The sequence below is a fragment of the Citrobacter sp. Cpo091 genome (genome assembly GCF_030332645.1).
GTDB lineage: Bacteria > Pseudomonadota > Gammaproteobacteria > Enterobacterales > Enterobacteriaceae > Citrobacter > Citrobacter portucalensis.
Genome location: NZ_JAOWHL010000028.1, coordinates 749730 through 807400 on the forward strand (window position 1 = coordinate 749730; position 57671 = coordinate 807400).

Below are 57671 nucleotides of genomic sequence, written 5' to 3' on the forward strand. Positions count from 1 at the left end.
CGCGCAAATTCAGGCCCGAGCTGCTTTTTCCAGCTCGACATCACACCAACAATGTCCTGCTGGGCATTGAGCTGGACCAGAATATTCAACGTCTGGTGTTGCAGCACGACCACTTTGTCCACGTGGTCAGGAATCGTGACCTGTCGACCAAGCTGATCGGTGATCGTTCGGTCGGCCTGAGCAGAAAACGCAAACAACATGCTGGCGCAAACCAGCACAAAAGAGCGGAAAGTTAACATGGGATACCATCTGAATAGAGGAGTAAAAACGATATGCATTAAATTATATAACGAGAGACCTGGCAAACCATTTTCATCATGAGCGCACCAAACCCCACATTTCAGAGGGGTAAAAATGGCGTGCAATCCTTATCACGCCTGTCTTTATACGTGAGCGCTACTCCTGTGGGGGTAACGCGTTTAAAACTCGCATCGCCTGCTCCTGAGTGAGCGAATAATCGAAGAACTGGCGATAAAAATCTCGCGTTACGCTGACCATATCCAGGCCGCTAAACAATGCCGGATGCAGTTTCGATGCAGCCCACTGTAGCTGCAACGCGCTTTCAGTGCCGTAGCGATCCCAGGGGAACACGCCCGCCGGATTGCGCCAGACGTTACCCTGTTTCACTGCGTTAAGTTCTTTGAATAATGCTGCGTATGGCGAACTGGCGATATCACCACACCCCGCACCGAGAATAATGACCTGCGGTTGCCAGTAGAGCACCCTCTCGGGCGACACCTCTTTCATGTTGCCGTCAACTTCACCTGCCGCATTCCGTCCACCCGCCAGCGTAATCCAGGTATCGATCAACGTGTTCCTGCCGTCGACTTTAAGCGGATTTAGCGATTGAATATGAAGTACCCGAGGGCGCTGATTTTCCGCCAGCTCCGCAGTTTTAGCCTGCACATCCGCGAGTACACGGTTGAGATACTGATTGTAAGCCGTTGCCCGGACGCGAGCCTGCTCGGTACCCAGAACCTCTGCGGTCGTAGTGACCGATTTTTCCATCGAAGCATAGTCAGTAAATGCCATTTCAAGGGCCGGAATACCCGCCTGACTGTAGCTTTGAGCATCCCCTTTTCCTTTTGCCACAAACACGACGTCGACGTGCCGGGCCAGCAAATCCTCGCTATTAAATGATGTTCCTCGTATCTGTAAGGCTTGTCTCAGAGAAGGATTGATTTTGAACATCCATGGCTGGTTTTCCTCATGGTTGACCGTCGCAACAATGTTACGACCAGCACCCAGCGTCATCAGCACCGAATGATGGGCAAACCAGCCATCCGCGATACGTTCAACATGCGCGGGAACGGTAACTGTGTGACCAGCATCATCCACAACCTGGCGTGTTGCCAGGGCAGGAAACGCCAGCCACACACAAAGCAGCCATGTGTGGCACGTTTTCATAAGCAACCCCTAAAAATCAACCTGAACAGAAAACTGAGCCTGGCGCGGTGCGCCAAGTTGAGCGCTGGCAGCCCCTGCGCCCGTGTAACCAGTCAATGCGCCCGGAACGATATTGGTCCAATAGTGACGGTCGGTGAGATTGGTGATATCAAACCGGAAAGTGGTTGGTGTGTTCCACAGTCTGGTGGCATAACGCGTACCGATGTCCACCGTGGTGTAACTCCCGACCCAGCTGTCGTTGGCATTATCGGTAGCCCGACGTCCGACGTAATGCACGTTCGTGTCGATATCCAGTCCCGGAACCCGTTCGATGGTGTAGATTGCGAGGATATTCGAGGCGAAGCGCGGCAAACCAACAACTTGCTTACCATCCGCATTGCTGGCCGCGGTATTATGAAGCGTTGGATCAAGCCAGGCTCCGCCGCCTAACACGCGCAAATTACGGGTGATATGCCCATCAGCCATCAGTTCCAGCCCACGGTTTTTCTGCGTACCATCCTGAGCAAAATCGCCATTGTCGTTGGTATAGGCAAAGGGGCGTTTGGCTTCAAAAAGCGCAGCGGTAAGCAGCAGATCTTTTACTGGCGCATATTTTGCGCCCACCTCCAGTTGATGGCTACGGTAGGGATCTAACACCTGCCCGGCATTGCGCGCCCCGGCGGGCGCGGTATCGCCCTGCTGCAAACTGTCCGCCCAGGTGGTATACAGCGTGACGTTCTCCACCGGTTTATACATCAGGCTGGTAGAACCGCTCATGCCATTGTCCTGCTGATGGCTGCTTTCATGTCCAGCTTTGTTGTAGTTACTGACGGTAAACAGGTTCTCACTGCCGGAAAGCAGCAAACTCCACTGCGGGGAAAAATGCAGCGTATCGCTGAGCAAAAATGCATGTTGAGTGGTGGTCGCTGAATGATAGCGATCGTTAAAATCTGGATACGGTGGTCGTGGATAGTCGGGATGTTGATCGAGGGAAGAATGCCCCAGAGTGAAAGTGCCGCCGTTTCTTGGATTATAGTTTTTCCACACAAATCCACGCATTCCGGTAGCAATATCCTGCGTCAGCCAGCCGGTATCAATGCTACCGGTCAGGTTCGCTAAATAACTGTTGATGGTAAACCGACTGGCCGCCGAATTAGAGGTTGTAGTGGTGTAATCGCCCCGGTTATCCGTCAGGGTGTTGGTCACGGCCGTCGACTCGCGGTCTGCAACCTGGTGCAGCGCCCCCAGGTCCAGCATCCAGTTGCCGTCAAAATCATGCTTAATATGCATATCGACGGTAGTCGTTTCGTCATCATGACCCGCATAAGATTGACCATATTTACTGTCCGTAGGATCAAATGCCGCGGGAAAGTGAACGCCTTTCGCCAGGGCAAAGCTACCCGGCATGCCTTTTTCGTAATAATGGTAATAGCTGAAATTACTCTCCAGCACCGTTTGATCTGTCAGTTGAAAGTCCAGCCCCAAGCCAGCGTACTGTCGACGGACATGACTATCGGTGGTGTAGCTATGGCCCTCATCGCTCAGCAAGTTGAGGCGATATTTCACCCGGTCTCCCGCATCGATTGGGCCGCTGAAATCCATCGATGCCAACGTTCCCGACCCTGTACCTTGCCCTACTGTGACGCGATGCAACGGTGTATCGACAGGTCGTTTAGACACCAAATTAAACATCCCTGCTGGATTAGCAGGGCCATACAGCGATCCAGCGATGCCGCTCAACACCTCAATGTTCTGGAACTGTTCGGTCGAATATTCCGTCGTGGAGACGGCGTTCAGGCCATCAATCATATGGTTTTGTACCACGCTCCCTTGCATGCCGCGGGTTTGTGGGCGGACGCCGTCACCCTGAACGGACGGTAGGTAGCGATAGGCGTCTTTCACATCTTTGATTTGTTGCTGATCCAGCACTTTTTTCGACAACGTCTGCACCGACCAGGGAACGTCTATCAACTCTCGCTCGCCGAGGCTACCTAACGTGACTTTTTTTTCGCTCGCCGGAGGTTCATGTTCCGATAACGAGGATTGTGACGTGGCTGGCGCCGAAACGATGACGGTATCTTCAGCATGAGCCGTGACGGCGGTGGAAAAACAGGCAAAGGTTAACAACCCAGAGGCCACTGGGGTAAATTTGTTATTTAACATTCGTTAATTCAATTCGTTAGATAGAAAGACTGGAGGCCGCTAACGCAAGCGCCTTCTCTTGAAGAGTACAGTTATTATATTTGTATGATGAATAGAATAGATCCAATCGATATATATGTAAATATATAACGACATGTGGATGATAAATCCACGGCAATAAAAAAGCCGACGGTGATGACGACCGTCGGCTTTGGGTAAATGACAACTAACGAATTACTTGGTTGCTGCTTTGATAATATCGAGCGCTTTGGCGAACTGATCCTGCGGAATTGTCAGCGGGTAAAGAAAACGAATAACGTTGCCATACTGACCGCAGGTCAGCAGCAGTAATCCTTGCTCAAGGGCTTTCTTCTGCACGCGTTGTGCGGCAGCAGCGTTGGGTTCTCCTGTCGCTGCATCACAGAATTCGGCGGCGATCATAGAGCCTAAACCTCGCACTTCGGCCAGTTCAGGACACCCTGCTTGCGCGTCTGTCAGAGCGGCGCGCAGCTGTTCGCCGAGAGCCGCCGCACGCTGGCATAGCTGCTCATCACGAATGATATCCAGCACCGCATGGGCCGCTGCAATCGACAGCGGGTTTCCGGCGTAGGTTCCCCCCAGACCACCCGGCGCAGGCGCATCCATAATTTCGGCTTTGCCCACGACGCCTGACAGCGGCATGCCGCCCGCAAGGCTTTTCGCCATGGTCATCAGGTCCGCTTTATCGGCGTAATGATCCATCGCAAACAGCTGACCCGTACGGGCAAACCCGCTTTGTACTTCATCAGCGATCATCACGATGCCATGCTCGTCGCAAATACGGCGGATGGCAGCCACAAACTCTGGCGGTGCCACCACGAAGCCCCCTTCGCCCTGGACGGGTTCGAAGATAATCGCCGCAACCTGGGTTGGATCGATATCGGCTTTAAACAGACGCTCAATCGCTTTTAGGGAATCCGCCGTGGAAATGCCCTGCAATTCAGAAGGATACGGCGCATGGTAAACAGAGCCTGGGAACGGGCCGAAACCTTTTTTATAGGGTGCCACCTTGCCGGTTAACGCCATCGTCATGTAAGTACGCCCATGAAAACCACCGCCAAATGCGATAACGCCAGGACGGCCGGTATGCGCGCGCGCAATTTTCACCGCGTTTTCTACCGCTTCAGCCCCGGTAGTGAAGAATGTGGTTTTACGCTTGCCGTCGATTGGCGCAACGGCGTTGATTTTCTCAGCCAAAGACACATAGCTTTCGTACGGGACAATCTGATAAGCCGTATGGGTAAAAGCCTGAAGTTGCGCTTCGACTGCCTGCACCAGGCGAGGATGGCGGTGTCCGGTGTTCAGCACGGCGATCCCGGCGGCAAAATCGATGTACTGATTGCCTTCGATATCGGTAATCGTGCTGTTTTCTGCCGACTGGGCATAAAAATCACACATCACACCCACGCCACGCGGGGTGGCATCCAGACGACGTTGTTGCAGGTTTTTATTGTTCATTCTCTACACCTTGTCCATTAATACATTTCGGTTGAATTACCCTTTAAATTTAGACGCCGTCTGGTACTTTAATCGAGAGCCAAATCGTTTTATTTTAAGGATCCAAATGCGTTCACTTGCCGGAGATGTGATCAAGCATGCATTTAATCAGCAGACTGACGAAAAACTACATCGCCGCCTGTATGCCGCCATTTGTAGTTGCATCCTCGAAGGTAGCCTGAAACCGGCTACCCGAATGCCTCCGTCGCGTGACCTGGCAGGAGAGCTGACGCTATCGCGCAATACCGTCCTGCGGGTGTACGAACAGCTGCAAGCTGAAGGGTATATTTCCGCGCGCACCAGCAGCGGCACATTTGTGACCGACAGCGTGCTGGACAATCTCGACCTGCGTCCTGACAAAGAGCCTGTTGCTGCCGCTCTGGAAGATCACACCCGCTTATCCGACCGCTGCCTTGAGCTGCTGGGTCATGCCAGCGCCAGTCCCCGTCAGTGGGGGGCATTTATTCCAGGTGTACCTGATGTAGAGCATTTCCCGCACCGGGTGCTCAAGAAAATTCAGGACAGGCTGGCAAGACGACTGCGCCCGGAGTATCTCACTTACGATGCCACAGGCGGCGTGAATGAGCTAAAAGAAGCACTGGCAGACTATCTGCGCACCGCTCGCGGCGTACGGTGCTCACCGGAGCAAATTCTGATTACTGAAGGTATTCACCAGGCCCTGGATCTGGTGACCCGGACTTTATGCAACCCCGGCGATCACGCCTGGATTGAGGAACCGGGCTACTGGGGAATCAAAAATATTCTGCGCATCAATGCCGTTAATTTTTCGGCTATCCCGGTTGATGAACAAGGCATGGTCCCGCCGGATGCAGGTGAAACACCGCCAAAACTTATTTTTGTGACACCGTCACATCAATACCCGCTCGGTTCGGTAATGAGTCTGAGCCGCCGCCGGCAACTTCTCTTTCGCGCACGTGAAACGCGAAGTTGGATAGTGGAAGATGATTACGACAGTGAGTTCCGCTTTTCCGGCCAGCCGATTCCCTCTTTACAGGGGCTGGAAGAAGAGACACCGGTCATTTACATCGGGACATTCAGTAAGACACTCTATCCCGCACTGCGACTCGGGTATGTCGTGCTACCTAAATCGTTAGCCGCTCCGCTGAAAAAGGTTCATAACGACCTCTATCGTGGTGGGCATCTGTTGATTCAGGCCGCACTGGCGGAGTTTATTCGCGAGGGTTATTACGCGGCACACATTCGGAAAATGCGTCAGCTATACAGTCGTCGTCGCCAGATGCTGGTAGAGCTTATCGGCCGCCAACTTGGTGAACATTTTCTTGGTTCTTTCAGCAGCAACGCCGGACTGCATATGATCTTACAGTTACCCTCCGGGAGCGATGATGCGGTCATTGCCCAACAGGCGAATGCGCAAGGGTTGTTGGTGCGCCCACTGTCACGCTACTACGTGAATGAAGAGAAACGCAGCGGCCTGTTGCTGGGATTTGCCAGTATAGAAGAAAATGAAATGACGTCGGCGTTTACCCGACTCGCGGATATTATCAGGGTAAACACCGTGTAAGCACTGCCGGATAACGGTGCAAGCACCTTCTCCGGCAAACTGTTTAATGTGACGCTTTTTTAACGCCAGCCAGGTCTTCCTGGCTTACTTCGCCATTCCCTTCACCCCAGCTTTTACGCACGTAGTTGATCACGTCGCGCATTTCGTTGTCGCTTAACAAGCCACCGTAGGCAGGCATCTTAAAGGAAACGCTGCCACGCGTTGTCGGTGTTTCTGCGCCGTGGGCAATCACTCTGAACAGCGGTGTCGGGTCATCAACCATCACCAGTGGATTGTTAACTAAAGAAGGCGCGTTATCATCCGTACCTTTCCCTTCCAGACCGTGACAAGTTGAACAGTAGCGGTTATAGGTCACTTTGCCCGCCTCAGGTGAATTCGACCAGGATGCTGTAGTCGCCGCAGCACGTACCGTTTCAGGCTTCGCACTTTTCAGGCTCAACAGATATTGGGCGATCGCCGTGGCATCTTCGTCGGTCAGATACTGTGTACTCTGCGTGACGACTTCAGCCATCGAACCTGAAACCGCGGCATGCTTGCTTTTACCGGTCAGCAACAGCGATTTTAACTCCTGCTCAGACATACCGGTGCCGCGCAGCGACGGTGCATACCAGCCGTCAATCATCGCGCCGCTCAGGTATTCGGCATCAGCATTAGTATACGCTTTTTCGTTCATCGCCATGCCTCTCGGGGTATGGCATGAACCGCAGTGTCCGGGGCCTTCCACCAGATAAGCACCCCGTTTTACCAGGGCAGCATTATCATCCGTTTTCGCGCCCTCTACAGCCGTCACTGGCGCGTCGGTAAACAGCCAGTTCCAGATATGCAGCGGCCAGCGGGCGGAGAGTAGCCACGGAATGGCATTCTCTTTATTGGGCTGTGCTGACGGCGTGACGTCATGCATAAAATAGCTATACAGCGCCTTAACATCCTCGTCAGAAAGTTTCGCATAGGAGGGATAAGGCATAGCCGGATAGAGCGGATGACCATCTTTGGCGATCCCCTGCCGTACGGCCTTTTCAAAATCCTCGTAAGAATAATTTCCAATACCCTGCGTTTTGTCCGGGGTAATGTTGGTCGAATAAATATCCCCCACCGGAGTAGGAAACTTTTTGCCCCCCGCCATCGCCGCACCACCTTCAGCTGTGTGACAGGCGACGCAGTCTGAAATTCGCGCGATGTATTCACCGTTAGATTCAGCAGCGGAAACCGAAGCGGTAAATAAACAGGCGGCGAGAATGGTTACATTACGCATAGATCACCCCATATCCTTGAGTTCATTAACCGCACGCCATGCCTGATCGATTGCCGTGTGGGCATAAGCACTCCAGTCAGAATCGGAGTTAGCGATGGCAATGCGACCGACTGGCTTACGCGCCCGTTCGATAATTTCTGGCATCTTATCCATATCATCGAACAGCGAGTTGGCGTAGTACGCATAGCCATGCGCCCAGCGGTTAACCGTAATGGCGGCAATATCGCGTTGATTATCAAATCCGGTTGAGCCGAACATCTCCTGCAACTGGGAGCGAATCATCTCCTCATGCGCGGCAAAAGTGGTCCCCAGCAAATAGGCTCGTCCCAGACGGAACTGCTCTCTGGCCGACAAGTTACTGCCCGGATAAGTCGGCACATAGACCATATGAATGACCATCGGATCGTCCGGGGAGGCCGGATGTTGATACCCACCAATACTGACCGGGTAGTCGAGCTTGACCCTGCTATAAGGTGCCGCCGGAGAATAAAACTCATGTACGCCAAGCTGTTTGAACGCCTGCCAGTTTTTGACCACCACGTTGGTGTACACCAGCGGTGCCTTCACGTTCAGTTTAAGATCCGCCTGCTGCTGTTCCGGCATCTCAGACACCAGATACGGGATCATCATGTTATAGCCTGCCATGATGGTGTTCTTACCGCGCACACGGTGCATTTTACCGTCACGCAGATAGGTCACCGCCACGCCATCCTGCACGTTGGCCGCATTAATCACCGTGCTGTTCAGGCGCAGGCGCGTGGTGTTTTCCGGCAGATCCAGCTTTTCGTAATGTAATCTGGCGAGGACAGAGTCTTCCATCGTGTTGCCCGGTAGCGCATCCGGCAGCATATATCTGACTAACAGACGGGCTAACCCGGCGTTACCGTCCGGGAAGTGGTAAACATATGGCTCTTCGAGGTCGGCCAGTGACTCACCGTCCAGCGGCGGTAACCCCATCCCTTCCATGCCGGGTAAGGCGCACGCACGGGCATCGCTACAGGAAATACCTTCAATACCAATAGCAAAGAAGTCGTTGGAACGCTGCTGGAAATAGAGCAGCGCCATTTTGCTCAAACCAACTTTTGTTGCCAAAAATTCACTGTAGCTGTGGGTATCCAGCCATTCCATTTTCTCATCGACCGTCATCCCCGGCAGGTAATCACCGGGCCGGACGTGCAGGTCGATCAGCGCTTTTCTGTCGTTCTCACTTAGCGGAAAATCATTGATAAAGTCTTCAATTTTACGCCCATTGAGCCTGTCCGGCGGAATATCATCAGATACCGCGCGGCCCGGATCGCCGCTGACGATTTTTGTTTCGCCAAAATTCTTCTTATCGAAGAAAACGCCGCGACTGAGCTGCCAGTCGGGGTAGAAGTTTACGTCAAAACTCTCTTTTAACCGCGTGACGCTGACGCCCACAGTTTCCATCAACTTTTGTACTTCAGGGCTGAAATTATGCGCAGGTGACTGGAATGCTTCGCTGCCACCATAACCGAGTAATTTCTTACCCGAGCTGGTAAATTCATTACGTTTGGCGTGTCCACCAAAGTCGTCATGGTTATCGAGGATCAGGATCCGGCTATTTTGCCCGGCAACTTGACGCCAAAAACAACCGGCAGCTAACCCGCTAATCCCGCCACCCACAATCACCAGATCGTACTCTTCCTCAACGGGCAGAGCGTTTAAATCAAAATGTTTATGCTCGCGACCTAGCGCATGCGCCATTTCAAACGATCCAGGATGATTACCCCGCAGCCCCGTCAGCGCAGGAGGATAATAATTTCCATCTATAAATGCGTTTCCCTTTCCTGCCGCCCTGACCCACTCCAGCGGGGTAAGTCCCGCCGCAATAGTCACCGCGACGCCGTTGAGAAAATCACGTCTGGTAATTGCCATTAACTTTTTTCCTTATTGCTACACACTGCCTTTAATACGACACAAATAAGAGAGATACCCCTTCTTATTTATAAAGGGGTACAACCGACTACTTCACTGGCTTTAACTCTTCATCCAGTTTTTTAGAATCATAATAATCACCCTGCCAGGTGATTTTTCCTGCTTTAACATGAATATAGCTGACGCCTTCAAATTTGATCGGATTATTTGTCGGCGGACTCCCTGCCCATTCACCACTATTTTTGCCTGAAAATTCCCAACGAAAGGCCACGGTATCTTCGTCGTAGACGGGTTTTCCAACCATTTTCCAGCTAAGATCTGGAACCGCCTTAATAAAAGCGCCGATAACCTCTTTTTCTGCTTTTTCCCTGCCGTTTATCGGTTCTCCTGCGGCGGCATCATAATAGACCGCATCATCAGCAAGAAATTGAGCGGCTCGCGAAGCATCATGCGCATTCCACGCCGCCATATACTCTTTTACGGTATTCAGCGATGTACTTTCTGCCAGGCTATAGCCCGAGAACATCACTAATGAAAGCACCGCGATTTTTAATGTTTTCATCGTAACCCTCTCTATTCAGAAATGTCGCACATGATATGTTTCACCCGAGTGTATTCCTCGAGTGAATAAGATGAGAGATCTTTGCCGTACCCCGATTTTTTGAACCCGCCGTGCGGCATCTCGGCACACAGAGGAATGTGATTGTTAATCCACACCGTGCCAAAATCGAGGTCAATGCTGAAGCGTTGGGCGCGACCATGGTTACTGGTCCAGACGCTGGCGGCAAGACCATACTCCACATCATTCGCTTTGTGTAGTACCTCTTCGTCAGTAGAAAACGACTGAATAGTCATTACCGGGCCAAATACTTCATGCTGAATAGCTTCATCATTTTGATGCAAACCGGAGACGATCGTCGGCTCAAAATAGAAGCCTGGACCAGATCCTGCGCGCCCACCGGTTTCAATTTTTGCATGTGCCGGTAAACGCTCAATAAAGCCTTTCACCTGCTCCAGCTGATTCCGGCTATTCAATGCGCCGTACAGTGCATTTTGATCTTCTGGCGGCCCATATTTGATACTTTTTGTTTTCTGGATCAGTTTTTCAAGAAACTCTGCGTAGATGGATTGCTCTACCAGAATCCGCGTTGCCGCTGTGCAATCCTGCCCGGCATTGAAAAAGCCTGCTGTGGTAATCGTCGCAATCGCCTTGTCCATATCCGCATCGGCGAATACGATTGCGGGCGCTTTCCCACCCAATTCCAGGTGTGCTCGGGTCAGATTTGCCGCCGCCGAAGCCGCAACCTGCAAACCCGCACGGACCGAACCGGTAATCGAGACCAGTGAGGCTTTCGGGTTTGAAACCACCAGCGAACCAGTGCTGGCTTTGCCCAATACAACGTTAAATGCCCCTCTCGGGAACAACGGTGCGGCCAGTTCAGCCAACAGCAGCGTACTGACTGGCGTGGTGTCGCTTGGTTTTAGCACCACCGTGTTGCCTGCCGCCAGCGCTGGTGCAATCTTCCACACCGCCATCATGAACGGGTAGTTCCACGGCGTCACTTGCCCAACAATACCCAGCGGTTCACGACGAATGGTTGAAGTAAATCCTGAGGAATATTCTCCGGCCGCCTTTCCTTCAAGACAGCGCGCCGCACCGGCAAAAAAGCGGATGGCATCGCAAGATGCTGCGATCTCCTCTTTCTCAATAAAATGGCGAAGCTGACCGGTTTCCTGGCTCTGCGCGGTTACCAGTCGCTCAACGTTGCGTTCAATCTCATCGGCCAGCCGCAATAACGCCTTTTGCCGCTGTGCCGGCGTCGATTTTTTCCAGATGCTAAACGCCGCCTCCGCTGCTGAGTAAGCCTGCTCTACCTCCGCCTCGTTAGCGTTGGGAGATATTGCGTACGTTTCACCGTCAACCGGACTCACCAGTTCGAAGCTATCTTCGCTACTGCCTGCTACATAGTGCCCATTAATAAAATGCTTCAGGGTTTTCATGTTTGTCTCCTGCCAATTAATACATAAAGAATCTTATGTAATATATATATTGTAAATTTTTTTCAAATGCGCAACATTGACACTATGATAAGCCTCGCATTTTTAACTTAATTTTCACATTTGCAGGATGAGGCTTTTTATTGCCAGCTGACGCGTTACGCCCAGCTCATCATAAGGTTATCGGGACACACATCCGCTTGTGCAGTGACGTTGCGCCCAGGCATGTAAAATAACTCGGCCATTCTTACCTTCCTTGCCCGACGGGCATGTGTTAAAAATGGTCGTTGTTTCAGGGAATTGAGTACAGAAAAGATTATGATTACTCACGCGGTCATATTTGCGCCTATCGGGCAGGTCAGTCGTTCAGACCAGATAGTCCAACGCCTTTCAAATGCCATTATCACGGGGTTGCTGGAGCCAAAAGAACAGCTCCCCAACGAAACTGATCTGGCAAAGATGATGGGTGTCTCACATATCACTATCAGGGAAGCGCTAAACACGCTTCGGGCTAATAATCTTATCCATACGGTTCGTGGTCGTAATGGCGGGAGTTTCGTTTGCGAAAATATTGATGGCAAAAATAGCGCCCTGCATCCGTTCAAGGCGATCAGTACGGATTATCTGTCTGATCTGGGTGAAATGCATTGCGCCATTATTAGCCATAGCGCGAGGCTGGCTTCCCGACGGATGACCGGTGCGGATATCGCCAAATTTCGCGAGTTTGTCGAGGTGCTCAGAAAGGCAAACTCACCTGAGCTGATGACCCAGGCCGATATGCGTTGTCTGCTGGCGATTGCCGCCAGTTCGCATTCAGCGCGACTGGCCAATCAGGAGCTGCAGGTTCAGGCTGAATGGGCATCGCTGGTGGCGATACTTTATCGCACAGACAGTATTCATGCAGAAATTATCGCGCTTTATTCGGCGCTGGCCGATGCGCTGGCTGCTCACAACGAGGCAGAGTCAGTACAGTTTGCCACGCGGATCATCGACACGTTTACCTACTACCTTATTGAAAAAAAGCTGAAATATAACTCGAACTGACAATCAGTGAAGGCAGGACAGACAATGAGCTCTTCGACATCCCTAAGCGCATTAATTCGTAAAATTGATGACATTACTGTTTCTACCGTAGATTCTACCGTTGCGCTGGCGAGGAGCATCCATGAGGCGATTTCAGGGGTACAAAAGGCCTCAGCCGAGGTCGTTCTCGACCCCTCAGTCAGATCCACCGTTCAACAGCACATCAAGCGCACGCTCAATAACAACCATTACTGCTCAGGGGCGGGATTCGCCAGCCATATTGAGAGCACCGCAACCACAAAAGAGTACTGGTTGCTGGAGTGGTGGTATAAGAAAGATAATGGTTTAAGCCAGGCGCATCTGGATTTGGATCAGGCCACGCAACAACGACTGGACTTCAGAACCTTTGAGTGGTTTAAGCATTCTCCTCCGGCAGGCAAAGCCTATATCCACGGTCCCTACGTCGACTATATTTGCAATATCTCCTATACCCTAACGTCAGCCGTCCCGGTCTACTACAACGACCAGTTTCTCGGTGTTGCCGCGGTCGATCTGCTGGTCAGTCAGATAGAAGCCGAACTGCTTTCCTGTGCCCATCCTGACTATGTGATTCTGACTAATCTGGAAAACAGGATCATTTTCTCCAGTTGGCCACGTTTTCGCGTGGGTGAATTGCTATCACCTGCAAACAGTACCGTGGTGTATCGGAGCGACTACTTTATCCTTTATCACTATCAAAACTAAGGGCCCGAAGGCCCTTAGTTTTTAGTTATCCTGCCCCATATTGAGCTTATTGGCGTAGGCAATGGCGTCGTTTTCCGGCGCCGCTGAACGACCAAACGGACGGGTCAGGAACATATAAATAAGCCCCGAGCCAACAACAATCGCCAGGCCGAACAGGACCGTCCAACGGTCGATGAAGTCGCTGCTGTCTGCCGGTTGCGCCAGTAACCAGATCCCGCACAATCCGTAAGCTAACGCCAGCACATTCACGATTACGCCCCAACCGCCAATGGTCCACTCCCCCGCCGGTTTCCAGCCTTTCAGACGCTGACGCAGCGCGGCCAGCACAACCATCTGGAACGAGATGTATATCCCGATAACAGCAAACGCGGTGATACGCGACAGGTTATCTGGCTGGAAATAAACCCAAACGCAGATGATCACTGGCAGCAGGCAACTGACGACCATGGCATTATCCGGAACACCATTTTTAGAGATTTTGGCCATCCATTCACTTCCCGGCAGCATTCTGTCGCGGGAGAAAGAAAAGATAAGACGGCTTAACGCAGCCTGCAGAGATAAAATGCACGACAACATGGCGATAATTGCGACGACGATAAAGACAGTCGCGCCAGTTTCGCCCAGAGCTTCATTAAGGATTGCCGGGATCGGATCGGACGTTTTGCCATTCACGATGCTGACCAGATTCGGTGATGCCAGCAAATAACCCATAACAGAAATAATGGCGGAAATCGCGCCGAATACGATGCTTAAAATCATCGCCACCGGGATCTTTTTACTCGGATTCTGCACCTCTTCCGCAACGTTACCGCAGGCCTCAAAGCCAAAGAACATAAACAGTCCCATCAGCGCAGCAGACATAAATGCGGTGGAGTAGCTGCCGTCATGAGCCAGCACGCCCATCGAGTCAAAAATCACAGAGAACGGCTGTGAACGGTGGAAAATCAGCAGATAAATCCCCAGCGCGATCACGCTGACAATTTCACACCAGAAGCCAATTTTTGCCACCCGGGCCAGATTTTTAGTCCCGGACATATTAACGGCCATCATCAACAGCAGCAGCAGGACGGAAGTCACCAACATCGTGGCCGGCGTCTGACCATAGTGGAAGAGTGATTCAACAAACGTTGATGTATATTCCGCGATCGACGTAATGGTGACCACCAGCGCCCACAGGTAGATCCAGGCGGCGATCCACGCATACTTCTTGCCCCACAACCTTCTGGCCCAGGGGTAAAGCCCGCCGGTTATCGGATACTGGGAAGCGACCTCACCAAACACCAATGCCACCAAAAGTTGCCCACATGCGACGATTAAAATCCACCATACTGCGGGCGGCCCCGCCAGCGTTACGGCCAGCGCAAACAGCGAATAGACGGCAGTAAGCGGCGACAGGTAGGTAAAACCCAACGCAAAGTTTGAAATAAGACCGATCGAGCGATTGAACTGTTCTTTGCCATCTTTTTGAAAATTATCATTTTTCTTATCAGGTGTCTGTTCCATATTGCTTTCTCTTTTGTGGAATAGTCGCAGGGTTGAACAATTAATGTATAAAAGATATTAAGTTATATGTATAGTGATTTTGTCGCAGATTTGTTAAAAATGATCGCGCATCACGTTAATGAAAAAGTGGAGATAAAACGGTAGAGAGAGCGAGGATTTTGCGGTATTTACAACCAACGATTCTTTAGCAATTGCGAACCATAGGCTATTTTGGCGGATAAATACGCACAGCGGATTGCGTTCGATGCTAAGTAGCAAGAATCGCTGCTGTTAAGCAACATTTTTGCAATATAATAACGTGATGTTAAACGCTGAACCTGAGCAGGTGAATGATGGAAATTGATCTCGATAATCTGGTCTTTGATGGACTGGAAGAAGCGCAAGAGCGTAACGCTGAACGTCAGGAAGATGCAGACAAGAAAGCGCAGGAAATTATTGCTGATAATGACTGCGGCGACGCCTGCAAAATCTGATTTCCAAACCGGCGCAATGCCGGTTTTTTATCGCCTGTTAACCCCACCCACTTCAGCCCGTATACCGTAAGGCCTCAATCAGTTGCGCAAAGGCGGCGGTATGTTGTTTTCGGCTGGGATAGTACAAATAATAGCCAGGGAAAGGTTCGCACCAGTCCTCCAACACTTTTTCCAATGCCCCCTCTGCAACAGCCTGCTCGACGGTGTCTTCCGGCACAAAAGCCAGCCCCATTCCCGCCATCGCTGCGCTAATTCGCGGGGGTAGATTGTTAAAAATAAGCTGCCCTTCCACCCGTACGCGCAAATCTTGCCCATCTTTAGCAAACTCCCAAGCGTATAATCCGCCCAACGTCGGCATGCGCATGTTAATACAGCTGTGATTTTGCAGGTCGTGAGGGGTTTGCGGTTTGCCATGACGAGCAAAATACGCCGGTGACCCCACCACTACCATGCGCCAGTCCGGGCCAATTCTGACGGCGACCATGTCTTTTGCCACCTGCTCACCGAGCCGAATACCCGCGTCATAGCGGCCAGTCACAATATCCGTCAGACTATTGTCGATGGTCATTTCCACATTAACATCAGGGTAAGCCTGCAAAAACGGCTCCAGCGCGGGCCAGACGGTAGATTGCAATGCATGTTCGCCCAGCGTCAGGCGGATGTTACCGGCCACGCGCTGACGGACATCGGTTAATGCCAGCAGCTCTGTTTCAATGTCATCAAAACGCGGGCTGATACTGTTGATAAGCCGTTCTCCGGCTTCGGTCGGCGCAACGCTGCGCGTGGTGCGGGTCAGAAGCCGTACATCCAGCCGCTCTTCAAGCCCACGAATCGCATGGCTTAGCGCGGATTGCGAAACCCCAAGTTTTGCCGCTGCCCGGGTAAAACTACGCTCGCGGGCAACGATAATGAGATAATAGAGATCGTTAAAATTATCACGCAGCATGCTTATCCCCACTCCAGACCTGTTGTGATATATGGTACAGGTCCGGAGGGTATTCCAGTAGCATTTCTGGACATTAGCACAGCTCAATCTTATTCAAGCGTGCTCTCACACAAAAACAAAATGCGAATTATTACCAGGCTTATGCACGATTTTACCTTTCACTCCTGCATTATTTTCACCCGCTATTAACACATCCTTCACTAATAACATTTTGTATATAGATAAGAATTTTTTCTTATTTTGTCCCAACCGTAAGTTATGGGAGCGTAAAAAGCACAAACCAAAAAACTACAGGGATTTCATACAATGATGGCAACGAAAACTTACCGCGCTAAAAAAACACTGCTGGCATTGGGCGTGCTGCTGGCCTCAGGACTTACCGTCTCGCAGGTTCAGGCTGACCAACTGGCCGATATCAAAGCCGCAGGCGTCGTAAAAGTCGCGACATTTGACGCGAATCCTCCGTTTGGCTCCGTCGATGCCAAAACCCATAAGATTGTCGGCTACGACGTTGATTTTGCCGAAGCGCTGGCCAAATCCCTTGGTGTAAAACTGGAACTGGTAGCGACCAATCCGGCAAACCGCATTCCGTTATTACAATCTGGTAAAGCTGATTTAATCGTCGCGGATATCACGATTACACCTGAACGGGCGCAGGTAATAGATTTCTCCGTCCCATATTTTGTTACCGGCCAGCAGTTCCTTGTGCCAGCAAAATCTCCGGATAAGCTCGATGAATACGGCAAAGCACGCATCGGCGCGGTAAAAGGCACTACTGGTGAACAGGCACTGCATCAGCGCTTCCCGCAGGCGCGCGTGTTGGCCTACGACGATATCCCGCTGGCGTTAACCGCGCTACGCAACGGCAATGTTCAGGCCATTACCCAGGACAGTACGATTCTGGCCGGGTTATTAGGCGCTGCGCCGGATAAAGCTGATTTCAAAATTCTGCCGGACCTGCTGAGCAAAGAAGAGATCGGCGTGGGGGTGAAAAAAGGTGAGCCAGCGTTGTTAAAAGCCGTCAACGATGAACTTTTGAAGCTGGAATCTACCGGGCAGGCAGCCAAAATTTATGATGTCTGGTTTGGTCCTGAAACCAAAAATCCGCAAGCCCGCGCCTTTAAAATAGAAGCCAAGTAATATGCTCTCAGCCCTTTTTCCTCGATCCGCAGCTTCGGCTGCGGATTTTACCCATTTGCGCCAGGCGAGCGTCGAACTACGCAATGTGATTAAACAGTATGACGCTCACACCGTCCTTAACGGCGTTAGCCTGGCGGTTGAACCCGGTGAAGTGGTGACTATTCTGGGGCCTTCCGGCTCAGGAAAATCCACTCTTATACGTCTTATCAACCAGCTTGAGTCGCTCAGCGGTGGCGAAATTTTCATTGATGGTAAACCGATTGGCCAGTTGCGCGGGGCGGCGTTACGCCAGCTACGTAGCCGTATCGGTTTCGTATTTCAGCAATTCAATCTCTATTCGCACCTGACTGCGCAGCAGAACATCGCACTGGCGCTGGAATATGTTCACGGCTGGAACAAGACGGAAGCGGATCGTCGGGCACTCGAGTTACTGGAAAAGGTAGGACTGGCGGAAAAAGCCAACGCCTATGCCGCGCAGTTGTCCGGTGGGCAGCAGCAGCGCGTGGCCATCGCCCGCGCACTGGCTTCGTCGCCACAAATTATTCTGTTTGATGAGCCCACTTCCGCGCTGGATCCGGAAATGATCGGCGAGGTATTACAGGTAATGAAAAATTTGGCCCACAGCGGTATCACCATGATCGTCGTGACCCACGAAATGCATTTTGCCCGCGAAATTGCCGATCGCGTGGTTTTCATCGATGGTGGCGATATTCTGGAAGTGGCCGCGCCGGAGGATTTTTTCGTCCGACCACAGCACCCGAGAACCCAGCGTTTCCTGAAAAAAGTGCTCGACCCGTTACACCAGGAGTCATCGTCATAATGCATGCAATGGACTGGCAGGGAGTGCTGAGCGGGCAACCCCTGCAATGGATAATTTCCGGTTTTCTCACCACGCTCTGGGTGACGCTGGCAGGTATCGTGCTCGCCACGCTCATTGCCATCTCACTGCTCGGCCTGCGCCTGACGGGCAATCGTCTCGCTAAAGCGATGGTCGGGGTGTGGGTCTCGGTGTTTCGCAACACGCCTTTACTGGTGCAACTGATGTTCTGGTATTTTGCCGCCTGGAACTGGCTACCCCGTAACGTCATTAGCTTTATCAATGCCGATCATCCATGGTCAATTTTGCCGGGTGATGTCTGGTGGTTAACGCCGGAATTTATCTGTTCAGCATGGGGGTTGGGGGTATTTACCTCAGCATTTTTGGTTGAAGAGATCGCTTCGGGTTTACAGGCTGTTTCTGCCGGACAACGCGAGGCTGCCGTGTCGCAGGGCTTTTCATCCTGGGCGATATTTCGTCACATTCTGCTGCCTCAGGGGCTGGCAAACGCCTGGCAACCGATTGTTGGACAATATCTCAACCTGATGAAGCTTTCCTCGCTTGCCAGCGGTATTGGATTTGCTGAGCTCACCTACCAGGTACGGCAAATTGAGAGCTACAACGCGCACGCGCTGGAAGCCTTTGCCGTTGGCACTGCACTCTATCTGTTTACCGGCATCGTTCTGGGTATGCTGCTTACCCGTCTTGGCCCGCAGTCTGCGTCGGGTAAATCGTCAAAGATAAGAATGCGCATCTTCAGCGTCAGGAGCATACTGCATGATCGCTAATGTTTCGGTCATTACCGACAATCTTGACTATCTCCTGTGGGGACGTGTAGCTGAGGGGCAACCCGGTGGCGTCCTGCTCACTTTGCTGATGGCTATCGGTGCGGCTTTGCTGGCGCTGCCTGGCGGGATCGTTCTTGCCTGTTGCGCCTGGCGATTTCCGGGCGCGGTTCGCAACGGATTGTTTATCTGGGCGGAATTTATTCGCGGCATTCCGCTCATCTTTGTGATTTTCTGGATGTGGTATTTGCTACCCATGCTGACCGGAAGCGATCTGCCCGGTGCCGTTACCGTGACGCTGGCGCTGGCATGGTTCACCGCCGCCTCGGTGATGCACTCGGTGTATGCTGGAATTAGCGCACTGCCTGGCGGGCAGTATGAAGCGGCAGTTGTTCAGGGTTTTCGCCCGGGTCAGGCCCTGTGGCTTATCTTGCTGCCGCAGGTGCTGCGTAACGTACTGCCGTCGCTGACGGGGATTTTTATTGGGCTACTGAAGGACACGTCACTGGCGTTTATCGTTAACGTGCCGGAACTCACGACAGTTGCCGGTCAGGTTAACAGCCGGGTGCAAATTTACCCCGCAGCCATTTTTATCTTTACCGGGCTGGTTTATTACCTGCTGTGCTTTAGCCTTGAAAAAATCACCCAGCGCCGATTCGCACTAAAATGACCTCTCGGCTCAACATTCCACGAACTGATGGTCTTCGTTGAGCCGATATTTCACGCCCGCCCGAATGTTATTTTCCCCTTCAACGGCAAGCGCAAAACGCATTCTTTCGCCATCGTGATAAGCCAGCGCCGCACATCCGCCGGGACCAAGAATTATCGAGTCGACAGCACCGGTACTGGCAACAACGGCGTTCTCTCCGCTGGCAATAATGTGGATATTGTCCGCGCAGTTAGCGATTTTCGCCTCTGCGCCAAAACAGGCCAGCTGGGTTAAATCACCGCTACTGGCAATCCGATTTCGGTCGCCGAGCGAACTGATACGTACGCGCATGCCGGTACTGGCAATACGCGTTCCGTCGCCCACACTGCTGATACGCGCCGAGTTTCCCGCAATCGCTATTCGCCCGCGATCGCCTGAACTGCCGATATGCGTGTTATAGCCTACACTGCCAATCCGTGCGCTGTAACCGGCACTGGCGATCTGCGCAGCATACCCGGCGCTGGCAATTTTTACGTTATCACCCGCACTGCTAAATCGGGCATAATCTTCCGCACTCGCCAACGGACGGCTGGTTTCCCCCGCAGCTTGCTCACGGGAAATATTCCCCATCGCGTCAATATCCTGCTGAGCAAAACTCGCCTCTTCCCGCCATTTTGACCAGCCGTATTCCACCAGGCTATTTGCCCAATCGGTATACCCTTCCCGCTGGAGCGCGCGATGAACATCGGAATAGCTTCCTCCTGCGGGAAACGCGCGTAGAAACCAGCGATACATGACGGGCCCAACACGCCAGACCCGTAAGTCACTTCGCGTAATCATCATCGCTTAATGCCGGTGGTAGCCATCCACCATACACTTAAAGGTTTCGCCCGGCGTGCGACCCGTAGTGCAGAGATAAAGATGCCCAAAAATGAAAAACAGACTGACTATTGCCAGCGCAAAGTGCGCCTGAAGCAGCCAGTAACGTACACCGGGGAACAGATCGCCGACAGCTACCGGGTAAAGCGATAACAATCCAGTGATCAGTAGCAGTGGCAACAAACCATACATCACGCCAACATAGGCCGCCTGCTGTAACGGATTAAATTTAGAGCGAGGTGAGGCCGGAAATGGGTGTGACTCGCCCTGCATAATGCCAAACAGGTAAAAACGAGTTTGTCTTTGCGCACGTGCGATCCAGCCCTGACGTTGAATAATATAGTGATGTCCGTTGCCGCCAATCAGGTTGATCAGCACAAAACCAATCCAGCAGGCAAGTAGCAAAAAGCCACAAACCTCATGAACGGTGAGCAGGCTTTTCATTACCGGTGCGCTAACGGCAGAGAAGTGATTGACCAGGCCACTAACCAGAAGCAACAGAAATAACAGCGCATTCGACCAGTGCCACAGGCGGACAGCCTTCGAATATAAATAGACCTTCTCACCATGCCCTGCCGACGCTTTATGCGCCGCCCGAAAGCGCAGCATGGCGTGAAGCGCCAGCACCAGCCACATTCCCACCAGCATTAACCCGGCAACGACTAACCACACAGGCCAGTAGTCCGGTGAAAACAGTGGAACATACTGTGCAAGCTGGGCGTGAAACTGTTCGGCATTCTGCGACGCGTTCATACATTTTCCTTTTTAATCAAATGTTGACCGAACCGACGATACAGATGGGGCTTCCCGGCGCCTGCAAGTTGATATTCGTAATACTTGTTTTCTCGCAACCAGGTCTGAATTTCCGGGCTATCTTCACGACCGAAAATCAGCGCATGTTCCGGGCAAGCGTTAACACAGATCGGAGGGAAACCTTTCGCCAGCCGAGATTCAGCGCAGAAGTCGCATTTATCCGCCACTTTGGTTTGCGGGTTGAGATAGCGCACCTGATAAGGACACGCGCCAATACAGTAACTGCAACCAATACAGCAAGACGTATCTACTCGCACAATACCGTTCTCATCTCGCCAGGAGGCACCGGTCGGACACACCTCAATACAAGGTGCATCATCACAATGCTGGCAGGACTGACGGAAGTAGTGATACAGCGTTTCGTTGTCGTTATCGGTTACCGGAATATGAGCGATCGACAAACGGCTGCCCTGGTCAGGTACATGGTTGGTTTTCCGGCATGCACGAGCGCAAATATTGCATCCGTTACACAGTGATTCGTCGTGAATCATGACGTAACGAACGGCTTTAGGGCTCCTGGTACTCGCTAACAGATTTTGACCTGGGCCGGTAAAAAAAATCACCGTCCCCATGCCAATGACAAATTTTCGTCGGGTGAAGGACATCGGGTTATCCTCTAATGCTGTGACAGTGGTCGTCCACACATTCCATGACATCAACCTGAATAATTCAGGGGTTCTGATACTGCTCAACCTCAAGCCATTCACACAGGCCGTACGCTTTGCCATAACTCATAAAACGTTCGCTGAACAAATAAGGCTCCGCATTTGACGATTCCACAGTACGTATATCTGCGTAATCAGGATGCGTTTCCATGGCCGTGAGCGCCGCTGAAATCTGCTGAGACTCAAAGCTGTACGGCGGTTGCGTCAACATGGCGACCTTATAGGGGCGAGGATACGTTTGACAGTCGAAGCGTACCGCCTCGGCAATCGCACGGCAGATGTCGTTTTCCACCACCTGCACGCACATGCCGGCGTAGTTTGCCGTCATGGTTTGCGTTGAGTAGAAATAGACATCTTCCGCACCCTGCACACGGGTGATATCCGCGTTATTCGCGTCCTGGCACAGCACATCCAGCAGCGCGGAGAGATCGGCTTCAAGGACCGAATAAGGTGGCTGCAGAAACACGCTGCGCGCCACCAGGTGCCCCGATGCCGAATGCTGGCGGATAAAATCTGCCACAATCGACTCCGGGCTGGCGGCTTCCTGAACCTGCGGCGCAGTCACCCGCTCGACCGGCGGGTGAAACGCCTGTAGCCAGTGTCTCTTTTGGCTATCAACCTCGTCAGGAAGCGCCTCAACGGGTGCCTGAACGTTGCTCACGTTAGTCATCTCGCGTTCCTTACGCTGGCAACAGATCCTGCGCAGCCAAATCGGCTGCCACGTCTTCAAGTCCGAGTCGATTCAGGGTTTCACGCGTTGGGCAACCCAACTCGGGATCCCAGCCCATTTCCTGATAGAACATCGTCAGTGACTGGCGCATATCCTCCCTGTCCATCTTGTCGGTGCCTTCGGTGAAGACCGGAATTTTCGGATCTTTATCAAACACCCAGGAGCAGATGAGATCGTGTTCATTACGCATATCTTTGGTTTGCATCAGTTTGACCGTATAGGCACGATGCAGGGTAAAGATGCGTTCAGCGGCCAGGTCCAGACTCGCCTGCGTGGTTTCATCACCGGTGACTGCCTGGAAGAATTTCGCTTCCAGATCCAAATCTCCGCGATAGTTGCGGCTCTTGAGTGGTGAAACCGTCATCGGCCAAACCCAGTTACACAGCGTAACCGCGTTATGCAGGCAGACTTTCAGCAGCGTCCATTTGGCATATTTGATCTTGGCGGCATTGATTGGGGTATAGTTTTTGGTTTCGTCGTAGGCGTCCTGCGACCCAAATAACTCACCCGCCACTTCGCGCTGTAATTTCAGCGGCAAACCGGAACCGATGAAGTTGATATGGGTGTGCGCCATACAGTCACGGTTAAACATACAGTTGGTGATCGCCCCCACCTGCGCCGAGGCTTCGTTTGCATGGTGGACCGGAAAACCAAACGGCGACCACAGTTTATTTTTGGCATAACCCCAGTACTCTTCGCCCAAATCCCAGCGTTCAGCAATGGCATACGAACCGTCCGCAAGATGACTGAGTTCCCCCACGCGATGCGCCAGTCGATAGTAAAAATCTTTGATAAAGTTAGGATCGCCCGCCTCCAGTTGATCCCAACGGATCTCCGCGTACTCTGCGGCTGGCAGCACGCGTTTAAAGACGCCTTTCGAATAGCAGTAGGTAAAGTCACGGTGCAGCTGACCGTAGTTACACCAGATACCGTAATCGTCAAACAGGTTCAGTCCGATCAGGTTCCCTACAACTCGCCCATCGTCTTTATCGTCAAAATCTTTCGGGCCATTGGGGAAAATGGTGGTGTGAACAAAGTTCGCCACGCAGGTGTTGCCGCCGGTACTCGGCACGCCAAAATCCTTCACCCGCGGGACATTGAGCTGCGACATACAACGAATAGGGCATGAATGGCAGCCGCTCATTTTGACCGTGTATTTTTCTGCGGCTGGACCCAGATCGAACACCGATTTATAGGTACGGAAACCCACCGTATTTTGGTTGCCCGGCGGGATTTCACCGGTTTCGATTGGCCCCCCTTCTGCCGCGCCCCAGAAAAGTCCCTTACGGGCTGTCCAGCGCGAGTTTGGCGAAGAGTATTCTGCCCAGGCCTGCGGGGTGCTTGGCACAACGTGGTTGTTGTTGGCGCCGATAAGCTCGGTCATCATGTAGTCATTGAGCCGCTTCATCTCTTTACGATCGGCAATGTTGACGCCTTTAGTCCCTTCTACTGCAATGGCCTTCAGGTTTTTCGAACCCATCACCGCACCCGTACCGGCACCGCCGCTGTGGTTGCGGCTGTTGATCATGCAGGACAGTGGCACCAGATTCTCACCCGCCTGCCCAATAGCGGCAACGCAGGTTTCCGGGCTGGTAATCCGACAAATCTCTTCGGTTGTGGCGCGAGTCCCCTTGCCCCACAAGAAATCGGCTTTTTCGATGCTGACTTTATCGTCTTTGATGTTGATCCAGACCGGTGATGCAGACTTGCCTTCAATAATAATTGCGTCGTAACCGGCGAATTTCATTTGTGCAGCAAAGAAACCGCCCATATGGGCATCTACGACTAAGTTACCTTTGGTAAACGTCGATAAGGAGGTGATATTGACGCGGGAGCTACAGGGAGCGCCAGACCCCGTTAATGGTCCGGTGGCAAAAACTAGCTTATTCCCTTCATCAAAAGGCATGGTGCCTGGCGGGACTTCGTCGTACATAATTTTATAACCAAAGCCCATCCCACCGACAAATTTTTTAAATTTACTGGAATCTTCAAGGGTGATATTACCCGTGGTGAGATTGACCCGTAAAATATTACCTGTCCAACCATTAGCCATCATGTTTTCCTTTGCAAGAAGGTTTAATAGATATACCCGCCATTCTTCAGGCAGTTTTTTATCCAAAACTGCAGTATTTTTGGCAATTAATGGCGCGAATCAGGTATGCCTGTCATCTATCAAACAGTAATATCTTTCCACTCGATAATTTTTAATGCTCCAGTCGGACAAGCATTAGCGCATTCCCCGCATAACACACATTTTGAGGACTTTTTCGTTTCGGTATTTACGGTCGCCATCATCCACGGGCAGGCTGTGGTACACGCACTACAGCCAATACAGCGTTTGTGGTCCACCGCGATACAACCGTCTTCCTGTTTCCAGGTAATTGCACCAATTGGGCAGACCTTCATGCACTGAGGATCTTTGCATTGCCGGCAGGTATCAGCGGTATAGTTTAAATCGCCATACAGCCCACCACCGGACCCGACGCCATCATCGCCAAAGAAGAAATTGCGATGGATTTTTATCCGGGAAAAGAAGGTCCCTACGGCACCATCGTTATAATTGGTACAGGATATTTCACAGCGGTGACAGCCCGTACAGCGAGCTCGCTGGGTCACCAGAACCCCTTTCGGCGTATTGATAAGCCCCACGGTCCCACTATCGATATCTTCCTGCTTACAACCAAATAGGGATAACAGCGCGGGGGCAATCGTTAATCCCGCCAGTCCTTTCCCTGATATCCGCAGGAATTCTAGTCGCGTTAAACCACAATCTAAAAATGGACGATCAACCTGGTTCATTTATTTCGCATCCTCTTCGCAAATGCTGTGGTAGCAACACCTCCAGGCTAATTTAAACCAGCGCAGCTCAAGCCATATCGGGCGGTTAATGTTGCCAACAACACGTAAATTTTTGCCCTAACCTGATCGCGTAAATGACGGTGGTTAAACTGAATGAATCTAATCCTTTAGGGTTAGGCGCAGAAATAATGTGGTTATTCAGCATGCATAGTCTTGATCGTCATCAATTAAAAAACGGAAGGGATATAATTAATGCGGAGTGAGATTTATTATCATTAAGAAATAGAGTGAAATAGCAGCCCATTTAAATTACAAATATTTGTGAACCCTCTCCCAAATATAATGCTGTACGACAACCGATATATAAATAAATACATATCGATTTATAGTTCTCTACAACCAATTATTAACGGAGATAAATTATATAGATTGATAGATTAACGTATCGAGAATAAGAGGACGGCAAAAAATTTCTGCGGTCCTCTTTTTATGAATTAACCGGCCAATGCTTTAATTACAGTCTCAATAGCCTGTTTTTCTAACTCACTGCGCTTCACGCGCTGGTTAGCAAGGGTGGTTCTCAGTACTCCCGCAATGACGATATGCTTAGGTTCTTGTCCCAGATCGCGCATTTCCAGCACTACTTTACCGACTACTCTGCACATTTCACGGTACAACTCGTCGTCTTTCGTCTGATTTCCCATTTTTGCCCGCTCGTCATTAACTCAAACCAACAGCATATATCACTCTGACGATTTAGACAAAATTCAATGAAAATCAAATAAATGTCATCATTCTACTGAACTCTCTGAAGTCGATTAACGAGCTCAGCAAGACTTCCTGCCTGCATTTTTTCCATCACCCGTGCCCGGTGCACTTCAACCGTACGCACAGCAATATTCATGGCATCAGCAATTTCCCGATTCATTAACCCTTTTGCTACCAGATGCGCCAGTTCCCGTTCTTTTGGCGTAAGTTGTTGGTAGCATGAGATGATCTCTTGTCGCGAGAACGCCGCTGCCGAGACCTGCAAGGCATGTTCTAATGCTGCCTGAAGCGGCACAGCTGACACCGGTTTTTGCAAAAAATCGACCGCGCCACGTTTCATTTGCTCAACCGCCATCGGCACATCGCCGTGCCCGGTGAGAAAGACCACCGCCAGCGTGCTTGCTTTCTGACGCATGATTTCATGCACAGCGTGCCCATCCAGTACCGGCATACGCATATCCAGCAGTAGTACGCCCACCTGGTGCAGATTTGCCTCGGCGAGGAATTTCTCGCCTTGCTCCCAGCAAGACACTTCATATCCCAGACTTTCCAATAAAAACGCACAGGCCTGGGTAACGGCAATGTCGTCATCCAGCAGATGAATTATCGCCACTACGGCCTCCTTCCTGATTTGGCTTAAAATACAATGTCACTCTCGCCCCCGCTTTACCGTCCGGGGCCTGCTGATTTTTGATCTCAATATCTCCGTTTGCGTAGCGCACCAGTCGCTGACAAATTGCCAGTCCTAGTCCCATACCTTCTTTACGGGTGGTCATAAACGGCTGAAACGCCTGATACAACTGAGCCTCGTCAATGCCTCCGGCATTATCCTGCACCTGAATACGCACGCCACCATCCTTGTGCAGGGCGCTAAACCATACCGTCGTAGCGCCTGCCTGGGCGGCATTGAGTACCAGATTAGCCAGCACCTGCTCAAGAAGAACGCTTGGCAGCATCAACGTTAACGCCTTGCTAACCTGCGTGTGCAGCGTTATCGCCGGGAATTGCTGGGGCATACGCAGTAATTGCCAGACGTGATGGATAGCATCGTGAACGTTGATGGCTTGCCAGCCATCGGTGAGTACCGGATTGCCTTGTGCCTGGCTGACCCACTGCCGGAGATTGCGCAGCGTATCGGCTCCTCGTTGTGCCTGGGCGTCTATGTGCTCAAGCGCGGGCAGCAACGGATGCTGCTCATCCTGACCACGCAGGCGAATCAGACAGCCTTGGGCATAATGGCGGATAGCCGACAACGGCTGATTGAGCTCATGGGCAAAACCGGAGGTCATCTCCCCCAGCACGCTCATTTGGCGGGCAGTCTCCAGCGCCTGTTCCTGTTTGTGCAACAACACGTTGTTCCGCTCTAACTGCCTGCCGCGTCGGCGAACCAACAGCATCACCCAGATGTAATTGAGCGTAAGCAACAGCAGCACGATGGCCACGCCCCCCATCGCCAGTCGGTGTTGAATAAACCAGCTTTTGACATCCAGCCACAGCTGACGCTGCTGCGGATGCTGGCGGACGTCGCGCAGCAACGCTTCTACTTCGCGGGTCGAGGCGGGCGCGCCCCAGCGAAACGTCGCGTTTTGCGGTGCATTGAACAGTACCCTCGTAACGCGATCGGCCAGCTCGTCACTCACTGCAGGTAGTGCGGCAAATGACCAGTCCGGATAGAGCGGCGTACTGGTTAAACAGGGAATTGAAGTCGGATGATTCAAAACGGTCATAAAATCGGTTTTACGGATGAGGCCTTCTTCATCCATTTTTTCCAGCAGGCACACCGGCACGATCACCGCCTGCACGGCTTTTTCACGTAATAAATAGAGTAAGGCATCGGCGGGAAATCCGGTAAACGTCAGACGTAAATCACGTTCAGGGCGCAGACCGGCATCACTGAGCGCTTTATATCCCAGCAAATAGCCGCCAAACGCCTGAGCATCAATGGCGCCAACCGTTTTGCCGATCAGATCGTGTGCGGAGGTTAACCCACTGTCGCGCCTGACGAGAATGGCGCTGCCAATCACGTTACTGGTGGCTTTCCCACCACGGGTGGAGCGTAACGACGCCAGCCAGCGTAGCGCTGAGCGGCTGTTAAGCTGGACAAACTGCGCCGGATTGGTGACCACAAAGTGTACCGTTCCACGATTCACCGCCTCCTGCATCTGCCGCAGGTCCAGCGGTTGAATATGAAACTGCTCACCGGGGATTTGCTGATTCAACAAGGTTTCCAGCGGCTGCCAGTGATTACGTGTAGAAACCTCCCCGCGCATCGCCAAAACGCCAATGTTCCATGTCTGCGCCCTGACCGCGCCGCTTAGCATCCACAGCGACGCCAGCACCGTCAGACATCTTACTACGTTGCGTCCCACTCAATTGTCCCTGTCAATTATGTTGTTTTAGATCAACAACAAGCCGGGTATGTGGTTAACCACAATAGAGTATACCCCGTCACGATTTTTACACTGTAAATCATTGAGATTCTTTATTCATCACACGCAAATCAACGGCGTGACCAATGTTTCGTTGTTGCATCGTGACGGGAGAAAATATGGACAGCAGTAAACGGCAGTTTCTCCAGCAACTGGGCGTCCTGACCGCTGGCGCATCACTGGTTCCGCTGGCTCAGGCGCAATTTCCCTTTTCGCCTGAACGCCACGAAGGCTCACAACAGCATCGCTACGCCATGCTGGTTGACCTGCGACGCTGTATCGGCTGCCAGGCCTGTACCGTCAGTTGCGCCATTGAAAACCAGACGCCACAGGGCGAATTTCGTACCCTCGTCAACCAGTATCAAGTACAGATTGAAGGCCAGCAAAGCGTTACCAACGTCCTGCTGCCGCGACTGTGCAACCATTGTGATAATCCCCCTTGCGTGCCCGTTTGCCCGGTACAAGCCACTTTCCAACGAGAAGACGGCATTGTGGTGGTCGACAACACACGCTGCGTGGGCTGCGCCTATTGCGTGCAGGCCTGCCCTTATGATGCGCGATTCATCAACCATGAAACGCAAACCGCCGATAAATGTACCTTTTGCGTTCACCGCCTAGAAGCGGGGCTGCTCCCGGCCTGTGTGGAATCCTGCGTCGGCGGCGCGCGCATCATTGGCGATATTAAAGATCCGCACAGCCGCATTTCACAAATGCTGCATGAACACCATGACGCCATCAAAGTCCTGAAGCCGGAAAGCGGTACGTCTCCTCACGTGTTCTACCTGGGACTGGATGAGGCGTTTGTCACCCCATTGATGGGACGAGCTCAACCCGCTCTCTGGCAGGAGGTTTAAATGAACCATTTACTGATTATCGACGAGGTTCTGGCCCATCCCCAGGACGTAAGCTGGTTACCCTGGGCCGTACAATATTTCTTTTTCATCGGCATTGCCGCCTGCGCCGCGCTATTCGCCTGCGTTCTTCACTGGCGCAAAAAAGAAACGGCAGACCTGGAAAATCTGACGCTGTTGATTGCCCTGACCTGCGCGATTACCGCGCCACTGGCGCTGACCGCTGATCTACACCAAACCGCCCGCGTCTGGCATTTCTATGCGTATCCGACGCCATGGTCCTGGATGCCGTGGGGCGCGCTGTTTTTACCGCTGTTTACCGGTTTTTTAGGTCTGTGGTTTCTGGCGCAGCATGTGAAACGGCTAACGCTAAAAAGTTACAGCGTCACAAAATGGTTGGCACTTGGTAGCGCGCTGTCCGCCATCGGATTGCTGGTTTACACCGGCCGTGAAGTGTCGGTGGTACAGGCGCGTCCCATTTGGTTCAGTTACGCCTTTCTGGTTGCGATGTTCCTCAGCGCGCTGCAAACATTTCTTGCCCTGCTTATTGCCACGACAAATAGCAAGGACGCACTACCGCGTAAGCTAGCGTGGGGGCAAATGGTCACGTTGATCGCGCTTGCTATCGTGGTGGCGATCTGGGCGAGTGGTAATACGCTTTCCGGTTCGGCTATCCGTCAGTGGCTGGATGTTGCCTCTTCAGCACAACACTACGCTATCGGTTGGGTTGCGCTATGGCTTGTTTCGCTTGCTCTTTGCGGGTTGGTTGTACGTTACCCCTTGTCGCTACCGCTGCGCATATTACTCGCTTTTAGCGCTATGGCGCTGTGCTGGCTAATGCGCTGGACGTTACTCATCCAGGTGCAGACCGTACCGAAATTTAACGCGCAGTTTAATCCCTATACCCTGCCCGGCGGCACCGATGGCTGGCTGGCTATTGTGGGTACCTTCGGCCTGTGGATAGCACTGATTATTATTGTTCGTGAAGCCCTGAACGCGATCGCAAGGAGAATGCAACATGGCTAATTTAACCCGTCGTCAGTGGCTTAAAGTGGGCCTTGCCGTAGGTGGCATGGTGACTTTTGGCCTGAGTTATCGGGATGTGGCAAAGCGCGCGATAGACGGTTTGTTGGACGGAACCTCGGGCAAAATTACCCGTGACCGCATTTTTGCCAACGCGCTCATCCCAGAAGCCAACGCCCGGCCTCACTGGCAGCAAAACCCGCAGCAGGTGATCTCGATGACGCAGTGCTTTGGTTGCTGGACGCAGTGTGGTGTACGGGTTCGCGTTGACACTGAGCAAGGCAAAGTGCTGCGCATTGCGGGCAACCCTTATCATCCGTTGTCGCACGAGCACCATATAGACGCCTCCGTCCCCTTTGCCACGGCAATGGAACAACTGGCCGGGGAGTCAGGTCTTGACGCACGTTCTACCGCCTGCGCCCGTGGCGCAACCTTACTCGAAGGTCTGTACAGCCCGCTACGAATTCTGGAGCCTATGAAGCGCGTCGGTAAACGCGGTGAAGGAAAATGGCAGCGCATCAGCTTCGAACAGCTGATCAAAGAGGTGGTGGAAGGTGGCGATTTGTTTGGTGAAGGCCACGTTGATGGTCTGAGAGCCATCCACGATCCCACTACACCGCTTGATGCGAAACATCCCGGCTTTGGCCCAAAATCCAATCAACTGCTGGTCACCAATACCAGCGATGAAGGACGTGATACCTTTTTACGTCGCTTCGCACTGAACAGTTTCGGCAGTAAAAACTTCGGTGCTCATGGCGCTTACTGCGGCCTGGCCTATCGGGCCGGTTCCGGCGCGTTAATGGGCGATCTGGATAAAAATACCCACGTGAAACCCGACTGGGATAACGTCGAATTCGCGCTGTTTATGGGCACCTCTCCGGCGCAATCCGGCAACCCGTTTAAGCGCCAGGCCCGCCAATTGGCCAGCGCCCGTTTACGTGACGACTTCCGCTATGTTGTGGTGGCGCCAGCCCTGCCATTAACCACGGTGCTGGCTGACGATCGCGGTCACTGGCAGCCCGTACGACCGGGAAGCGACTCCGCGCTGGCTATGGGGATGATAAGCTGGATTATCGATAAACAACGCTATAACGCTGATTATCTCGCCATTCCCGGCGTGCTGGCCATGCAGCAGGCTGGAGAAAAAAGCTGGACTAACGCTACGCATCTGGTGATTACCGATGAAATTCCAACGCTTGCCGGACAACACCTGACCCTCGCCCATCTGAGTGCAAACGCAGCCCAGGAGCCGGTGGTCGTCAACGAGGCCGGTGAGATTGTCGCCGCCAGCAGTTGCCCGCGCGCTCAGCTGTTTGTTACCCGTGAAGTGACGCTGGCCGACGGGCAGACAGTAACGGTAAAAAGCAGCTTCCAGTGTCTGCGTGAGTCCGCAAAGAAACTGTCGCTAACGCAGTACAGCCAGCAGTGTGGGGTGTCAGAAGCAGACATTGCCGCTCTGGCCGACGCATTCACCCGCCACGGGCGTAAAGCGGCAGTGATCACGCACGGCGGTATGATGGCAGGTAATGGATTTTATAACGCCTGGTCGGTGATGATGCTCAATGCGCTGATTGGCAACCTTAGTCTTGAAGGCGGCGTGTTCGTCGGCGGCGGCAAATTTAATGGCGCCACCGACGGTCCGCGCTACAACATGGACAGCTTCGCCGGGAAGGTAAAACCGAAAGGGTTAAGCATCGCGCGCAGTAAAACCGCTTATGAGTCTTCGGAAGAGTACCGCAATAAGGTGGCTGCCGGGCAATCGCCCTTCCCGGCTAAAGCGCCGTGGTATCCGTTTGTCGCCGGTCAGCTTACCGAACTCCTCGTCTCGGCGCTTGAAGGTTACCCTTATCCGCTGAAAGCCTGGATCTCCAACATGACCAACCCGTTTTACGGCATTGCGGGGTTACGCGGCGTGGCGGAAGAAAAGCTCAAGGATCCTGCTCGTCTGCCGCTGTTTATTGCCATTGACGCCTTTATGAACGAAACCACGGCGCTGGCAGATTACATCGTGCCGGATACCCACAACTTCGAAAGCTGGGGATTCAGCGCTCCGTGGGCGGGCGTGGCCAGCAAAGCCACCACCGCGCGTTGGCCAGTTGTCAGATCGGCGACCAGCCTCACGGCTGACGGCCAACCGGCCTCGATGGAGTCTTTCTGTATTGCAGTGGCAAAGCGCATCGGGCTACCTGGATTCGGCGACAATGCAATTACCGATCCGCAAGGTAATCACTATCCGTTAAACCGTGCGGAAGATTACTACCTGCGTCTCGCGGCCAATATTGCGTTTATGGGCAAAGCTCCGGTTGCTGAAGCACAGCCGGAAGACATAGCGCTGACCGGGGTCCAGCGGATCATGCCTGTGATGACCCAAACGTTGAAAACCGATGAAATCAGCCGAGTGGCGTTTATCTACTCCCGCGGCGGGCGCTTTGCGTCGGACAACAGCGGGCGAGTTGATAACCGCGTCGGCAATGCCTGGGAAAAACCGCTCCAAATCTGGAATGCGAACGTCGCCGCGCACCGCCATGCGATTACCGGCGAGCGCTTCAGCGGCTGCCCGGCCTGGTATCCTTCACGTCTGTCAGATGGACGTGCGGTCGAGGAGTTGTTCCCGGAACAAGAGTGGCCGTTGAAACTGATTTCCTTTAAATCCAATACCATGTCCAGCGCCACGGCGGTTATCCCACGCCTTCATCATCTGAAGCCGGTTAATCTGGTGGCGCTCAATCCACAGGATGGTCAGCGGTATGGTTTAGCACACGGCGATATCGTGCGTATCACCACCCCCGGTGGTCAGGCGCAAGCGCAGATAAGCCTGCTGCATGGCGTCATGCCGGGTGTTATCGCCATCGAGCATGGTTACGGGCATAAAGAAATGGGCGCGGCACGGCATACCCTCGACGGTGAGCCGATGGCGTTTGATGAGCAGATTAAGTCGGGGATTAATCTCAACGAGTTGGGTTTTGCGGACCCAACCCGACAGGTAACCAATACCTGGCTTGACTGGGTGTCGGGTGCGTCGGTGCGTCAGGGGTTGCCAGCGAGAATTGAGCGAGTGTAGCTCTGGTGCCGTATGGCATAGCGAACGCGTTTTACCCGGCCTATAGGACGTCGTAGGCCGGATAAAGCACTGCCGCCACCCGGCAAAAAGCAGATTAGTTGTTTACCGGGATCACCGCACCTTTATATTTAGTACGGATCCAGTCCTGGATCTCTTTTGAATGCAGGACATCAACCAGCGCTACGATATCCTTTTTCTTCTCGTCGCCACGATGCACGGTAATGATGTTGGCATACGGGTTGTTTTCACCACTTTCAACAGCAATAGGATCTTTCACTGGATCCAGCCCGGCGTCGATGGCGTAGTTGGCGTTAATCACCACCGCATCGCCTTCGTCGTTGTTATACATCTGCGGTAACAGCGCGGCTTCCACGTTTGGCAGGAACTTCAGCTTTTTCGGGTTTTCGACGATATCGCTAATGCGCGCAGTTACTTTATCCACGCCCGGCTTCAGCTTGATCACCCCCTCTTTTTCGAAAATCGACAGAATACGGCCTTCCTCAGATACCGCGTCACGCATGATGACTTTGCCGCCTTCCGGCAGATCTTTAAGTGATTTCACTTTTTTCGAATAGATACCAATCGGCTCAATGTGAATCGCTCCGGCGCTGACGAAGTCATACGTTTTATCGCCTGCATGGTCTTTAATCACGCTGTTCAGGTACGGAATATGCTGGAAGTAGTTGGCGTCAATCTCACGGCCAGCCAGCGCAGTGTTCGGCAGAATGTAATCCTGGAACGGTTTAATCTCCAGATCGATCCCCTGCTTCGCCAGAATCGGTTTGGCCTGTTCAAGGATCTCCGCATGCGGCACGTTAGACGCGCCAACGGTCAGAGTATCAGCCCAGGAGGCAAAGCTCAGGGCGCTTAAGGTTGCTGCGGCGAGTAACGTCAGTGATTTTTTCATGATTATGGTTTCCGTATTTTATTAGCGTTTATCTAACAGAGAGGTGATCACATCGCCGCAAAGCTGGATGATGAAGACAATGAGCAAAATCGTCACCGTCGCCACCAGCGTGACGTCGCTGTGGTTGCGCTGGAATCCTTCCAGATAGGCCAAATTCCCTAAACCACCGGCACCAATTACCCCTGCCATCGCGCTGTAGCTCACCAGCGCAATTAGCGTCACGGTGATCCCGGACACCAGAGCAGGAGATGATTCCGGCAGTAAAACTCGAAAAATAAGTGTGCTCAGTCGTGCGCCCATTGAACGCGTCGCTTCAATAACGCCTTTATCCACTTCACGCAGAGCGATTTCGACCAGACGCGCATAAAACGGCGCTGCCCCCACGATCAGCGCAGGCAACGCGGCATTGGCGCCGAGAATGGTGCCTACCATCGCTTTGGTAAACGGGATCAGCAGCACGATCAAAATGATGAATGGGATCGAACGAAAGATATTCACCACCAGCGAAATAGCGCTATATATCGCGCGATTAGGGAACAATCCGCCGCGCGCGGTCAGGAACAATGCCAGACCAAGCGCGATGCCCAGAATAAAGGTCGCCGCCCCCGAAAGAGCTGTCATATACAGCGTTTCCTGGGTTGCCGCTAACAATTGCTCCCACTTCAGATGGGGAAACAGTTCTTCAGCCATGTTGAATCACCTCGCCTTCAATGTCGCTCTGGCGCAGGTCGGCCAAAATATTGTTCAATTGTTCCTCAGAGGCCACCACGTGCACCCAAAGTTGACCAAACACGCCGTGTGCGGTTTGCGTCATTTTGCCGTGCAAGATGTTGAACGGCAGGCCATAGCGCAGGGTCAATTCCCCAACCACAGGCCGGTGGGTACGTTGCCCGGTAAAGGTTAATTTGATAACCACCCCACCCAACTCGCTTGCCAGCTGCGGATTAAACTCGTCTTCTTCGGTGTACTGGCTCACCTGACGAACAAATTGTCGGGTAATAGGCTGCTGAGGATGGGTAAAGACGCTGAGCACATCACCTTCCTCAACGACCTTGCCGTTTTCCATTACCGCGACGCGGTCGCAGATTTTGCGTACCACGTGCATTTCATGAGTAATCAGCACAATGGTCAATTTGAAACGACGGTTAATATCGAGGAGTAAATCGAGGATCTGATCGGTAGTTTGCGGATCCAGCGCCGAGGTGGCTTCGTCACACAGCAGGACATCTGGATTGTTCGCCAGCGCACGAGCAATTCCTACACGCTGTTTTTGCCCACCGCTGAGCTGGGAAGGATACGCATTTTCACGACCGCTCAGCCCAACCAGCGTAATCAGTTCAGCAACCCGCGTTTTGATGGACGCTTTGGACGCACCGGCGATTTGCATAGAGAACGCAATGTTTTCGCTAACGGTCCGCGACCACAGCAAATTGAAGTGTTGAAACACCATGCTGATTTTCAGTCGCGCCTGGCGTAACGATTCCCCACTGGCGGCCGAGATATCGTGGCCGTTAATCGTCACGCTGCCGGAGGTCGGTTTTTCGAGACCATTGAGCAAACGAATTAAGGTGCTTTTACCTGCCCCGCTGTAACCAATAATGCCGTAAATCTGCCCCTGTTCAACCGTCAGGTTGACGTTATCGACAGCGGTGATGGCAAGCCTGCCTGGCGTAAACACTTTCGAAATATTTTTCAGGACAATCATGTCGTTTGGGTATCCGCTGCTGCTTATTGTTCTTCTGCTAGCGCTTTTGGCTGTTTAGCAGTATGGATGTCCAAACGAGTGTAATCAGTGGAATTGGCTTTTAAAATGAATTAAAACGCATTTGATATAACTTTTAGAAATATAGTACTGCATCGACGTCAACGGCATAAAACGTAGTCATCGAGATGTTAAATGCAGTTTGTTGCGCAACTAATCGCAACGCCCGATAACCTCTTTATCCATACCGATGAACAAATTAATGAATAATTTTTGTAAAACTGCACAGAAGTGTTTTGAAACGCTGTTTCCATTTTCCTTTTTGATAATTTTCAGCGTATAATGCGCGCCAATTGTCTCTTGAATGGTTTCAGCACATTGACCTGTAAAACTCAACGACTACAGAACTCACCATCCCGTTGGGCTGAAACACAAGCACACATTCCTCTGCACGCTTTTTCGATGTCACCTATCCTTAGAGCGAGGCATCACAACTTTCGTAACTCAGGTTTAGCTTCCCATCCGTGCGCGATGGGAGCCAGATTTCCATATCCTTCTCAACTTAAAGACTAAGACTGTCATGAAAAAGACGAAAATTGTTTGCACCATCGGTCCGAAAACCGAATCCGAAGAGATGTTAACCAAAATGCTGGACGCGGGCATGAACGTCATGCGTCTGAACTTCTCCCACGGCGACTACGCAGAACACGGTCAGCGCATCAAGAACTTGCGCAACGTCATGAGCAAAACCGGCAAGAAAGCCGCAATCCTGCTCGACACCAAAGGTCCTGAAATCCGTACCATCAAACTGGAAGGCGGTAACGACGTTTCCCTGAAAGCGGGCCAGACCTTCACCTTCACCACCGACAAATCTGTCGTAGGCAACAACGAAATCGTTGCTGTAACTTACGAAGGCTTCACTAAAGATCTGTCCGTCGGCAACACCGTTCTGGTTGATGATGGTCTGATCGGCATGGAAGTTACCGCTATCGAAGGTAACAAAGTTATCTGTAAAGTGCTGAACAACGGCGACCTGGGCGAAAACAAAGGCGTTAACCTGCCGGGCGTTTCCATCGCGCTGCCAGCACTGGCTGAAAAAGACAAACAAGACCTGATCTTCGGTTGCGAGCAAGGCGTTGACTTCGTTGCAGCGTCCTTTATCCGTAAACGTTCTGATGTCGTTGAAATCCGTGAGCACCTGAAAGCGCACGGCGGCGAAAACATCCAGATCATCTCCAAAATCGAAAACCAGGAAGGCCTGAACAACTTCGACGAAATCCTCGAAGCGTCTGACGGCATCATGGTTGCGCGTGGCGATATGGGCGTTGAGATCCCGGTTGAAGAAGTTATCTTCGCGCAGAAGATGATCATCGAAAAATGTATCCGTGCACGTAAAGTCGTTATCACTGCGACCCAGATGCTGGACTCCATGATCAAAAACCCGCGTCCGACCCGCGCTGAAGCCGGTGACGTAGCGAACGCCATCCTCGACGGTACCGACGCAGTAATGCTGTCTGGCGAGTCTGCAAAAGGTAAATACCCGCTGGAAGCCGTTACCATCATGGCGACCATCTGTGAGCGTACTGACCGTGTGATGACCAGCCGTCTGGACTTCAACAACGACAGCCGCAAACTGCGCATCACCGAAGCCGTTTGCCGTGGCGCGGTTGAAACTGCTGAAAAACTGGACGCGCCGCTGATCGTCGTCGCAACCCAGGGTGGTAAATCCGCTCGCGCAGTACGTAAATACTTCCCGGATGCCACCATCCTGGCGCTGACCACCAACGAAACTACCGCGCGTCAGCTGGTGCTGAGCAAAGGCGTTGTTGCACAGGTGGTTAAAGAAATCAGCTCTACCGATGATTTCTATCGTCTGGGTAAAGAAGTCGCTCTGGAAAGCGGTCTGGCTCAAAAAGGTGACGTTGTGGTTATGGTTTCTGGTGCACTGGTTCCGAGCGGCACCACCAACACCGCATCCGTTCACGTGCTGTAATAATTCCATCGCGAATTAATTTGCTTAAAAAAGCGCCCTGGTGGCGCTTTTTTTATTTTATCGATAGCCACAATTAATAAAAAATCAAATCGGATTTCACTATCTAATCCGTGATTATCTAAGATGAATCCGATGGAAGCTTTCTGTTTTCACTCGGGTTTTTAGCCGTTTTTGCACAATTCGATGCTTCTTTGAGCGAACGATCAAAAATAAGTGCATTCCCATCAAAAAAATATTCTCAACATAAAAAAGTTTGTGTAATACTTGTAACGCTACATGGAGATTAACTCAATCTAGAGGGTATTAATAATGAATCGTACTAAACTGGTACTGGGCGCGGTAATCCTGGGTTCTACTCTGCTGGCAGGTTGCTCCAGCAACGCTAAAATCGATCAGCTGTCTTCTGACGTTCAGACTCTGAACGCTAAAGTTGACCAGCTGAGCAACGACGTGAACGCAATGCGTTCCGACGTTCAGGCTGCTAAAGATGACGCAGCTCGCGCTAACCAGCGTCTGGACAACGCAGCTACTAAATACCGCAAGTAATAGTATCTGTGTAATAAAAATGGCGCACATTGTGCGCCATTTTTTTTGCTCTGAATTCCCCTTCCCTGTTATTGCGTAGCGCGCACCTCAGCATCTCCTCCCGGCACGCCATTTTGCGCAGACTTCACTTCTGGCCCATTGCTCGCGACCGATGCTTGCCCGGCAGTGACGGTGACTGGATAACCTGCGCGACGATACAACGCCCTTTCCACCAGACTGTTATCCACCGCTTTATTATCTTTAAACTGGGTAAAACCGGCTGGCAGCACATACGGCATGGTCTGGACGTTTTGCTCCTCTTCCGGCGACAGCGGTCGATGCACTTCGACATACCTCATGCCGTTCGGCTCAATCGAATATTTTATCGGCTCATTAATCACCCTGACCGGCGTGCCTGTGCGGACCTGAGCAAACAGTGCTTTAATGTCCGGCGCGTTCATGCGAATACAACCAGAACTCACACGCAGGCCTACGCTGTCCGGCGCGCTGGTGCCATGGATCAGATACTCACCGTTTCCATGCGCCAGACGCAGTGCAAAGCGTCCTAACGGGTTATTTGGCCCGGCAGGTACAACAGGCGGTAATGTGATGCCACGCTCCAGAGAGCGTTTACGGATGCCTGGTGTAGGGGTCCAGGTAGGATTCGGGATTTTCTGCCCAACCCGGGTTTCCATTACCGGCGTTTCCAGCCCCTGCAAACCGATACCAATTGGGAATACCTGAACAATATTCTCTCCCGGCGGGAAGTAATACAGACGCAGTTCCGCCAGATTCACAATAATGCCTTCGCGTGGAGCATCCGGCAGCAGTAATTGTGAGGGAATAGTAATCAGGGTTCCGGGTTTAGGTACGGGGGCAATAGTGTTGTTGGCTTCAAGGATCAGCATGGCAGCGGTATCAAACTTACGGGCTATCGCCTGTAGGTTTTTATCGCCTTCCTGCACGGTGTAGGTTTGGTTTTGCCCAACAAGGCGGCTGTTCGCCTGGGGCAAAGGATAATCGACCGCCCATGCGGCCTGAATAGCGCTGTAAGCGCCGATTAGCATTAACGTAATAACAGACGCGCGTTTCATACTCACTCACCCCCCTGGCGTTCTTGCCGGACGGCGGCGAGCGCCCAATCCGGCTTAAGAGTCACTGCGTTGCCTTACACGAACGCTTTCAAGTCGGTCTGAAAGTTAACGTGTTTTATCAGTTTAGCTAAGAGTTGCGGCTTTGGCGCGAATAGCCCGAATCATCGCCTCCAGCCCTTGTGAACGAGACGGTGTGAGGTGCTGTGCGAGCGCCATTTTTTCAAACCACGGACGCACATCAAAATTCACAATATCCTGGGCCGTCATGCGATCATACAAAATGAATACCACGGCAATAAGTCCTTTCACAATTGCCGCATCACTGTCGCCCTGTAATTCAATAATCCCTTCGCCATTCTGGTTCATAACAATCCATACCTGACTTTGACATCCCTGGATGCTATTTTCCGGGCAGCGTAAGTCGTCGTTTAATTCCGGCAAACGCTGACCCAGTTCAATAATGTACAGGTATTTCTCTTCCCAATTAGCGCAACGCAGAAAATTACGCAACAACTTTTCTTTATCCGGTAGCGCAGCCATAACGCCTCCCTGTTAGCCCAGTAAATGATGAATACGCTTGAGGCCCGTTACCAGGCGATCCACTTCTTCATGGGTGTTGTACATTGCAATCGACGCCCGACACATAGCAGGAACGTTATAGTAGGCCATCAGCGGCATAGCGCAGTGATGCCCCGTCCGCACGGCTATTCCATAGTTATCAAGAAAACTGCCGACGTCAAAGGCGTGATGTTTACCTAGGTTAAATGCAATCACACCCAGGCGGTTATCCGGTCCGTAGAGTGTCAAATCCGGCACATCCGCCAGCTGCTCCAACGCATAGCGCATCATGAACTGTTCATATTCGCTGATTTCAGTAAGCCCCAGTGCTGAAACATACTCAATAGCCGCGCCGAGTCCGATAATACCTCCGGTATTTGGCGTTCCGGCTTCAAAACGCCAGGGGGCTTTAGCCCACGTTGTTCCCTGACTCAAACTCACCGTCGCAATCATTGAACCACCGCCTTCCCAGGGTGGCACTCCTGCAACAGCGACTCTCTGGCATACAGAACGCCAATACCGGTTGGTCCATAAAGTTTATGCCCGGAGAAAACATAAAAATCGCAATCCAGTGCCTGGACATCCACCTGATGATGCATCACCGCCTGTGCGCCATCCACCAACACTTTTGCGCCGTATTGATGCGCCAGCTCAATCATTTCCGATAACGGGTTCTCGGTACCCAACACGTTAGAAACGTGGGTAATCGCCAGCAGTTGCGTACGATCGTCAAACAGCGTCGGCAGCGTCTCCAGCTGCAACGTACCATCGGCATTGAGCGGAATAACGCGCAGCTCTGCCCCTACGCGGGCACACAGCATCTGCCAGGGCACAATATTGGCGTGGTGCTCCATTTCGCTGATGATAATGTTATCGCCCGCTCGCACATTGCTGCTGCCCCAGCTGTTCGCCACCAGATTGATGCCTTCCGTCGTACCACGAACAAACACCAGCTCTTCCGCTGAGCGGGCGTTAATAAACAACGAGGCAAGCTTGCGCACATTTTCCATTTTTTCCGTGGCCTGGGCGCTCAGCGTATGAATACCGCGGTGGACCGCCGCATAGCCGTGACGATAAAACTCGGCCTCGGCATCAATCACCTGATTGGGTTTTTGCGCGCTGGCAGCGCTGTCCAGATACGCCAACGGTAAACCGTTCACTTCACGCGTCAGGACCGGAAAGTCAGCCCGTACTTTTTCAATGGGAAATGTCATGCTGCGCCTCCCGGCAAGCGTTGGGCGATCCGCGCCAGTACCTGTTGTTTCAGCGTTTCATCGCCCAGGGCTTCCGTCAGCTCAGCGGCAAACGCATAGAGAATCATGTGTTGAGCATCCTGCTGGCCGATCCCTCGCGAACGCAGATAGAACATCTGCTCGTCGTCGATCCGTCCTACCGTCGCCCCGTGGCTGCATTTCACATCGTCGGCGTAAATTTCGAGCTGTGGCTTGGTATCCACCTCCGCCAGCTTTCCGAGCAACAAATTATTGTTGGTCATCTGACCGTCGGTTTTGATGGCGTGCTGGGCGACGTTGATCAGACCATTGAAGACCGCTCGTCCCTTATCGCTGACAATCGTTTTATGCAGCTGGCGACTGTTGCAATACCCTTTATTGTGCTCAAGCCAGGTCCGTGTATCACAGACTTCATTTTTCACCGGCATCGCCAGACTGTTCAGCCGAAGCGTGGTGTTTTCACCGTTAAGCTGCGTACTGGTGTTATGGCGCAATACCGCATCACCAAGCAAGAAGCTGTGGCTAACGGCAGTAGCATCCGCGCCCAATTGAATGTCATTATGCGCGAAGTGGTGACTAAACGGATTTTCGAACGCCAGTTTGATATGGCGCAAATGGGCGTTTGCCTCGACGTTCATCGTTAAGCGTGCGCCGGTGAAATGGCGACGCTCGCTGAGGCTGGCATAGTGTTCAATAACGGTGGCTTCTGCGCCTTCCGCTAGCTCCAGATGGTGGCGATAGTGCGCCGTATTCACCTCATCGCCCGCCAGCCCCTGGGTTATGTGCAGCAGCAGCAGCGGTTTCGCGGGGCGTTGGTTACGCTTCACCTGAATGTGCGTTACGCTACGGGACAGGCTTTCGGTAAGGTGCAAAAACACTTCCGGTTGGATAGCTGCTGGCAGCGCCTGGCGCGCATCGTCAATGGTAATGTCAAAACCGCTACCGTCTGTGCTGTCGCTGAGCGTCGGAGAGAATTGCCCGTCAACAAACACCAGTCGTACAGCATCAATTGTCGGCGACAACGCTGCACATTGGGCTGACGTTATCTCAGCGACATGACTGACAAACTGGCTGTTGGTTAATCCCTCCAGCGGCGTGTATTTCCAGTCCTCATGCTTCCGCGTTGGCAGCCCCAGACGCAGCATCTGTTGCAAGTGCTGCTGCGCATGGTGTGAGCGTGTCTCCCCTTGCGTCTCAAACAGATGGTGCCACTGTTGCAGCACGTTACTGCTGTTCGCTAAGCCAGCCATAACCTTGCTCCTCCAGTTGTTTGACCAGCGTAAAATCACCGGACTTCACAATTCGCCCCTGGTAGAGAACGTGAACAAAATCGGGTTTGATATAGTCCAGGATGCGCTGATAGTGAGTGACGATAATGAATGAGCGTTTCCCGTCACGCAGCGAGTTCACGCCATCCGCAACGATTTTCAGCGCATCAATATCCAGCCCGGAGTCTGACTCATCAAGAATGCACAACTGAGGCTCCAGCACGGCCATTTGCAGAATGTCATTACGTTTTTTCTCACCGCCGGAGAAACCGACGTTTACCGAGCGCGTGAGCAAATCTTCCGGCATCTTCAGCAGCGCTATTTTCTCTTCCATCAGATCCTGGAAGTCGAATCGATCCAGCGACTCTTCGCCACGGTAACTTCGCACCGCATTCAGCGCCGTTTGCAGGAAAAACTGGTTACTGACGCCAGGGATTTCCACCGGATACTGGAATGCCATGAAGATCCCTTCACCGGCCCGGTCTTCCGGCGACAGTTCCAGTAAATCTTTGCCGTTGAACTCTACCGTCCCGCCAGTGACGTCGTAGTCTTCCCGCCCAGCGAGAGTTGCAGAAAGCGTACTTTTCCCCGAACCGTTTGGTCCCATAATGGCGTGAACCTCTCCGGGGCGAACCTCAAGGCTCAACCCACGCAAGATCGCCTTATCTTCCACACTGACCTGTAAATCTTTGATGCTTAACATGTGCTTTCCTTAAAATTTAACCGACGCTGTGCTCAAGACTTATGGCGAGAAGTTTTTGCGCTTCCACGGCAAACTCCAGCGGCAGTTCAGAGAACACGTCTTTACAGAAACCATTCACGATCATCGAAATGGCATCCTCTTCACTGATGCCGCGCTGCAGGCAGTAAAACAACTGGTCTTCACCAATACGCGACGTGGTGGCTTCATGTTCAAGCTGGGCGCTATTGTTACGACACTCCACATACGGGAAGGTGTGTGCCCCACAATCCGCACCGATCAACATCGAGTCGCATTGGGTATAGTTGCGGGCGTTAGTAGCGGTCGGCATGATTTTCACTAAGCCGCGATAACTGTTCTGGCTGTGTCCGGCGGAGATCCCTTTCGAGATAATGGTCGATTTGGTGTTTTTGCCAATGTGGATCATTTTGGTGCCGGTATCGGCCTGCTGATGTCCACTGGTCAGCGCGACGGAGTAGAATTCGCCGATCGAGTTGTCGCCACGCAAAATGCAGCTTGGGTATTTCCAGGTAATGGCCGAGCCGGTTTCCGACTGCGTCCACGACATTTTGCTGTTTTCACCTTCGCAGAGTGCGCGCTTGGTGACGAAATTCAAAATACCGCCCGTATTGCCATCGCCGGGAAACCAGTTTTGCACCGTGGAGTATTTCACTTCGGCATCTTTGTGGATGATGACTTCCACCACCGCCGCGTGCAGTTGGTAACTGTCGCGCACCGGGGCTGAACAGCCTTCGATATAGCTGACGTAGCTGCCCTCATCCGCAACCAGAATGGTGCGTTCAAACTGCCCGGTTTTTTCCGCATTGATACGGAAATAGGTCGACAGCTCCATTGGGCAACGTACGCCTTTCGGTACATAAATAAACGTGCCGTCAGATGCCACCGCCGCATTCAGCGCGGCAAAGAAATTGTCATTGCCGGGGACAACCGTGCCCAGGTACTGTTTTACCAGCTCAGGATGATCGTGAATGGCCTCACCGAACGAACAGAAAATAATGCCCTGTTCCGCCAGTTTGTCGCGATAGGTGGTCGCTACCGATACCGAGTCGAAAATGGCATCAACCGCAACTTCTTTGCCTTCACGTACCGGCACGCCAAGCTGTTCGAATGCGTCCTCAACCTCTTTGCTTAAAAATGCATTCGCGCCCGTTTGCTGTACCGCTCCCGGTTCAGACGCACAGGTTTCATCGCAGTTGCCGCAGGAAGGTGCGGAGTAATAGCTGTACTCCTGATAATTCAGTTTGTCGTAATGCGCTTTAAGCCAGTGTGGTTCTTCCATGGTCAGCCACGCTTTAAAGGCATTCAGGCGAAATTCCAGCATCCAGTCGGGTTCATTTCGTTTTGCCGAAATCGCGCGCACGACATCTTCATTGATCCCTTTTGCCAGCTCATCGGTTTGCAGTTGGGTGAAGAAGCCCTCTTTGTAATTAAGGTGCCCGCCAGCCCAGGTGTTGACATCGTCAGTTGCTTCAGTATTACGAGACATAGTACCGCCTATACCCCAAAACTTTCGCCACAGCCGCATTCGTTCTGGGCTTTCGGGTTATGAAATTTAAATAACTGGTTTAATCCTTCGCGAACGAAATCGACTTCTGTGCCGTCAATGAACGGCATCGCCTGCAACGGCACATAAAGTCTGGCGCCCTCCGTTTCAAACAGCAGATCGTCTTTTTCGGGTTGGCGGACGGTATCCAGCACGTAACCGAATCCCGCGCACCCTGTTTGCTTCACGCCTAAACGCACACCCAACATGTCAGGTTGCTTTGCCACCAGTTCACGGATATGCGCCGCAGCCGCTGGCGTTAACGTCAGCCCACGCCAGGCAAAATCGTCCGGGTTAAATGTTCCTGAATGCAATTCCATAGAGTTACCTCGAGTCACTAGCTTTTAAGCTATAACACCATGTTAGTGATAATGATTATCACTTCAACCCCTCAACAGCAGGGGCATTCGGGTTAATCGCCCTTTTTGACTACTTTTACTAAGCATAGACCCTGCTGCGAGGGTTTACAGGGATGGATTATTTTGTTCAATGCATTGATTAATAATGGATTATGAAAATCCAATCGTTCAGTCAGGTCAAATGACAAAAGATGTATAGAAAATGTCTATTTAAGGGATAGGTGGGGATGAAGGTAGGGAAAAACAATTCAAATAATAAACAAACAACAAAAAACCCTTAAGTCTGCTTGTTGGCAGGCTTAAGGGTTCCGGCCCCATCCGGCGCTTATCTCCGGCACTCATATTGGCTTAGCTCTTGAAGGGGCGATAAGAAGAATCTCATACACCGATTAGTTTTTTTTAACACTAATTGCGGTTTGACTCTTTTATAAACGCGTTCAATCACATATTTAACGCTGTGCCTCACTGAGCGTGTCCAGCAGCAGGCGTAGCCCTGCGGGTTGATGCTCACGTGAAAGGTATAAACCATAAATCGGCAGGCACTTAGGTTGAAGTTCTGGCAGTAATCGAATTAGCTTTCCCTGCGCTAGCCCTTCCTGCGCCTCCAGCTCTGGCACCAACGCGATCCCCATTCCGGCCACTGCCGACTCGCAGAGCAGCGAAGAGATCCCTGCACTCAAATTCCCTTTGATTGCAACGGAGACAGGCTGCCCCTGAGGATCCAAAAAGTGCCAGGATTTTCCGGCAAAACCGCTGTAGTACAGGCAATTGTGCCGTGTGAGATCGTCGATTGTCTCAGGCGTGCCATGTTGATGCAGATAATCTGCAGACGCGCAAAGCACCGATTTACAGTCGCCCAACCGACGGGCAATAGTCCCTGGCTCTGGATTATCCGTTATGCGGATCGCCACATCGATGCGTTCCCCCACAAGGCTTACCGGTTGATTATTGATCTCCACCTCAATACGTAATTGCGGATATTGCGCCATAAACGTCGGCAGAACCGGAGCAAGAATATGCATCGCGGTAAAATGAGCGCAGGCTACACGTAGCGTGCCGGAGGGAATTTGCGCGGCACTGGCGGCACCAATATCCAGCGAAAGTTGCGCAAGAGAACGTGTTTTCACTAATGCATCTTCACCCGCTGGCGTGATCGTCAAGCGACGCGATGAGCGATGGATAAGCCTTACGCCTGCCCATTTTTCCATCTCGTCGAGATAACGACTGACCATCGGACGGGAAAGCCCCAACGCACGCGCGGCTGCGCTCAGGCTACCCAAATCACAGATATGGTTGAATACCGTTGCCGCCATCACTCTGTCCATTGTTCCCATCCGATCGTTTTATGAAACTCAGCATGTCCTAATGAGGGAATTCTAACAGATCCGAATATCCTTAAAATACGGGAACTATCAAAAGACAATTTCCTGCACAAGGTTACCTATCATGAAAGTTAAAACTCTGGCCCTGCTGTTACCTCTGTTTGCGTCTTCAGCTTTCGCCGCGCCGCTACAGCTGGACGTCTATAATCCACAGGATAAGGCTATTTTCCCGGTTTCTTCGACGCTGGTGTCTGGCCCAAAAGAGGCGATTTTGTTTGACGCCCAGTTCAGTACCAAAGATGGTGAACAACTGGTGCAAATGATTCGCGCCAGCGGTAAAACGCTGAAGGCTATTGTGATCACCTCCGGCGATCCAGATTTCTATTTTGGTCTGGAGCCCATCGTTAAGGCCTTCCCACAGGTAAAAGTCCTGGCAACGCCGCAGGTGGTAGACCATATCCGCGCCACCAAAGAGGCCAAGCTGCAGTTCTGGGGCCCGCAAATGAAGGACGGCGCGCCAACATCGCTTACCGTTCCGCAGGCAACTACGCAAACGCAGTTCACGGTTGATGGCGAAACGCTGGAACTGCGTCACACCAACGATTATGCAGCGTATATCTGGATCCCGGCGAATCGAGCCATTATTGGCGGCACAGGCGTGGCTTCAGGTATTCACGTCTGGACGGCGGATACACAGTCTGAACAACAACGTAGTGCATGGCGTAGCGTACTGAGCGAAATGCAGAGCTTACAGCCCACTCAGGTGGTACCGGGTCATTACATTGGCGACCGCCCAACCGGTGATAAAGCTATTCGCTTCACCCAGGACTATTTGCAGTCGTTTGAGCAGGCGCTAGGGGCGAAAAAAGGATCGGGTTATGTGATTAAAACCATGACGGCAGCATGGCCAGGCCTTGCAGACGTAAGCTCGCTGGAACTAAGTGCAAAAGTTAACAGCGGCGAGATGAAGTGGTAATGAAGATTTAAGGCAAAAAATAACCCCGAACGCGTGTCGGGGTTTCGTTACGATAAGCATACCGGAATCAATGAACGCCCATGCGCCAGGCAAAATAGATCTCTTCTTTCAGTTCAGTGGAAGAGAGCGCCAACAGATCTGCAAACTCCAGCTCAAGCTGTTTCAGCCTTTTCAGGTACTGAGCCGGTGAAAGATCGGTTTTATCACGACGTAAAAATTCTATTGCCAGTTGGGCAGGGTCTAATTGGGTAGACATATCATCCTCGCTTGTGTTCAAAACCTGCACAGTATAACACCATTCCCTGTGCAGATAATGACCAAAAGCAATATGCATCACAAAATTGCGGTCGTCAGACGCGACGTGCAGCACAATCGACCCTGCTCATCGAAGATTTCTATTTGCCACACCTGGTGACGAGAACCTGTATGTAACGCGCGACATGCGCCCCTGACGAGCCCTTCCCGTGCAGAACGGATATGGTTGGCGTTGATCTCCAGGCCCACCACTTTCTGCTCACCCTGAGTACACAAGTAGCCAGCTACCGAACCAATGCTTTCCGCCAGCACCACGGATGCGCCGCCGTGTAACAACCCAAAGGGTTGTTTGGTGCGATGGTCCACCGGCATCGTAGCTTCCAGCGTATCGTCGCCAATGTGCACAAAACGAATATCGAGCAACCCAACCATATTTCCTTCACCCATGGCATTGAGCGCCTCGAGTGTGACTTCACGTTTCCAGATCATCCTATAATCTCCAGCAGTGCCTGTAATGGGTGGCGAACGCCCGTACCTTCAACGCGTTTAACCTGGCTGCGACAGGAGTACCCTGTAGCCAGACAACGGTTACGTGGCAATCGTTGCATTGCCTGGTGCCATGATAACTCATAGATACCCAATGAGTTTTGGTGATTCTTCACTTCGTGACCGTAAGTGCCAGCCATACCACAGCACCCCACGCTGACGTTCTCCAGCTTTGCGCCAAAGCGAGCAAAAATAGCCGCCCATTGTGCAGGCGCGCCCGGTAAAGCCGTCACTTCGGTACAGTGGCCAAAGAAGTACCACGGTTCACCGCCAACAGCGACTGACTGCTGTGTTTCCACAGCTTTTGATAACCATTCGTTGGCCAGCAGCACATGGAAATCACCCCGCTGTTCTCCCAGCACCAGCTTGTATTCATCGCGATAACAAAGCACCAGCGCCGGATCAACACCCACCATCGGAATATTCAGCTTCGCTACCCGGTTAAGAAACTCGGATGTCTTTTTCGCCGTTTTGGCAAAACGGTTTAAAAAGCCTTTAATGTGCTGCGCCTTGCCGTTTGGCGAAAACGGCAGCAGTACCGGCTGCATACCCAGTTTTTCTACCAGACGTATAAAATCAGCCACCACCTGCGCATCGTAATAGCTGGTGAACGGATCCTGTACCACCAGCACCGTGCGGGCTTTTTGCTCGAGGCTGAGTAATTCGAGCTGTTCAAGCGTCATGTTGGCAGAACGATGCCCCACCAGTTGGCGTTGCAGCGACGGCGCAGACAATAGCGGTAAATCAACCATTCCAATGTGCTTTTTAGCCAGATTTCGCACCAGCGGCTGATTGATGAAGAAGTTAAACGTTTTAGGCGCCCGCGCCATTAGCGGTGCATAGCTCTCAACGGTCGCCACCATATGATCGCGCAACGGGCGCAGATAACGCGTGTGGTACAGCTGCAGGAAGCGTGAGCGGAACTCCGGCACATCAATTTTAATCGGACACTGTGTGGAACAGGCTTTACACGCCAGGCACCCTGACATCGCCTCTTTTACTTCGTGCGAGAAATCGTATTCGCCCTTGCGTGCATGCCAGCTGTTGCGGGTACGGGTAATCAGCGTGCGTAAACTGGCGCGTTTCTCCGGTAGCTCTTTTTCCAGTTGCACAGGATCGATCCCGCGATCGGCCAACAGACGCAGCCATTCACGTACCAGCGTAGCTCGCCCTTTCGGAGAATGGATACGGTTAAGGCTGATTTTCATCGACGGACACATGGGGCTTTTCGCATCGAAGTTAAAGCATAACCCGTTGCCATTACACTCCATCGCCCCACGCCACTCCTGGCGTACGGCCAGCGGGATTTGACGGTCATACGTTCCGCGTTTCACCGCGTCCACTTTCATCATCGGTGCATCAACGTCTTCCGGTGGACAGATTTTGCCTGGGTTGAGCCGGTTTTGCGGATCAAACACCGATTTCACTTTGCGCAGTTCACGATACAATTCATCACCGAAAAACGCCGGACTGTATTCCGCACGGAAACCTTTCCCGTGCTCACCCCACAACAGACCGCCATATTTTGCCGTCAGCGCGACGACATCATCAGAAATGCGTTTCATCAGCACTTCCTGCTGCGGGTCGCACATATCCAAAGCCGGCCTGACGTGCAGCACGCCAGCATCCACGTGGCCGAACATGCCGTAACTCAGACCATGGCTGTCGAGCAGCGCGCGAAACTCGGCAATATAGTCAGCCAGATGCTCCGGAGGAACGCAGGTATCCTCGGCGAACGGAATGGGCTTCGCGGAACCTTTTGCATTGCCCAGCAGACCGACAGCCTTTTTGCGCATGGCGTAAATTCGTTCGACGCCCGCCAGTTCGGTACATAGCTGCCAGCCAATGACGCCCGCTTCCTGGCGAGCGATTAACCCATCCAGGCGTTCGCAGAGTGCGCTGACTTGCGAATTAATCAAGGTTTCGTCGTCACCGGCAAACTCGACAATATTCAGGCCCAGCATCTCTTTATCCGCTACATCGGTAATCAGTTCGCTTACCGAGTGCCAGACGATGTCTTCACGCGCCAGATTGAGTACTTTGGAGTCGACGGTTTCTACCGACAATGCGCGCGCTTCCACCATCACCGGCGCGTTACGCAACGCCGAATCAAACGAATCGTACTTAACGTTAACCAACTGTCTGACTTTGGGCAGTGGCGTGATATCAAGGCGGGCTTCGGTGATAAACGCCAGCGTACCTTCAGAGCCGGTAAGAATGCGGGTTAAATCAAATTCGGTCATCTCATCGTTAAAGACGTGCCGCAGATCGTAACCCGTCAGGAAGCGATTAAGTTTCGGGAATTTATCCATGATCAGCTGTCGGTTATCACGACAACGCTCATAAACGGTCTTATAGATACGGCCAATCGTGGTATTGCTTTTACCCAGCATTTCGGCAAGCTCGACCGGCATGGGCTGGGTATCCAGAATATCACCGCCCATCAGCACCGCACGGATGCCCAACACATGATCGGAAGTTTTACCGTAAACCAACGATCCTTGCCCGGACGCATCGGTGTTGATCATCCCGCCGAGCGTTGCCCGGTTACTGGTGGATAACTCCGGGGCAAAGAAATAGCCGTATGGCTTCAGAAACTGGTTGAGCTGGTCTTTTATCACCCCGGCTTCTACCCGCACCCAACCTTCTTGCGGGTTGATTTCAATAATGCGGCCCATATAGCGGGACATATCAACAATAATGCCCTGGTTCAGCGCCTGGCCGTTGGTCCCGGTGCCGCCGCCGCGCGGGGTAAAAATCAACGACGAGAATAGCGGTTCTGCCGCCAGACGGGCGATTAGCGCCACATCTGCGGTTGAACGAGGGAAAACGACAGCATCAGGAAGCAGCTGATAAATACTGTTATCCGTCGACATTGTCAGACGATCGGCATAGCTCGTTGCCGTATCACCCGTGAATCCTTGCTGCTCCAGCGCCTGCAAAAAATTGAGCACCAGTTGAACGACACCTGGCGCCTGAGAAATTTGTGGAATCATTATAGTGACCCTTTCCTGCGGTCTGTGTTGTGAATTTAATCGTTTGCGTGTTGCATTGTTTGTTGTATCACATTTTTTTCTAATACGCTCAGCAGATTTACAGGCAGAATCCGCCTGTTCAAAACCGCTGAAATTGCTCATCATTATAGAGTGTGATTAACGTGTTCACGTCGCGTCAACGTTCTGGCGCAAAGACAAAGGTGAAAAGTATTTATGGTAAATTTCCGTCAGCCCAGGGATATTGCACAAGTGCTGCTATCGGTGCTGTTTTTAGCCATCCTGATTGTGGCCTGTCTCTGGATTGTTCAGCCCTTTATCCTCGGTTTTGCCTGGGCAGGTACGATTGTCATTGCGACCTGGCCTATCCTGCTACGCTTACAAAAATTGCTCTGGGGACGTCGTTCACTTGCCGTACTGGTGATGACACTGTTGTTAGTGCTGTTGTTCATCATCCCTATCGCGCTGCTGGTTAACAGTATCGTCGATGGCAGCGGGCCGCTGATCCATGCCGTAACCGCAGGTGATATGACGCTACCGGATCTGGCTTGGTTGAACAGCATTCCACTGGTGGGTGCCAAAATGTATGGCGCATGGCACAGTTTACTGGATATGGGCGGTTCGGCCATTATGGCCAAGGTTCGTCCTTATATCGGTACCACCACCACCTGGTTTGTCGGTCAGGCCGCGCATATCGGCCGCTTTATGATGCACTGTGGTCTGATGCTGCTGTTCAGCGCCCTGTTGTACTGGCGCGGTGAACAGGTCGCATTAGGTATTCGTCACTTCGCTTGCCGTCTTGCCTCAAAACGTGGCGATGCTGCCATTCTGCTGGCCGCGCAAGCCATTCGCGCCGTCGCATTGGGCGTTGTGGTCACCGCTCTGGTGCAGGCAGTGCTCGGGGGAATTGGTCTGGCGGTAACCGGCGTGCCTTACGCCACGCTGCTGGCGGTATTGATGATCCTGTCTTGTCTGGTGCAACTGGGGCCGTTGCCGGTGCTGATTCCGGCCATTATCTGGCTGTACTGGACGGGTGATTCAACCTGGGGCACGCTTCTGCTGGTCTGGAGCGGCGTAGTCGGAACGCTGGATAACGTTATTCGACCGATGCTGATTCGTATGGGTGCCGATTTGCCACTGATCCTGATTCTCTCCGGGGTCATCGGCGGACTGATTGCCTTCGGCATGATTGGTCTGTTTATCGGTCCAGTAGTGCTGGCCGTTTCCTGGCGTCTGTTCTCCGCCTGGGTAAACGAAGCCCCTGCGCCAGGTACCAATCCGGATGAAATCCTCGAAGAAATTGCTGAAATCGAACGCAATAAGTAATCCAACATCAGGCGGCAGCGCCGCCTGATTGTTTAACAATACTAATCAATCCTCCCTCTTGCGTGATTAGACCCAACCTCGCCCTTCTTTAAATAATCATTTGTGTCGCAAATTCTTTACAGTTTTTAAACTATTGAGATGAATCTGATCGACGTAAAAAATCACTATGCCTACTATTAGCTCATGGCTTTAGATCAACATATTGATTTATAAGCATGGAAATCCCCTGAGTGAAACAACGAATTGCTGTGTGTAGTCTTTGCCCATCTCCCACGATGGGCTTTTTTTTGTCCTTCGCGCGCCACTCCACCAACCTTAACGCACCAACACATTATCTTCCCCGTCAAGGAACAAATAATATTGCACAAAATACTGTGACTCTCTTCAAGCAGAAATATCCACAGCAATGTTATTACTATTCCACCGTCTTTTATGAAGTGACCAAATAATGAACGCATTAGAACTACAGGCGATCCGCCATATTTTTGCTATGACGGTGGAAGAAAGCGCCAGGTATATCGCGCGCGATAACAATGTTGCCGCCTGGCAGCAATGGGAAAAGGGTGAAAGAGAAATTCCAGAAGACATCATCCGCATTTGTTCAGAAATGAAAGCAAGGAGGAAGTTAAGAATTAATGCAATTATCGACAAAATAAATAATCGTATCGGTAATAACACCATGCGTTTTTTCCCCGATCTGAACGCTTTTCAGGCGGTTTATCACCACGATGGTTTTCTCGACTGGAAAATCTATCAGTCGGCTGCTGTTGAACTCTATGCTCACGATCTCGAGCGTATGTGTTAAGAGATTGCAACGCCATACCTATTTAGCCTCTTCGCTGAGTAACTCATTATGAAAAACACCTATTTCTCCACTGCGATAGGGCTGTACCTAAATTACCTGGTGCACGGCATGGGGGTCATTCTGATGAGCCTCAATATGTCTTCGCTGGAACAACAGTGGCAAACCAATGCTGCGGGCGTCTCGATTGTTATTTCCTCACTCGGCATCGGCCGCTTAAGCGTTTTATTAGTGGCAGGGATGCTTTCCGATCGCTACGGTCGCAGACCATTTATTATCCTTGGTATGACCTGCTACCTGATTTTCTTTATTGGCATCATCAATACTCACAGTATTTTTCTTGCCTATGCTTTTGGTTTTTTAGCAGGAATGGCAAACAGTTTTCTCGATGCCGGAACCTATCCCAGCCTGATGGAGGCATTCCCCCGTTCCCCCAGCACGGCCAATATTTTGATAAAAGCCTTCGTCTCCAGCGGTCAGTTCCTGCTGCCAATGATCATCAGCCTGCTGGTGTGGGCCGAACTTTGGTTTGGCTGGTCCTTCCTGCTGGCGGCTGCCGTTATGATACTCAACGGCGTGTTTTTGTTTCGCTGTCGGTTTCCTCCACACCCCGGGCCTCATATCGTCATCCGGGCACAACCTGCAGAACGAGAAACCGCACAACCTGAACATCGTTGCTCCCTGCTCGACCTTGCCAGTTACACCCTGTACGGCTACATCGCAATGGCAACATTTTACCTGGTAAGCCAGTGGCTGGCGCAATACGGACAGTTTGTCGCAGGAATGTCCTATACGTTATCTATCAAACTGTTAAGCATTTATACCTGCGGCTCTCTACTGTGCGTGCTGATCACCGCCCCGCTGGCGCGAAAAGCAGAACGCGCGACATCGATGCTGATGCTGTATACGTTTATCTCATTTGTCGCACTGTTGATGGTTTGTCTGCATCCGACACCCTACGTGGTCATTATCTTTGCATTTGTCATCGGTTTTTCTTCCGCTGGGGGCGTTGTGCAAATCGGTTTAACGCTCATGGCCGCACGCTTTCCGCATGCGAAGGGTAAAGCGACCGGTATTTACTACAGTGCGGGCAGCATTGCGACCTTCACTATTCCATTGATAACAGCAAAACTCTCAGAAACCAGTATTGCTCACATCATGTGGCTTGATACTGGCATAGCTGCTGTTGGGTTCCTGTTGGCGTTATTTATTGGTTATCGCAGCCACATCGCGTCAAAGCATCAGCTAAAAATGATACAAGCCGTAGAATAGCGTGGATGCAATATTGTTCCCCCCTTCTGCAAAATAATTGGCATTTATTTTAAAACATAAGCAAAACACCGGCTGGCAGAGTTCAATTTCACAGTGCGTTATGCAATATACCTGGTAACTTAAACGCCATGCTATGTAGGTTCTGTGGCTTCCGCCCGGTATATTAATTACAAGGTCGCCGCAATTTAAACAATATCGACGAGCACAGAACAATTTTAAAATCCGCAAGGAGTTGTGAAAATGTCTCAAAGCAAGACCTTTAATACGCCATTTCTTTTGGCGATAACCTGTATTTATTTAAGTTATTTCCTACACGGCATTAGCGTCATTACACTGGCGCAAAATATGACCTCTCTTGCAGAAAAGTTTTCCACAGATAATGCAGGAATTGCCTATTTGATTTCAGGCATTGGTCTGGGGCGACTGGTGAGCATCTTATTCTTTGGTGTGCTCTCAGATAAATTTGGTCGTCGGGCTATCATTCTGTTAGGGGCTATTCTTTATATACTGTTCTTCTTCGGTATTCCCGCCAGCCCTAATCTGATGATTGCCTTTATTCTGGCCGTTTGCGTTGGCGTGGCAAACTCGGCACTGGATACCGGTGGGTACCCGGCGTTAATGGAATGCTTCCCTAAAGCCTCTGGCTCAGCCGTTATCCTGGTGAAAGCTATGGTCTCGTTTGGGCAGATGATCTACCCCATCGTCGTCAGCACCATGCTGCTCAACCATATCTGGTACGGTTATGCGGTCATTATCCCGGGAGCGTTGTTTGTAGTCATTACCCTGATGCTGCTAAAAAGTCGTTTCCCCAGCCAGATGGTGGATGCCGGCATCGCGAAAGATCTGCCACAGATGAACAGTAAACCGTTGGTCTGGCTGGAAGGTGTGGCATCCGTCATGTTTGGTGTTGCTGCCTTTTCGACTTTTTACGTCATCGTGGTCTGGATGCCGAAATATGCGATGGCCTTTGCTGGCATGGCAGAATCCGACGCATTGAAAACAATCTCTTACTACAGTATGGGTTCGTTGGTCTGCGTATTTATCTTTGCCGCACTGTTGAAAAAATGGGTACGACCTATTTGGGCAAACGTATTTAACGCCGGACTGGCAACCATCACCGCAGCCGTGATCTATTTATACCCATCTCCGCTGGTATGTAACGCCGGTTCATTTCTCATTGGATTCTCTGCCGCTGGCGGTATTTTACAGCTCGGTGTCTCGGTGATGTCAGAGTTCTTTCCCAAGAGCAAAGCCAAAGTCACCAGTATTTATATGATGATGGGTGGCGTAGCCAACTTTATTATCCCATTAATCACCGGATACCTCTCTAACATTGGTCTGCAATACATTATTTTGCTGGACCTTGCATTTGCTCTGTTGGCTTTTGTCACCGCCATCATCGTCTTTATTCGTTACTACCGCGTATTTGATATCCCCAAAAATGATGTGCGGTTGGGCGAGCGTTATTTTCAATAAATTGTTTAGAAGGAGTATTAAATGGACGTAACTGCAAAATATGAACTGATTGGTTTGATGGCCTACCCTATCAGACACAGTCTGTCGCCTGAAATGCAAAATAAGGCATTAGAAAAAGCGGGATTGCCATTCACTTACATGGCATTTGAAGTTGATAACTCAACGTTTGCTAATGCCATTGCCGGGCTGAAGGCCTTAAAGATGCGGGGTACCGGGGTCTCAATGCCCAACAAGCAGCTGGCATGTGAGTATGTTGATGAATTAACGCCTGCAGCCAAGCTGGTCGGCGCAATTAACACTATCGTCAATGATGATGGTTACCTGCGTGGTTACAATACCGATGGCACGGGCCATATTCGTGCAATTAAGGAAAGTGGTTTCGATATCAAAGGTAAAACCATGGTACTGTTGGGCGCAGGCGGTGCGTCGACGGCCATTGGTGCACAGGCAGCGATTGAAGGCATCAAAGAAATTAAACTCTTTAACCGCCAGGATGAGTTTTTTGCCAAAGCGCAGGAGTTTGCCAAACGCGTCAATGAAAACACCGACTGCGTGGTCACCGTTATCGATCTCGCCGATCGCCAGGCTTTTGCTGACGCACTTGCCAGCGCAGATATTTTGACCAACGGCACTAAAGTCGGCATGAAGCCGCTGGAAAATGAGTCTCTCGTGACCGACGCGTCCCTGCTGCGTCCGGAACTGCTGGTAACCGAATGCGTCTACAACCCGCATATGACCAAATTATTGCAGCAGGCACAAAGTGCTGGTTGCAAAACAATTGATGGTTACGGCATGTTGTTGTGGCAAGGGGCTGAACAGTTCAAGCTCTGGACCGGGAAAGATTTCCCACTGGAGTATGTGAAACAGGTTATGGGTTTTGCCGCCTGACGGGCAAGCATTTGTACAATAGTTAAAGGGTAATCAATGAAAACCGTAACCGTAAAAAACCT

General features: G+C 51.8%; 53 protein-coding genes, 1 other RNA gene and 1 pseudogene (2 of these 55 cut by a window edge). 22 read left to right on the forward strand and 33 right to left on the reverse strand.

Going from position 1 to position 57671, the window contains the following annotated elements; all coding sequences use genetic code 11:
• The 4 genes from OGY04_RS07080 to puuE all read right to left on the reverse strand — a co-directional run.
• Positions 1-239: the start of an ABC transporter substrate-binding protein gene (locus OGY04_RS07080; RefSeq protein WP_008784637.1), read on the reverse strand. It extends 817 nt beyond the left edge of the window; only the first 239 of its 1056 coding nucleotides appear in the window; its start codon is at positions 237-239; the stop codon falls past the left edge of the window.
• A gap of 157 nt (positions 240-396) precedes the next feature.
• Complete coding sequence (locus tag OGY04_RS07085) at positions 397-1407, reverse strand: ABC transporter substrate-binding protein (protein ID WP_079933958.1); 1011 nt, start codon at positions 1405-1407, stop codon at positions 397-399.
• Between the two features lie 9 nt (positions 1408-1416).
• Positions 1417-3549, reverse strand: coding sequence for a TonB-dependent receptor (locus tag OGY04_RS07090; protein ID WP_286585036.1), 2133 nt, complete (start codon positions 3547-3549; stop codon positions 1417-1419).
• A 213-nt stretch (positions 3550-3762) separates the two neighbouring features.
• The gene (gene puuE, locus OGY04_RS07095) at positions 3763-5025 is read right to left on the reverse strand and encodes a 4-aminobutyrate transaminase (RefSeq protein WP_003832711.1); all 1263 of its coding nucleotides are present in this window, start codon (positions 5023-5025) and stop codon (positions 3763-3765) included.
• 106 nt (positions 5026-5131) lie between these two features.
• Between puuE and pdxR the strand changes: the two genes are divergently transcribed.
• Positions 5132-6607, forward strand: a complete 1476-nt coding sequence (gene pdxR, locus OGY04_RS07100; RefSeq protein WP_286585038.1) for a MocR-like pyridoxine biosynthesis transcription factor PdxR — start codon at positions 5132-5134, stop codon at positions 6605-6607.
• Positions 6608-6650: 43 nt separating this feature from the next.
• On the opposite strand, the gene OGY04_RS07105 is transcribed toward pdxR, so the two are convergent.
• The 4 genes from OGY04_RS07105 to OGY04_RS07120 all read right to left on the reverse strand — a co-directional run bounded on the left by OGY04_RS07105 (position 6651) and on the right by OGY04_RS07120 (position 11756).
• Positions 6651-7859, reverse strand: coding sequence for a c-type cytochrome (locus OGY04_RS07105; protein ID WP_008784634.1), 1209 nt, complete (start codon positions 7857-7859; stop codon positions 6651-6653).
• Between the two features lie 3 nt (positions 7860-7862).
• Positions 7863-9755: an NAD(P)-binding protein gene (locus tag OGY04_RS07110; RefSeq protein WP_286585039.1), complete on the reverse strand. Its 1893-nt coding sequence runs from the start codon at positions 9753-9755 to the stop codon at positions 7863-7865.
• Positions 9756-9843: 88 nt separating this feature from the next.
• Entirely contained in the window at positions 9844-10317 is a 474-nt protein-coding gene (locus tag OGY04_RS07115; protein ID WP_032943249.1) for an ester cyclase, read from the reverse strand.
• A gap of 11 nt (positions 10318-10328) precedes the next feature.
• Complete coding sequence (locus OGY04_RS07120; protein WP_286585040.1) at positions 10329-11756, reverse strand: gamma-aminobutyraldehyde dehydrogenase; 1428 nt, start codon at positions 11754-11756, stop codon at positions 10329-10331.
• Between the two features lie 315 nt (positions 11757-12071).
• Between OGY04_RS07120 and OGY04_RS07125 the strand changes: the two genes are divergently transcribed.
• Both OGY04_RS07125 and OGY04_RS07130 read left to right on the forward strand, forming a co-directional pair.
• On the forward strand, positions 12072-12797 hold the full coding sequence (locus OGY04_RS07125; protein ID WP_003029304.1) for a FadR/GntR family transcriptional regulator: 726 nt from the start codon (positions 12072-12074) through the stop codon (positions 12795-12797).
• A gap of 24 nt (positions 12798-12821) precedes the next feature.
• Positions 12822-13520, forward strand: a complete 699-nt coding sequence (locus tag OGY04_RS07130; RefSeq protein ID WP_032943241.1) for a cache domain-containing protein — start codon at positions 12822-12824, stop codon at positions 13518-13520.
• 21 nt (positions 13521-13541) lie between these two features.
• On the opposite strand, the gene OGY04_RS07135 is transcribed toward OGY04_RS07130, so the two are convergent.
• Entirely contained in the window at positions 13542-15023 is a 1482-nt protein-coding gene (locus OGY04_RS07135; RefSeq protein WP_003832697.1) for an APC family permease, read from the reverse strand.
• 332 nt (positions 15024-15355) lie between these two features.
• Here OGY04_RS07135 and OGY04_RS07140 point away from each other — a divergent pair, with 332 nt between their 5' ends.
• Positions 15356-15496, forward strand: a complete 141-nt coding sequence (locus OGY04_RS07140; RefSeq protein WP_213752894.1) for a hypothetical protein — start codon at positions 15356-15358, stop codon at positions 15494-15496.
• A gap of 52 nt (positions 15497-15548) precedes the next feature.
• Here the strand turns inward: OGY04_RS07140 and OGY04_RS07145 are convergent, their stop codons facing one another.
• A complete protein-coding gene (locus tag OGY04_RS07145; RefSeq protein ID WP_032943239.1) occupies positions 15549-16442 on the reverse strand; it encodes a LysR family transcriptional regulator in 894 nt (297 codons plus the stop codon).
• Positions 16443-16748: 306 nt separating this feature from the next.
• On the opposite strand from OGY04_RS07145, the gene OGY04_RS07150 reads away from it, so the two are divergent.
• The 4 genes from OGY04_RS07150 to OGY04_RS07165 are packed head-to-tail and all read left to right on the forward strand — an operon-like array spanning position 16749 to position 19854.
• Positions 16749-17582, forward strand: a complete 834-nt coding sequence (locus OGY04_RS07150; RefSeq protein WP_286583904.1) for an ABC transporter substrate-binding protein — start codon at positions 16749-16751, stop codon at positions 17580-17582.
• Between the two features lies 1 nt (position 17583).
• Positions 17584-18402, forward strand: a complete 819-nt coding sequence (locus OGY04_RS07155; RefSeq protein WP_286585042.1) for an amino acid ABC transporter ATP-binding protein — start codon at positions 17584-17586, stop codon at positions 18400-18402.
• Positions 18402-19187, forward strand: coding sequence for an amino acid ABC transporter permease (locus tag OGY04_RS07160; RefSeq protein ID WP_103285122.1), 786 nt, complete (start codon positions 18402-18404; stop codon positions 19185-19187). The genes OGY04_RS07155 and OGY04_RS07160 overlap by 1 nt, the downstream gene beginning before the upstream one ends.
• Positions 19177-19854, forward strand: a complete 678-nt coding sequence (locus OGY04_RS07165; RefSeq protein WP_286585045.1) for an amino acid ABC transporter permease — start codon at positions 19177-19179, stop codon at positions 19852-19854. The genes OGY04_RS07160 and OGY04_RS07165 overlap by 11 nt, the downstream gene beginning before the upstream one ends.
• A 9-nt stretch (positions 19855-19863) precedes the next feature.
• Here OGY04_RS07165 and ydhT read toward each other — a convergent pair whose 3' ends face one another.
• From ydhT to ttrS, 9 genes are all read right to left on the reverse strand, one after another.
• Positions 19864-20676: a protein YdhT gene (gene ydhT / locus OGY04_RS07170; protein ID WP_286585046.1), complete on the reverse strand. Its 813-nt coding sequence runs from the start codon at positions 20674-20676 to the stop codon at positions 19864-19866.
• A 3-nt stretch (positions 20677-20679) separates the two neighbouring features.
• Positions 20680-21465, reverse strand: a complete 786-nt coding sequence (phsC, locus tag OGY04_RS07175) for a thiosulfate reductase cytochrome B subunit (RefSeq protein ID WP_048235471.1) — start codon at positions 21463-21465, stop codon at positions 20680-20682.
• Positions 21462-22130, reverse strand: coding sequence for a 4Fe-4S dicluster domain-containing protein (locus OGY04_RS07180; protein WP_020996435.1), 669 nt, complete (start codon positions 22128-22130; stop codon positions 21462-21464). Before OGY04_RS07180 ends, phsC begins: the two co-directional genes overlap by 4 nt.
• A gap of 64 nt (positions 22131-22194) precedes the next feature.
• Positions 22195-22860, reverse strand: a complete 666-nt coding sequence (locus OGY04_RS07185) for a YdhW family putative oxidoreductase system protein (RefSeq protein ID WP_286585047.1) — start codon at positions 22858-22860, stop codon at positions 22195-22197.
• A 10-nt stretch (positions 22861-22870) separates the two neighbouring features.
• Positions 22871-24973, reverse strand: coding sequence for an aldehyde ferredoxin oxidoreductase (locus tag OGY04_RS07190; protein WP_048226696.1), 2103 nt, complete (start codon positions 24971-24973; stop codon positions 22871-22873).
• A 119-nt stretch (positions 24974-25092) separates the two neighbouring features.
• Positions 25093-25719: a ferredoxin-like protein gene (locus OGY04_RS07195; protein ID WP_016152920.1), complete on the reverse strand. Its 627-nt coding sequence runs from the start codon at positions 25717-25719 to the stop codon at positions 25093-25095.
• 494 nt (positions 25720-26213) lie between these two features.
• A complete protein-coding gene (fumD, locus tag OGY04_RS07200) occupies positions 26214-26423 on the reverse strand; it encodes a fumarate hydratase FumD (RefSeq protein ID WP_003029345.1) in 210 nt (69 codons plus the stop codon).
• Positions 26424-26515: 92 nt separating this feature from the next.
• Complete coding sequence (gene ttrR / locus OGY04_RS07205) at positions 26516-27100, reverse strand: tetrathionate respiration response regulator TtrR (RefSeq protein WP_008784617.1); 585 nt, start codon at positions 27098-27100, stop codon at positions 26516-26518.
• Positions 27075-28808, reverse strand: coding sequence for a tetrathionate respiration histidine kinase TtrS (gene ttrS, locus OGY04_RS07210; RefSeq protein WP_286585162.1), 1734 nt, complete (start codon positions 28806-28808; stop codon positions 27075-27077). The genes ttrR and ttrS overlap by 26 nt, the downstream gene beginning before the upstream one ends.
• A gap of 227 nt (positions 28809-29035) precedes the next feature.
• Between ttrS and ttrB the strand changes: the two genes are divergently transcribed.
• From ttrB to ttrA, 3 genes are read left to right on the forward strand one after another with little or no spacing between them, the layout of a single operon-like run.
• A complete protein-coding gene (ttrB, locus tag OGY04_RS07215) occupies positions 29036-29770 on the forward strand; it encodes a tetrathionate reductase subunit TtrB (RefSeq protein ID WP_020996438.1) in 735 nt (244 codons plus the stop codon).
• Complete coding sequence (gene ttrC / locus OGY04_RS07220) at positions 29771-30793, forward strand: tetrathionate reductase subunit TtrC (protein WP_286585048.1); 1023 nt, start codon at positions 29771-29773, stop codon at positions 30791-30793. It begins immediately after the preceding gene.
• Complete coding sequence (ttrA, locus tag OGY04_RS07225; protein ID WP_286585049.1) at positions 30786-33851, forward strand: tetrathionate reductase subunit TtrA; 3066 nt, start codon at positions 30786-30788, stop codon at positions 33849-33851. Before ttrC ends, ttrA begins: the two co-directional genes overlap by 8 nt.
• 94 nt (positions 33852-33945) lie before the next feature.
• Here ttrA and OGY04_RS07230 read toward each other — a convergent pair whose 3' ends face one another.
• The 3 genes from OGY04_RS07230 to OGY04_RS07240 are packed head-to-tail and all read right to left on the reverse strand — an operon-like array spanning position 33946 to position 36463.
• Positions 33946-34758: a MetQ/NlpA family ABC transporter substrate-binding protein gene (locus OGY04_RS07230; protein ID WP_003029358.1), complete on the reverse strand. Its 813-nt coding sequence runs from the start codon at positions 34756-34758 to the stop codon at positions 33946-33948.
• 21 nt (positions 34759-34779) lie between these two features.
• Positions 34780-35448 (reverse strand): methionine ABC transporter permease, encoded by a 669-nt coding sequence (locus OGY04_RS07235; protein ID WP_286585050.1) that lies wholly within the window; start codon positions 35446-35448, stop codon positions 34780-34782.
• Positions 35441-36463: a methionine ABC transporter ATP-binding protein gene (locus OGY04_RS07240; RefSeq protein WP_032943213.1), complete on the reverse strand. Its 1023-nt coding sequence runs from the start codon at positions 36461-36463 to the stop codon at positions 35441-35443. The genes OGY04_RS07235 and OGY04_RS07240 overlap by 8 nt, the downstream gene beginning before the upstream one ends.
• Positions 36464-36838: 375 nt before the next feature.
• On the opposite strand from OGY04_RS07240, the gene ynhH reads away from it, so the two are divergent.
• The 3 genes from ynhH to lpp all read left to right on the forward strand — a co-directional run bounded on the left by ynhH (position 36839) and on the right by lpp (position 38999).
• A complete protein-coding gene (gene ynhH, locus OGY04_RS07245; protein ID WP_244293978.1) occupies positions 36839-37033 on the forward strand; it encodes a protein YnhH in 195 nt (64 codons plus the stop codon).
• Positions 37034-37040: 7 nt separating this feature from the next.
• Positions 37041-38453 (forward strand): pyruvate kinase PykF, encoded by a 1413-nt coding sequence (gene pykF / locus OGY04_RS07250; RefSeq protein ID WP_003029366.1) that lies wholly within the window; start codon positions 37041-37043, stop codon positions 38451-38453.
• Between the two features lie 309 nt (positions 38454-38762).
• Entirely contained in the window at positions 38763-38999 is a 237-nt protein-coding gene (gene lpp / locus OGY04_RS07255; RefSeq protein WP_003029373.1) for a murein lipoprotein Lpp, read from the forward strand.
• 68 nt (positions 39000-39067) lie between these two features.
• Here the strand turns inward: lpp and ldtE are convergent, their stop codons facing one another.
• From ldtE to OGY04_RS07295, 8 genes and pseudogenes are all read right to left on the reverse strand, one after another.
• Positions 39068-40072 carry a L,D-transpeptidase LdtE gene (gene ldtE / locus OGY04_RS07260; protein ID WP_032943210.1) on the reverse strand — a complete coding sequence of 335 codons (1005 nt, stop codon included), beginning with the start codon at positions 40070-40072 and terminating at the stop codon, positions 39068-39070.
• Positions 40073-40195: 123 nt separating this feature from the next.
• On the reverse strand, positions 40196-40612 hold the full coding sequence (gene sufE, locus OGY04_RS07265) for a cysteine desulfuration protein SufE (RefSeq protein ID WP_003832654.1): 417 nt from the start codon (positions 40610-40612) through the stop codon (positions 40196-40198).
• 12 nt (positions 40613-40624) lie between these two features.
• Positions 40625-41844, reverse strand: a pseudogene (gene sufS / locus OGY04_RS07270) (cysteine desulfurase SufS).
• The gene (gene sufD / locus OGY04_RS07275) at positions 41841-43112 is read right to left on the reverse strand and encodes a Fe-S cluster assembly protein SufD (RefSeq protein WP_204191757.1); all 1272 of its coding nucleotides are present in this window, start codon (positions 43110-43112) and stop codon (positions 41841-41843) included. The pseudogene sufS and the gene sufD overlap by 4 nt, the downstream one beginning before the upstream one ends.
• Positions 43087-43833: a Fe-S cluster assembly ATPase SufC gene (gene sufC / locus OGY04_RS07280; protein ID WP_003832649.1), complete on the reverse strand. Its 747-nt coding sequence runs from the start codon at positions 43831-43833 to the stop codon at positions 43087-43089. Before sufC ends, sufD begins: the two co-directional genes overlap by 26 nt.
• 16 nt (positions 43834-43849) lie before the next feature.
• A complete protein-coding gene (gene sufB, locus OGY04_RS07285) occupies positions 43850-45337 on the reverse strand; it encodes a Fe-S cluster assembly protein SufB (protein WP_020996440.1) in 1488 nt (495 codons plus the stop codon).
• A gap of 8 nt (positions 45338-45345) precedes the next feature.
• A complete protein-coding gene (sufA, locus tag OGY04_RS07290) occupies positions 45346-45714 on the reverse strand; it encodes a Fe-S cluster assembly scaffold SufA (protein WP_003832645.1) in 369 nt (122 codons plus the stop codon).
• A gap of 488 nt (positions 45715-46202) precedes the next feature.
• Positions 46203-47078 (reverse strand): LysR family transcriptional regulator, encoded by an 876-nt coding sequence (locus OGY04_RS07295; protein ID WP_286585051.1) that lies wholly within the window; start codon positions 47076-47078, stop codon positions 46203-46205.
• A 121-nt stretch (positions 47079-47199) separates the two neighbouring features.
• Here OGY04_RS07295 and OGY04_RS07300 point away from each other — a divergent pair, with 121 nt between their 5' ends.
• Positions 47200-48051 (forward strand): Vmh family MBL fold metallo-hydrolase, encoded by an 852-nt coding sequence (locus OGY04_RS07300; RefSeq protein WP_286585052.1) that lies wholly within the window; start codon positions 47200-47202, stop codon positions 48049-48051.
• A gap of 67 nt (positions 48052-48118) precedes the next feature.
• On the opposite strand, the gene OGY04_RS07305 is transcribed toward OGY04_RS07300, so the two are convergent.
• The 3 genes from OGY04_RS07305 to ydiJ form a co-directional block, all read right to left on the reverse strand.
• Positions 48119-48307, reverse strand: a complete 189-nt coding sequence (locus OGY04_RS07305; protein WP_003030540.1) for a YdiH family protein — start codon at positions 48305-48307, stop codon at positions 48119-48121.
• 77 nt (positions 48308-48384) lie between these two features.
• A complete protein-coding gene (gene menI, locus OGY04_RS07310; protein ID WP_286585053.1) occupies positions 48385-48795 on the reverse strand; it encodes a 1,4-dihydroxy-2-naphthoyl-CoA hydrolase in 411 nt (136 codons plus the stop codon).
• Complete coding sequence (ydiJ, locus tag OGY04_RS07315) at positions 48792-51848, reverse strand: D-2-hydroxyglutarate dehydrogenase YdiJ (RefSeq protein WP_286585055.1); 3057 nt, start codon at positions 51846-51848, stop codon at positions 48792-48794. Before ydiJ ends, menI begins: the two co-directional genes overlap by 4 nt.
• Before the next feature lie 213 nt (positions 51849-52061).
• Here ydiJ and ydiK point away from each other — a divergent pair, with 213 nt between their 5' ends.
• From ydiK to aroD, 7 genes are all read left to right on the forward strand, one after another.
• A complete protein-coding gene (ydiK, locus tag OGY04_RS07320; RefSeq protein WP_286585057.1) occupies positions 52062-53171 on the forward strand; it encodes an AI-2E family transporter YdiK in 1110 nt (369 codons plus the stop codon).
• Positions 53172-53354: 183 nt separating this feature from the next.
• An RNA gene (gene rprA / locus OGY04_RS07325) (antisense sRNA RprA) lies at positions 53355-53462 on the forward strand.
• A 157-nt stretch (positions 53463-53619) separates the two neighbouring features.
• The gene (locus OGY04_RS07330; RefSeq protein WP_008784601.1) at positions 53620-53976 is read left to right on the forward strand and encodes a YdiL family protein; all 357 of its coding nucleotides are present in this window, start codon (positions 53620-53622) and stop codon (positions 53974-53976) included.
• 48 nt (positions 53977-54024) lie between these two features.
• Positions 54025-55245, forward strand: coding sequence for an MFS transporter (locus tag OGY04_RS07335; RefSeq protein ID WP_103285111.1), 1221 nt, complete (start codon positions 54025-54027; stop codon positions 55243-55245).
• Between the two features lie 240 nt (positions 55246-55485).
• Positions 55486-56721, forward strand: a complete 1236-nt coding sequence (locus tag OGY04_RS07340; RefSeq protein WP_032943180.1) for an MFS transporter — start codon at positions 55486-55488, stop codon at positions 56719-56721.
• 21 nt (positions 56722-56742) lie between these two features.
• On the forward strand, positions 56743-57609 hold the full coding sequence (gene ydiB, locus OGY04_RS07345) for a quinate/shikimate dehydrogenase (protein WP_003836604.1): 867 nt from the start codon (positions 56743-56745) through the stop codon (positions 57607-57609).
• 36 nt (positions 57610-57645) lie between these two features.
• On the forward strand, positions 57646-57671 hold the 5' portion of the coding sequence (gene aroD, locus OGY04_RS07350; RefSeq protein WP_286585058.1) for a type I 3-dehydroquinate dehydratase. Its footprint extends 733 nt past the window's final position; only the first 26 of its 759 coding nucleotides appear in the window; the start codon lies at positions 57646-57648; its stop codon lies beyond the right edge, outside the window.

Bases quoted from the DNA above. Each gene is read 5' to 3' on its own strand.
- OGY04_RS07195 (WP_016152920.1), bottom strand. From the start codon at position 25,719: ATGAACCAGGTTGATCGTCCATTTTTAGATTGTGGTTTAACGCGACTA.
- OGY04_RS07165 (WP_286585045.1), top strand. From the start codon at position 19,177: ATGATCGCTAATGTTTCGGTCATTACCGACAATCTTGACTATCTCCTG.
- ttrB (WP_020996438.1), top strand. From the start codon at position 29,036: ATGGACAGCAGTAAACGGCAGTTTCTCCAGCAACTGGGCGTCCTGACC.
- fumD (WP_003029345.1), bottom strand. From the start codon at position 26,423: ATGGGAAATCAGACGAAAGACGACGAGTTGTACCGTGAAATGTGCAGA.
- OGY04_RS07145 (WP_032943239.1), bottom strand. From the start codon at position 16,442: ATGCTGCGTGATAATTTTAACGATCTCTATTATCTCATTATCGTTGCC.
- OGY04_RS07185 (WP_286585047.1), bottom strand. From the start codon at position 22,860: ATGACTAACGTGAGCAACGTTCAGGCACCCGTTGAGGCGCTTCCTGAC.
- sufE (WP_003832654.1), bottom strand. From the start codon at position 40,612: ATGGCTGCGCTACCGGATAAAGAAAAGTTGTTGCGTAATTTTCTGCGT.
- ttrS (WP_286585162.1), bottom strand. From the start codon at position 28,808: ATGCTAAGCGGCGCGGTCAGGGCGCAGACATGGAACATTGGCGTTTTG.
- OGY04_RS07090 (WP_286585036.1), bottom strand. From the start codon at position 3,549: ATGTTAAATAACAAATTTACCCCAGTGGCCTCTGGGTTGTTAACCTTT.
- ttrC (WP_286585048.1), top strand. From the start codon at position 29,771: ATGAACCATTTACTGATTATCGACGAGGTTCTGGCCCATCCCCAGGAC.
- ydiB (WP_003836604.1), top strand. From the start codon at position 56,743: ATGGACGTAACTGCAAAATATGAACTGATTGGTTTGATGGCCTACCCT.
- pdxR (WP_286585038.1), top strand. From the start codon at position 5,132: ATGCGTTCACTTGCCGGAGATGTGATCAAGCATGCATTTAATCAGCAG.
- OGY04_RS07130 (WP_032943241.1), top strand. From the start codon at position 12,822: ATGAGCTCTTCGACATCCCTAAGCGCATTAATTCGTAAAATTGATGAC.
- OGY04_RS07305 (WP_003030540.1), bottom strand. From the start codon at position 48,307: ATGTCTACCCAATTAGACCCTGCCCAACTGGCAATAGAATTTTTACGT.
- ydhT (WP_286585046.1), bottom strand. From the start codon at position 20,676: ATGATGATTACGCGAAGTGACTTACGGGTCTGGCGTGTTGGGCCCGTC.
- OGY04_RS07160 (WP_103285122.1), top strand. From the start codon at position 18,402: ATGCATGCAATGGACTGGCAGGGAGTGCTGAGCGGGCAACCCCTGCAA.
- puuE (WP_003832711.1), bottom strand. From the start codon at position 5,025: ATGAACAATAAAAACCTGCAACAACGTCGTCTGGATGCCACCCCGCGT.
- OGY04_RS07340 (WP_032943180.1), top strand. From the start codon at position 55,486: ATGTCTCAAAGCAAGACCTTTAATACGCCATTTCTTTTGGCGATAACC.
- OGY04_RS07120 (WP_286585040.1), bottom strand. From the start codon at position 11,756: ATGAAAACCCTGAAGCATTTTATTAATGGGCACTATGTAGCAGGCAGT.
- OGY04_RS07085 (WP_079933958.1), bottom strand. From the start codon at position 1,407: ATGAAAACGTGCCACACATGGCTGCTTTGTGTGTGGCTGGCGTTTCCT.
- OGY04_RS07155 (WP_286585042.1), top strand. From the start codon at position 17,584: ATGCTCTCAGCCCTTTTTCCTCGATCCGCAGCTTCGGCTGCGGATTTT.
- lpp (WP_003029373.1), top strand. From the start codon at position 38,763: ATGAATCGTACTAAACTGGTACTGGGCGCGGTAATCCTGGGTTCTACT.
- menI (WP_286585053.1), bottom strand. From the start codon at position 48,795: ATGATCTGGAAACGTGAAGTCACACTCGAGGCGCTCAATGCCATGGGT.
- ydiK (WP_286585057.1), top strand. From the start codon at position 52,062: ATGGTAAATTTCCGTCAGCCCAGGGATATTGCACAAGTGCTGCTATCG.
- ydiJ (WP_286585055.1), bottom strand. From the start codon at position 51,848: ATGATTCCACAAATTTCTCAGGCGCCAGGTGTCGTTCAACTGGTGCTC.
- OGY04_RS07105 (WP_008784634.1), bottom strand. From the start codon at position 7,859: ATGCGTAATGTAACCATTCTCGCCGCCTGTTTATTTACCGCTTCGGTT.
- pykF (WP_003029366.1), top strand. From the start codon at position 37,041: ATGAAAAAGACGAAAATTGTTTGCACCATCGGTCCGAAAACCGAATCC.
- OGY04_RS07235 (WP_286585050.1), bottom strand. From the start codon at position 35,448: ATGGCTGAAGAACTGTTTCCCCATCTGAAGTGGGAGCAATTGTTAGCG.
- sufB (WP_020996440.1), bottom strand. From the start codon at position 45,337: ATGTCTCGTAATACTGAAGCAACTGACGATGTCAACACCTGGGCTGGC.
- OGY04_RS07330 (WP_008784601.1), top strand. From the start codon at position 53,620: ATGAACGCATTAGAACTACAGGCGATCCGCCATATTTTTGCTATGACG.
- OGY04_RS07140 (WP_213752894.1), top strand. From the start codon at position 15,356: ATGGAAATTGATCTCGATAATCTGGTCTTTGATGGACTGGAAGAAGCG.
- OGY04_RS07135 (WP_003832697.1), bottom strand. From the start codon at position 15,023: ATGGAACAGACACCTGATAAGAAAAATGATAATTTTCAAAAAGATGGC.
- OGY04_RS07180 (WP_020996435.1), bottom strand. From the start codon at position 22,130: ATGTCCTTCACCCGACGAAAATTTGTCATTGGCATGGGGACGGTGATT.
- ldtE (WP_032943210.1), bottom strand. From the start codon at position 40,072: ATGAAACGCGCGTCTGTTATTACGTTAATGCTAATCGGCGCTTACAGC.
- OGY04_RS07240 (WP_032943213.1), bottom strand. From the start codon at position 36,463: ATGATTGTCCTGAAAAATATTTCGAAAGTGTTTACGCCAGGCAGGCTT.
- ttrA (WP_286585049.1), top strand. From the start codon at position 30,786: ATGGCTAATTTAACCCGTCGTCAGTGGCTTAAAGTGGGCCTTGCCGTA.
- OGY04_RS07115 (WP_032943249.1), bottom strand. From the start codon at position 10,317: ATGAAAACATTAAAAATCGCGGTGCTTTCATTAGTGATGTTCTCGGGC.
- sufD (WP_204191757.1), bottom strand. From the start codon at position 43,112: ATGGCTGGCTTAGCGAACAGCAGTAACGTGCTGCAACAGTGGCACCAT.
- OGY04_RS07300 (WP_286585052.1), top strand. From the start codon at position 47,200: ATGAAAGTTAAAACTCTGGCCCTGCTGTTACCTCTGTTTGCGTCTTCA.
- phsC (WP_048235471.1), bottom strand. From the start codon at position 21,465: ATGAACGCGTCGCAGAATGCCGAACAGTTTCACGCCCAGCTTGCACAG.
- OGY04_RS07190 (WP_048226696.1), bottom strand. From the start codon at position 24,973: ATGGCTAATGGTTGGACAGGTAATATTTTACGGGTCAATCTCACCACG.
- OGY04_RS07150 (WP_286583904.1), top strand. From the start codon at position 16,749: ATGATGGCAACGAAAACTTACCGCGCTAAAAAAACACTGCTGGCATTG.
- OGY04_RS07230 (WP_003029358.1), bottom strand. From the start codon at position 34,758: ATGAAAAAATCACTGACGTTACTCGCCGCAGCAACCTTAAGCGCCCTG.
- OGY04_RS07110 (WP_286585039.1), bottom strand. From the start codon at position 9,755: ATGGCAATTACCAGACGTGATTTTCTCAACGGCGTCGCGGTGACTATT.
- OGY04_RS07335 (WP_103285111.1), top strand. From the start codon at position 54,025: ATGAAAAACACCTATTTCTCCACTGCGATAGGGCTGTACCTAAATTAC.
- sufA (WP_003832645.1), bottom strand. From the start codon at position 45,714: ATGGAATTGCATTCAGGAACATTTAACCCGGACGATTTTGCCTGGCGT.
- OGY04_RS07295 (WP_286585051.1), bottom strand. From the start codon at position 47,078: ATGGACAGAGTGATGGCGGCAACGGTATTCAACCATATCTGTGATTTG.
- sufC (WP_003832649.1), bottom strand. From the start codon at position 43,833: ATGTTAAGCATCAAAGATTTACAGGTCAGTGTGGAAGATAAGGCGATC.
- OGY04_RS07125 (WP_003029304.1), top strand. From the start codon at position 12,072: ATGATTACTCACGCGGTCATATTTGCGCCTATCGGGCAGGTCAGTCGT.